Annotated in this window: 52 protein-coding genes and 7 pseudogenes (2 of these 59 running past the window's edge); 33 read left to right on the top strand and 26 right to left on the bottom strand. The window is 32.9% G+C overall.

Annotation, left to right across the window (positions count from 1 at the left end; genetic code table 11):
* Window positions 1-481, top strand: partial view of a tetratricopeptide repeat protein gene (locus tag GKR88_05350; GenBank protein QMU63772.1) — the end only. It extends 719 nt beyond the left edge of the window; only the last 481 of its 1,200 coding nucleotides appear in the window; its start codon lies off the left edge, out of view; the stop codon is at window positions 479-481.
* A gap of 27 nt (window positions 482-508) precedes the next feature.
* On the opposite strand, the gene GKR88_05355 is transcribed toward GKR88_05350, so the two are convergent.
* The 3 genes from GKR88_05355 to GKR88_05365 all read right to left on the bottom strand — a co-directional run bounded on the left by GKR88_05355 (window position 509) and on the right by GKR88_05365 (window position 2,285).
* Window positions 509-1,366 carry an IS3 family transposase gene (locus GKR88_05355; protein ID QMU63773.1) on the bottom strand — a complete coding sequence of 286 codons (858 nt, stop codon included), beginning with the start codon at window positions 1,364-1,366 and terminating at the stop codon, window positions 509-511.
* Window positions 1,366-1,737, bottom strand: coding sequence for a transposase (locus GKR88_05360; protein ID QMU63774.1), 372 nt, complete (start codon window positions 1,735-1,737; stop codon window positions 1,366-1,368). Before GKR88_05360 ends, GKR88_05355 begins: the two co-directional genes overlap by 1 nt.
* A 392-nt stretch (window positions 1,738-2,129) precedes the next feature.
* Window positions 2,130-2,285, bottom strand: coding sequence for a hypothetical protein (locus tag GKR88_05365; GenBank protein QMU63775.1), 156 nt, complete (start codon window positions 2,283-2,285; stop codon window positions 2,130-2,132).
* 95 nt (window positions 2,286-2,380) lie between these two features.
* Between GKR88_05365 and GKR88_05370 the strand changes: the two genes are divergently transcribed.
* The 7 genes from GKR88_05370 to GKR88_05400 all read left to right on the top strand — a co-directional run bounded on the left by GKR88_05370 (window position 2,381) and on the right by GKR88_05400 (window position 12,097).
* On the top strand, window positions 2,381-3,337 hold the full coding sequence (locus GKR88_05370; GenBank protein QMU63776.1) for a DUF368 domain-containing protein: 957 nt from the start codon (window positions 2,381-2,383) through the stop codon (window positions 3,335-3,337).
* Window positions 3,303-4,319 (top strand): DUF368 domain-containing protein, encoded by a 1,017-nt coding sequence (locus tag GKR88_05375; protein ID QMU63777.1) that lies wholly within the window; start codon window positions 3,303-3,305, stop codon window positions 4,317-4,319. Before GKR88_05370 ends, GKR88_05375 begins: the two co-directional genes overlap by 35 nt.
* Window positions 4,291-5,061, top strand: coding sequence for a shikimate dehydrogenase (gene aroE, locus GKR88_05380; GenBank protein ID QMU63778.1), 771 nt, complete (start codon window positions 4,291-4,293; stop codon window positions 5,059-5,061). Before GKR88_05375 ends, aroE begins: the two co-directional genes overlap by 29 nt.
* A gap of 580 nt (window positions 5,062-5,641) precedes the next feature.
* Window positions 5,642-7,567: a DUF349 domain-containing protein gene (locus GKR88_05385; GenBank protein QMU63779.1), complete on the top strand. Its 1,926-nt coding sequence runs from the start codon at window positions 5,642-5,644 to the stop codon at window positions 7,565-7,567.
* 252 nt (window positions 7,568-7,819) lie between these two features.
* Window positions 7,820-8,647 carry a 3'-5' exonuclease gene (locus GKR88_05390; GenBank protein QMU63780.1) on the top strand — a complete coding sequence of 276 codons (828 nt, stop codon included), beginning with the start codon at window positions 7,820-7,822 and terminating at the stop codon, window positions 8,645-8,647.
* Between the two features lie 16 nt (window positions 8,648-8,663).
* Window positions 8,664-9,149: an ABC transporter ATPase gene (locus GKR88_05395; GenBank protein ID QMU63781.1), complete on the top strand. Its 486-nt coding sequence runs from the start codon at window positions 8,664-8,666 to the stop codon at window positions 9,147-9,149.
* Between the two features lie 29 nt (window positions 9,150-9,178).
* Window positions 9,179-12,097: a serine hydrolase gene (locus GKR88_05400; GenBank protein ID QMU63782.1), complete on the top strand. Its 2,919-nt coding sequence runs from the start codon at window positions 9,179-9,181 to the stop codon at window positions 12,095-12,097.
* An 839-nt stretch (window positions 12,098-12,936) separates the two neighbouring features.
* Here the strand turns inward: GKR88_05400 and GKR88_05405 are convergent.
* Window positions 12,937-13,194, bottom strand: a complete 258-nt coding sequence (locus GKR88_05405; protein QMU63783.1) for a hypothetical protein — start codon at window positions 13,192-13,194, stop codon at window positions 12,937-12,939.
* Between the two features lie 55 nt (window positions 13,195-13,249).
* Here GKR88_05405 and GKR88_05410 point away from each other — a divergent pair, with 55 nt between their 5' ends.
* Complete coding sequence (locus GKR88_05410; protein QMU63784.1) at window positions 13,250-13,636, top strand: hypothetical protein; 387 nt, start codon at window positions 13,250-13,252, stop codon at window positions 13,634-13,636.
* Between the two features lie 124 nt (window positions 13,637-13,760).
* Window positions 13,761-14,446: pseudogene (locus tag GKR88_05415) on the top strand (DDE transposase).
* Between the two features lie 122 nt (window positions 14,447-14,568).
* Here the strand turns inward: GKR88_05415 and GKR88_05420 are convergent.
* The 7 genes from GKR88_05420 to GKR88_05450 all read right to left on the bottom strand — a co-directional run bounded on the left by GKR88_05420 (window position 14,569) and on the right by GKR88_05450 (window position 19,881).
* A complete protein-coding gene (locus GKR88_05420; protein QMU63785.1) occupies window positions 14,569-15,216 on the bottom strand; it encodes a transferase in 648 nt (215 codons plus the stop codon).
* A gap of 53 nt (window positions 15,217-15,269) precedes the next feature.
* On the bottom strand, window positions 15,270-16,127 hold the full coding sequence (locus tag GKR88_05425) for an IS3 family transposase (GenBank protein QMU63786.1): 858 nt from the start codon (window positions 16,125-16,127) through the stop codon (window positions 15,270-15,272).
* Window positions 16,127-16,498 (bottom strand): transposase, encoded by a 372-nt coding sequence (locus GKR88_05430; protein ID QMU63787.1) that lies wholly within the window; start codon window positions 16,496-16,498, stop codon window positions 16,127-16,129. Before GKR88_05430 ends, GKR88_05425 begins: the two co-directional genes overlap by 1 nt.
* Before the next feature lie 187 nt (window positions 16,499-16,685).
* Complete coding sequence (locus tag GKR88_05435) at window positions 16,686-17,456, bottom strand: sterol desaturase family protein (protein QMU63788.1); 771 nt, start codon at window positions 17,454-17,456, stop codon at window positions 16,686-16,688.
* A 7-nt stretch (window positions 17,457-17,463) separates the two neighbouring features.
* On the bottom strand, window positions 17,464-17,841 hold the full coding sequence (locus GKR88_05440; protein QMU63789.1) for a DUF2147 domain-containing protein: 378 nt from the start codon (window positions 17,839-17,841) through the stop codon (window positions 17,464-17,466).
* A 14-nt stretch (window positions 17,842-17,855) separates the two neighbouring features.
* The gene (locus tag GKR88_05445) at window positions 17,856-18,626 is read right to left on the bottom strand and encodes a hypothetical protein (GenBank protein QMU63790.1); all 771 of its coding nucleotides are present in this window, start codon (window positions 18,624-18,626) and stop codon (window positions 17,856-17,858) included.
* 127 nt (window positions 18,627-18,753) lie between these two features.
* Complete coding sequence (locus tag GKR88_05450; GenBank protein QMU63791.1) at window positions 18,754-19,881, bottom strand: transposase; 1,128 nt, start codon at window positions 19,879-19,881, stop codon at window positions 18,754-18,756.
* A gap of 326 nt (window positions 19,882-20,207) precedes the next feature.
* On the opposite strand from GKR88_05450, the gene GKR88_05455 reads away from it, so the two are divergent.
* Together GKR88_05455 and GKR88_05460 are read left to right on the top strand one after the other, a co-directional pair.
* Window positions 20,208-20,420, top strand: coding sequence for a hypothetical protein (locus GKR88_05455; protein ID QMU63792.1), 213 nt, complete (start codon window positions 20,208-20,210; stop codon window positions 20,418-20,420).
* 52 nt (window positions 20,421-20,472) lie between these two features.
* A complete protein-coding gene (locus GKR88_05460) occupies window positions 20,473-21,414 on the top strand; it encodes a hypothetical protein (GenBank protein QMU63793.1) in 942 nt (313 codons plus the stop codon).
* 12 nt (window positions 21,415-21,426) lie between these two features.
* On the opposite strand, the gene GKR88_05465 is transcribed toward GKR88_05460, so the two are convergent.
* The 9 genes from GKR88_05465 to GKR88_05505 form a co-directional block, all read right to left on the bottom strand.
* Complete coding sequence (locus GKR88_05465) at window positions 21,427-22,833, bottom strand: hypothetical protein (protein QMU63794.1); 1,407 nt, start codon at window positions 22,831-22,833, stop codon at window positions 21,427-21,429.
* A 501-nt stretch (window positions 22,834-23,334) separates the two neighbouring features.
* A complete protein-coding gene (locus GKR88_05470; protein ID QMU63795.1) occupies window positions 23,335-24,297 on the bottom strand; it encodes a caspase family protein in 963 nt (320 codons plus the stop codon).
* A 3-nt stretch (window positions 24,298-24,300) separates the two neighbouring features.
* Complete coding sequence (locus GKR88_05475) at window positions 24,301-24,711, bottom strand: hypothetical protein (GenBank protein QMU63796.1); 411 nt, start codon at window positions 24,709-24,711, stop codon at window positions 24,301-24,303.
* Window positions 24,712-24,742: 31 nt separating this feature from the next.
* Entirely contained in the window at window positions 24,743-25,285 is a 543-nt protein-coding gene (locus GKR88_05480) for a TIR domain-containing protein (protein QMU63797.1), read from the bottom strand.
* Between the two features lie 9 nt (window positions 25,286-25,294).
* Window positions 25,295-26,089, bottom strand: coding sequence for a hypothetical protein (locus GKR88_05485; protein ID QMU63798.1), 795 nt, complete (start codon window positions 26,087-26,089; stop codon window positions 25,295-25,297).
* 130 nt (window positions 26,090-26,219) lie between these two features.
* Window positions 26,220-26,831, bottom strand: coding sequence for a hypothetical protein (locus GKR88_05490; protein ID QMU63799.1), 612 nt, complete (start codon window positions 26,829-26,831; stop codon window positions 26,220-26,222).
* Window positions 26,815-27,672, bottom strand: a complete 858-nt coding sequence (locus GKR88_05495; GenBank protein QMU63800.1) for an AAA family ATPase — start codon at window positions 27,670-27,672, stop codon at window positions 26,815-26,817. Before GKR88_05495 ends, GKR88_05490 begins: the two co-directional genes overlap by 17 nt.
* The gene (locus GKR88_05500; protein QMU63801.1) at window positions 27,669-28,322 is read right to left on the bottom strand and encodes an acetyl/acyl transferase; all 654 of its coding nucleotides are present in this window, start codon (window positions 28,320-28,322) and stop codon (window positions 27,669-27,671) included. Before GKR88_05500 ends, GKR88_05495 begins: the two co-directional genes overlap by 4 nt.
* Window positions 28,298-28,510: a prolyl oligopeptidase family serine peptidase gene (locus tag GKR88_05505; GenBank protein QMU63802.1), complete on the bottom strand. Its 213-nt coding sequence runs from the start codon at window positions 28,508-28,510 to the stop codon at window positions 28,298-28,300. The genes GKR88_05500 and GKR88_05505 overlap by 25 nt, the downstream gene beginning before the upstream one ends.
* 565 nt (window positions 28,511-29,075) lie before the next feature.
* Here GKR88_05505 and GKR88_05510 point away from each other — a divergent pair.
* The 6 genes and pseudogenes from GKR88_05510 (at window position 29,076) to GKR88_05535 (ending at window position 36,580) form a co-directional block, all read left to right on the top strand.
* A pseudogene (locus GKR88_05510) lies at window positions 29,076-31,269 on the top strand (hydrolase).
* Window positions 31,270-31,371: 102 nt separating this feature from the next.
* Window positions 31,372-33,876: a DUF5117 domain-containing protein gene (locus GKR88_05515; GenBank protein QMU63803.1), complete on the top strand. Its 2,505-nt coding sequence runs from the start codon at window positions 31,372-31,374 to the stop codon at window positions 33,874-33,876.
* 182 nt (window positions 33,877-34,058) lie between these two features.
* Window positions 34,059-34,313: a type II toxin-antitoxin system prevent-host-death family antitoxin gene (locus GKR88_05520; protein ID QMU63804.1), complete on the top strand. Its 255-nt coding sequence runs from the start codon at window positions 34,059-34,061 to the stop codon at window positions 34,311-34,313.
* 686 nt (window positions 34,314-34,999) lie between these two features.
* Window positions 35,000-35,923 (top strand): IS1595 family transposase, encoded by a 924-nt coding sequence (locus GKR88_05525; protein QMU63805.1) that lies wholly within the window; start codon window positions 35,000-35,002, stop codon window positions 35,921-35,923.
* Between the two features lie 16 nt (window positions 35,924-35,939).
* The gene (locus GKR88_05530) at window positions 35,940-36,164 is read left to right on the top strand and encodes a hypothetical protein (protein ID QMU63806.1); all 225 of its coding nucleotides are present in this window, start codon (window positions 35,940-35,942) and stop codon (window positions 36,162-36,164) included.
* A gap of 2 nt (window positions 36,165-36,166) precedes the next feature.
* Complete coding sequence (locus tag GKR88_05535; protein ID QMU63807.1) at window positions 36,167-36,580, top strand: putative toxin-antitoxin system toxin component, PIN family; 414 nt, start codon at window positions 36,167-36,169, stop codon at window positions 36,578-36,580.
* Window positions 36,581-37,686: 1,106 nt separating this feature from the next.
* Here the strand turns inward: GKR88_05535 and GKR88_05540 are convergent.
* On the bottom strand, window positions 37,687-38,223 hold the full coding sequence (locus GKR88_05540; protein ID QMU63808.1) for a hypothetical protein: 537 nt from the start codon (window positions 38,221-38,223) through the stop codon (window positions 37,687-37,689).
* Window positions 38,224-38,237: 14 nt separating this feature from the next.
* Window positions 38,238-38,408 (bottom strand): hypothetical protein, encoded by a 171-nt coding sequence (locus GKR88_05545; protein QMU63809.1) that lies wholly within the window; start codon window positions 38,406-38,408, stop codon window positions 38,238-38,240.
* A gap of 377 nt (window positions 38,409-38,785) precedes the next feature.
* Between GKR88_05545 and GKR88_05550 the strand changes: the two genes are divergently transcribed.
* From GKR88_05550 to GKR88_05590, 9 genes and pseudogenes are all read left to right on the top strand, one after another.
* The gene (locus GKR88_05550; protein QMU63810.1) at window positions 38,786-39,646 is read left to right on the top strand and encodes an SPFH domain-containing protein; all 861 of its coding nucleotides are present in this window, start codon (window positions 38,786-38,788) and stop codon (window positions 39,644-39,646) included.
* A gap of 4 nt (window positions 39,647-39,650) precedes the next feature.
* Window positions 39,651-39,809, top strand: coding sequence for a DUF4177 domain-containing protein (locus GKR88_05555; protein ID QMU63811.1), 159 nt, complete (start codon window positions 39,651-39,653; stop codon window positions 39,807-39,809).
* A gap of 278 nt (window positions 39,810-40,087) precedes the next feature.
* The gene (locus GKR88_05560) at window positions 40,088-40,315 is read left to right on the top strand and encodes a hypothetical protein (GenBank protein QMU66649.1); all 228 of its coding nucleotides are present in this window, start codon (window positions 40,088-40,090) and stop codon (window positions 40,313-40,315) included.
* A 3-nt stretch (window positions 40,316-40,318) separates the two neighbouring features.
* Entirely contained in the window at window positions 40,319-41,242 is a 924-nt protein-coding gene (locus GKR88_05565; protein QMU63812.1) for an alpha/beta hydrolase, read from the top strand.
* 1 nt (window position 41,243) lies between these two features.
* Window positions 41,244-41,408: an Arc family DNA-binding protein gene (locus GKR88_05570; protein ID QMU63813.1), complete on the top strand. Its 165-nt coding sequence runs from the start codon at window positions 41,244-41,246 to the stop codon at window positions 41,406-41,408.
* 163 nt (window positions 41,409-41,571) lie between these two features.
* Window positions 41,572-43,196 (top strand): annotated as a pseudogene (locus tag GKR88_05575) (hypothetical protein).
* A 287-nt stretch (window positions 43,197-43,483) separates the two neighbouring features.
* Entirely contained in the window at window positions 43,484-44,479 is a 996-nt protein-coding gene (locus GKR88_05580) for a transposase (protein ID QMU63814.1), read from the top strand.
* Window positions 44,480-44,528: 49 nt separating this feature from the next.
* A pseudogene (locus GKR88_05585) lies at window positions 44,529-46,121 on the top strand (hypothetical protein).
* A gap of 295 nt (window positions 46,122-46,416) precedes the next feature.
* Entirely contained in the window at window positions 46,417-46,626 is a 210-nt protein-coding gene (locus GKR88_05590; protein ID QMU63815.1) for a hypothetical protein, read from the top strand.
* On the opposite strand, the pseudogene GKR88_05595 reads toward GKR88_05590, so the two are convergent.
* Both GKR88_05595 and GKR88_05600 read right to left on the bottom strand, forming a co-directional pair.
* Window positions 46,623-47,524, bottom strand: a pseudogene (locus GKR88_05595) (DDE transposase). The gene GKR88_05590 and the pseudogene GKR88_05595 overlap by 4 nt on opposite strands.
* Before the next feature lie 58 nt (window positions 47,525-47,582).
* Window positions 47,583-47,969 (bottom strand): hypothetical protein, encoded by a 387-nt coding sequence (locus GKR88_05600; GenBank protein QMU63816.1) that lies wholly within the window; start codon window positions 47,967-47,969, stop codon window positions 47,583-47,585.
* Window positions 47,970-48,395: 426 nt separating this feature from the next.
* Between GKR88_05600 and GKR88_05605 the strand changes: the two genes are divergently transcribed.
* The 4 genes from GKR88_05605 to GKR88_05620 are packed head-to-tail and all read left to right on the top strand — an operon-like array spanning window position 48,396 to window position 52,642.
* Entirely contained in the window at window positions 48,396-49,325 is a 930-nt protein-coding gene (locus GKR88_05605) for an ATP-binding cassette domain-containing protein (protein ID QMU63817.1), read from the top strand.
* A gap of 3 nt (window positions 49,326-49,328) precedes the next feature.
* Window positions 49,329-50,642: an ABC transporter permease subunit gene (locus GKR88_05610; protein ID QMU63818.1), complete on the top strand. Its 1,314-nt coding sequence runs from the start codon at window positions 49,329-49,331 to the stop codon at window positions 50,640-50,642.
* Window positions 50,643-50,645: 3 nt separating this feature from the next.
* On the top strand, window positions 50,646-51,476 hold the full coding sequence (locus GKR88_05615) for a mechanosensitive ion channel (protein ID QMU63819.1): 831 nt from the start codon (window positions 50,646-50,648) through the stop codon (window positions 51,474-51,476).
* A 2-nt stretch (window positions 51,477-51,478) separates the two neighbouring features.
* Window positions 51,479-52,642 (top strand): response regulator, encoded by a 1,164-nt coding sequence (locus tag GKR88_05620; GenBank protein ID QMU63820.1) that lies wholly within the window; start codon window positions 51,479-51,481, stop codon window positions 52,640-52,642.
* Window positions 52,643-52,655: 13 nt separating this feature from the next.
* Here GKR88_05620 and GKR88_05625 read toward each other — a convergent pair whose 3' ends face one another.
* Window positions 52,656-53,801, bottom strand: a complete 1,146-nt coding sequence (locus tag GKR88_05625; GenBank protein QMU63821.1) for an aminotransferase class I/II-fold pyridoxal phosphate-dependent enzyme — start codon at window positions 53,799-53,801, stop codon at window positions 52,656-52,658.
* A 72-nt stretch (window positions 53,802-53,873) separates the two neighbouring features.
* Here GKR88_05625 and GKR88_05630 point away from each other — a divergent pair.
* Window positions 53,874-56,251 (top strand): annotated as a pseudogene (locus GKR88_05630) (penicillin acylase family protein).
* Window positions 56,252-56,406: 155 nt separating this feature from the next.
* Here the strand turns inward: GKR88_05630 and GKR88_05635 are convergent.
* Window positions 56,407-56,661 (bottom strand): annotated as a pseudogene (locus GKR88_05635) (RagB/SusD family nutrient uptake outer membrane protein).
* A 78-nt stretch (window positions 56,662-56,739) separates the two neighbouring features.
* Here GKR88_05635 and GKR88_05640 point away from each other — a divergent pair.
* Window positions 56,740-57,671, top strand: partial view of an IS3 family transposase gene (locus GKR88_05640; protein QMU63822.1) — the 5' portion only. 322 nt of this gene lie beyond the right edge of the window; 932 of the gene's 1,254 nt are visible here — the first part of the coding sequence; its start codon is at window positions 56,740-56,742; its stop codon lies off the right edge, out of view.

Consider the following 57,671-nt stretch of genomic DNA (forward strand, 5'->3'; position numbering starts at 1 on the left):
TAACGAAGCGATAGAAAATTATTTAATTACATTGGAGTTGGATGACCCTACAGTTTTTGCTTATATGAGAGTAGGAGAATGTTATGATAAACTAGGCACATCAGACAAAGCTGTAAATTACTATAAGAAAGCAGTACATGAAGACCCTTTATTGGATAAGGGGTGGATGTTACTTGCACAATCTTATTTTGTTAATAAAGATTATCAAAAATCTTTATACTATGTTAACAGGGCACTAAAAATTGATGAGAACAATACTATCTATTGGAGAAAATATGCTGAAATAAATTTACAATTGAACTTTTTCGAAGCAGCAACAAATGCCTATTATAAATGTTTAGCATTAAAAGACGAAAATCTGGCAATTTTTTTAGGGCTTTCCGATGCATTAGTGTTTCTAGGTGAGTTTAATGATGCTCTTAAAGTGTTATTCTTAGCATATAAAAAACACAAAGATATCATGGAAATTGTCTCGTCCTAAAATAGGGCTACAGTTAATTATTAAAATTTATGCTACATTTTTGTGCACGTAATTAGGTGTTTTATAATCTAAAGATAAATGTAATCTTTTATTATTATATAATTTGATTGCATTTTTTGTTGCTTTTTTGGCGTGATTGATATTTGTAAATGTTTGGTCGAGGAAGAATTCATCTTTTAAAATTCCGTTAACTCTTTCGGCCATTGCGTTTTCGTAGCAATGATTTTCTTGGGTCATACTGATTTGTATCTTTTTTCTTTTCAAAATTTGAGTATAAACATTGCTACAATATTGTATTCCTCTATCAGAATGATGTATGATTTCTTCGGTATTTTTAGTTTGATAAATAGCTTTATTTAAAGCTCTAACACAGCCTTTAAGTTCTAAACTATCACTAATATCATAGCCTACTATTTTTCTTGAATACATATCAGTAATAAGTGCTAAATAACAAAATCCATTTATAGTTCTTATATAGGTAATATCCGAAGCCCAAACTTGGTTAGGTCTATTAATGATCAGGTCTTTTATGATATTTTTATATTTATAAAAACGATGGTAAGAGTTGGTTGTTTTAGAAGAATATTTTTTCCTTCTAATTAACAAATTATTTTCTTTTAAGATTCTAAATAACTGGTCTCTACCTATATTTATATTCTGTTTCCTAAAATCATTATGTAAGGATTTCATTAGCTTTCTAGTACCTTCTCTGGGTAATGTTTTCCTGCTTTTTTTAACAAGCATTATTACATTTTGTTCTATTTGTTTTTTAAGAACAAACCTTTTTTGATATTTGTAATAAGCATCTCTTTTTAACTCGAAAGCATTACAAATAGTAGCGATGGCGTACCTTCTTTTTTTTCTATTAATCGGTGCTATTTTCATTAAGGCTTTATGTTTAAGTTTTTTTTTAATTCTTCAACATTTTTATAGCCAAGATTTTCAGCAGCTACTTCAAGATAACTATCATTCACAAGTTTATCTAGATCCTTTTTAATAAGAAGATCTTTGAGTTGTTTTAGCTCTTTTTGAAGGGCTTTAATACGGGATAATTCGTCGTCTGTTTGCACGGTTACACGGGTGTTCATTAAATCTTTACGGTCATATTTTTTAATCCATACGTTTATCGTACTAGATTGTATGCCGTAAGTTAAGGCAATTTGTCTTTTGGAATGGTTTCCTTTGGTAAGTTCTGCTAATACTTTGAGTTTAAAACTCTCACTATAACGTCTTACATATCCATCATTTTTATACATATACTTGTTGTTTTTTGTATACATATTTCAGGACGGGTCAAATTGAGTACAGGCTGGCAGGATTATTTTTTATGTTGCATAAAGAGAACCACGGAATTGATCATCTAAAGAAAGGATTGACAATAAACTATGAATATCATAGTACTGTTAAAGAATTATACCCTTTTGTTTTTGAAAATAAAAAAGTTAGGAAATTACTCGCGGATTTTAAAAAAAGATAAAGATTACTCCGGACAAATTCTGATGGTACGTCCCTGAAAGTCAATGAATCTATATTCTTGCATCTAAAAAGGAGCGGTCTTTATTCAAATTTTACTAATCAAAAAATAACTGTTTTTTATTGGGTATTACATCAGAAAAGACATTGAACTCATTTAAACTTTTTCAATTTGCTAAAAAATTACTGTTTTCCGCTCTGTTTTTATCTTTTTTCCTTCCGTAGCGCTGCTATGCAACTCAAAAAAGCTTTCCACATATCTAAAAACTTCTAATGTTCGCTTAAACCCAAAAAGTTTAAATGAGTTCATTAATAAGTCATGAGAAAGCATTCATTTTTGTTCTTTTATAGTATACAATTTAATTATTTTAAAAGTAGCTCGTCAATTTACGTTATATTCGTAATTGGAAATTAATAAATGACCAAATGAGAAGAAAGCTAAAAGACTATATGGTTATTTCTTTAAAGGGGCTTGCTATGGGAGCAGCAGATGTGGTTCCCGGTGTTTCCGGAGGAACGATTGCTTTTATTTCGGGTATTTATGAAGAATTACTGGGGGCTATTAGTGCTATCAATATCGGACTTTTTAAAACGTTGAAATCGAAGGGAATTAGTGCAGCATGGAAACAGCTTAACGGTCATTTTTTATTATCTCTTTTTCTTGGAATTTTTATCAGTATTATTTCATTGGCTAAAGTGGTAAAATGGCTGTTAGAAAATGAGCCTGTTTTGTTGTGGTCGTTCTTTTTTGGATTGGTTCTTGCCAGTATTTTCTATGTAGGTAAGCAAATTGCCAAATGGAATTTGCAAATAATTGTAATAGGAATAGTAGGCATTATTTTGGGCTATATGGTAACCATTATTCCTCCCATAGATAGTCAGACTAATGATGTCCTTTTAATTTTTGCCGGCGCCATAGCCTCTTGTGCCATGATTTTACCCGGAATATCAGGGTCTTACATATTATTATTAATAGGGTTTTATAGCTTCATTATAGAGGCCATAGATACTATTGACTTAAAAATTCTTTTTTTATTTATGGTAGGAGTAGTAATTGGATTAGTATCTTTTTCAAAGGTTTTAAAATGGTTGTTCTCTAAATTTCGTAATCAAATGATGGCAATTTTAACGGGTATTATGCTTGGGTCGTTGAATAAAATATGGCCTTGGAAGATTGCGTTGTCTACTTATACTGACTCACACGGAAAAATAAAACCTCTTTTGGAAAAAAGTATTTCACCCTTTACTTTTGATGGAGATGCTCAGTTATTATATGCTATTATACTTGCTGTTATCGGATTTAGTTTCATTGTTTTACTGGAAAAATTAGCAGTTACTAAAAAATCAAATGGTACGGGAAAAGACGTTTTTACAAAAGCTTAATATCTTCTTAAAAGGATTAGCTATGGGAGCTGCTAACAAAGTTCCCGGCGTTTCCGGAGGAACCGTCTCTTTTGTGTTGGGTTTTTATGAAGAACTCATTTTTTCGCTTAGAAGATTTAATACAAAAGCATTTACATTACTTTTTAACGGTAAGTTTAAAAAGTTTTTAGAGTACACCAATGCTCAATTTCTTATTTTAATAATGGGAGGGAGTATGTTTAGTTACTTTAGCGTATCCTTAGTATTGGACTATTTATTGATCCATTATGAAAATTATGTCTGGAGTTGGTTTTTTGGTATGATTATAGGATCTATTTACTATATAGGAAAAGATTTTGGAGATTGGAATGTAAAAAACAGTATAGGATTAATCATAGGTACTACTGTAGGTATAGGGATTAGTTTTTTGACTCCTGCCGGAGAGAATGATAATCTATGGTTTGTGTTCTTGTGTGGTATTGTTGGTGTCTCCGGAATGACGCTTCCCGGTTTGTCAGGGTCATTTCTTTTAATATTAGCAGGAAACTATGTACTGCTATTGGTTGATTCGGTAAATGTTTTATTTGATGTTGTTACAAACATGTTTTTCGGAGATTTTTCTGCATTCAAAGACCCATTTAAAGTGAGATATTTAAAAATTATCGCAGTTTTTACGGCTGGTTCGGCATTTGGTTTGGTTTTTATTTCACACGTTTTAGGATATGTTTTAAAAAAGTTCCACCAGATAGTGATCGCTGTAATTATTGGATTTATTACCGGTTCTTTAGGAATCGTCTGGCCTTGGAAAGAGAAAGTATTTAAACAAGAGAATGGTCAGGTTTTGGTTGATCAAAAAGGAAATTATATGATAGAAAACTATCATCGTTATTTACCTGATATGTCAAAAAGCGAAACGTGGATTTCCATATTTTATATATCGGTAGGAATCATACTTATTTTGGTTATAGATTATTATGGTAAAAAGAGAAAATCAACAACATAAAGAAGTGCTTTTTGGATTGGTAGGTAAAAATATATCATACTCTTTTTCAAAGGGATATTTTAATAAAAAACTTCAAGAATTATATTTTGAAAACTATCAATATGTAAATTTTGATATGGAAAATATTGAAGATTTTTCCGAAGTTGTAAATCGATATAAACCGTCTTTAAAAGGGATGAATGTAACCATTCCCTATAAAGAAGCTATTATTTTATATTTGGATGAAGTAGACAAGATTGTAAGAGAAATAGGAGCTGTAAATACGATTAAGATTGATGAAAACGGAAAATTAAAAGGGTATAATACCGATGTTATAGGTTTTGAAGCGTCTATAAAACCTTTGCTTAAAGAACATCATACGAAAGCACTTATTTTGGGAACAGGCGGAGCTTCAAAAGCAATTGCATATGTATTTAAAAAATTACATATCGAATTTAAATTTGTTTCCAGAAAACCTAAAAATGAAAGAGAGATTTCTTACCAATCTGTTAACCATAAGATACTTGAAGCGTATACGGTTCTGGTAAATTGCAGTCCGGTCGGAACATATCCCAAATTAGAAGATTGTCCTGACATCCCTTATGCATACCTTACAGATAAACATCTCTTATATGACTTAATCTATAATCCTGAAGAGACCCTTTTTTTAGCCAAGGGGAAAGCAAAAGGATCGTCCGTTAAAAACGGATATGAAATGTTAGAAAAACAGGCAGAAGCATCGTGGTATATCTGGAATACTTAGCTTTTATATAAGCTTCAAAAAATGCTATAACCTGATAATCATAGTAGTTTCTCTAGAGTCGTTCTTTGGCTTTTTTGTGTTTTCCAGCACACGGTGCAGGCTATCAATCACCCGAGTTTGGGCTGTAGCATGATAGAGTCCTGCAAAAAAGACAAGGATAGAGAGTATAGCTTTCATAATCTCTTATTTTAGACATCTGTTTAGAAGATATACAGAGGATAATATATCAAAGATATATTTTTATGCTATTTTGCAAAAAAGATGCAACTGTGAAAAGAGCAAACACTCCATAAAAATGTATTGGTTTTCAATATTTTTCCTTATTTAGTTATTTTTTAGAGAGTTTTTGTGTATTGTGTTGGTAATCAAAATTTTACATACAATAAAAATAGGAATAAACTTTTAATTATTTTCATTCAAGCAAACGATTTAAAATGACATGGGGTAATAATTATTTCCTGAAAATACTCAAATTACGATGCACTTGCTCTGACCTATAGCTAGGTTTGATTTTTTCTTCTAGTAAGTAGTCAGTATTTTTACAGACTAATTGATTGATTGAACTGTAAACATTGTAGATATGTTAGAGCCAAAAGAAGAAAAAGAAGTTTTAAAATCTTCTGTAACAAAAAGTAAAGATGAAGAGACCGTAAAGGTTTCCATAATCCATAAGAAAGTAACTGAAGCTGTTGAAGATGATACCAGTGAATCTGTTACTGATACAACCGAACAAGCCATAGATGAAGTTGAAAATAAGATTGCCGAGACTTCTGAAAAAGAAGAACCTGTAGAAAAAAAGGTTCATAAAATGGACTATGGATCTATGGATATAGATACATTAACTTTAGAATTAGAAAAGCTCATTAAAAATTTTCCGGTACAACAAATTAAAGCTCAGGTAGAGAGTATAAAGAGCACTTTTAATCAAAAATTCGGTACACTTTTGGCCGAGAGTAAAGCTGCTTTTTTAGAAGCAGGAGGAAATATCATAGATTTTCAATTTACCAGTCCGGTTAAGCAGAAATATAATACACTTTTATCCGAATATAGAATAAAGAAAGAAGCGTCATATAAAGATTTAGAGAAAAAATTAAATGAAAATTTAGCAAAAAGATTACAAGTAATTGAAAATTTAAAATTGCTTATTGAGGAAGCAGATACCAGGACAATGTATAAGCATTTCAGAGAACTACAAGATATGTGGAGAGGTATCGGTCCGGTATCTAAAACAAAATATAATGATACGTGGAGAACATATCAACATCATGTTGAGCGTTTTTATGACTTATTGCATTTAAGTAACGATTTTAGAAATCTGGATTTTAAAAAAAATTTGGAAAAAAAATTAAAATTAATTAAAAAAGCTGAAGATTTAACTACTATTGATGATATTGGTTTTGCTTTTAAAGAACTACAAAAACTACACAAGGAGTGGAAAGAAAAAATTGGACCTGTTGCCAAAGAGGTAAGAGAGGAAGTTTGGCAAAAATTTAGCAATGCTACTAAAATTATTCATGATAAAAGACATGAACATTACAGGGAGTTAAAATCAAAATATCAGGAAATTATTACCAAAAAATTTCAGGTAATTGAAGCAATTCGTCAATATGACATATCTAAAAATGTCAATCATAAAGATTGGCAAAAGAGTATAAGAGACATTGAAGAGCTTCGAAAACAATATTTTGATGCCGGCAAATTACCCTATTCAAAAAGTGAGAAAATGTGGCAGCAGTTCAAAGCAGCAACTAAAAAATTCAATACCGCAAAAAACGATTTTTATAAGACCGAAAAAGCTAATCAACAAGTTAATTTAAAAGAGAAATTAGCTTTGCTAGAAATAGCAGAATCTCTTAAAGATAGTGAAGATTGGGAAACAGCTACAGAGACGTTTAAAAAAATTCAATTCGATTGGAGAAATATAGGCCATGTTCCCAAGAGGTTTGTCGATGATATCTGGGAAAAATTTAAAAATGCTTGTAATCATTATTTTGACAGGCTTCACGATCAAAAGAATGTATTGAGTGATGAACAACAAGCAATTGTGGATACAAAAGTTGAATTTCTCAATACCTGTGAAAACATTAAAAAGCATACCAAAGATTCCGTTAAAGAAATCATGAGTTCTTGGAGTGCTATTGGTAGGTTACCAAGAAGTGCCAGATATCTCGAATCTAAATTTAATAAAATGATTTATGCAATTTTAGAAGATTTGGATATAGACAAAGAAGAGATTGTAATGCTGAAGTTTAAAAATATTGTGGATGGTTATATAGCTCGAAACAATTTCAAAAAATTAGATTCCGAGCGACTTTTTGTAAGAAAAAAGATTGATGAAAGTGAAAGAGAAATACAACAATTAGAAAATAATTTAAGTTTTTTCTCCAAGAACAATACAGAAGAAAATCCTTTGATAGAGAATGTGAAGAGTCGTGTGGAAGGTTATAAAAAAGATTTGGTCATTTGGAAACAGAAATTAGATTATCTGAAAAAACTTAATTATTAAACCTAAATTGATTATTTTTTATCACTACTAATTGTGTTTTGATTGAATATTAAAAGATTGAAAGATTGAAAAAATGCTTTAATGATTTCTTTATAATAACTGGGATTAGGTTTGAGATTTGCGATACTACTACTTGATTCGTTTTCTTAACTTCAATATGTTATTGCTTTTTTTGTGTTTAAAAATTGAAATGATTTTCAAAGAAGTTGAGTTCATTTTTATTACTTTTAGTAACTCATAAGAAATATACCTATGGAGTTAAAACTCACAAAACCAATTGTTTTTTTTGACATTGAAACTACGGGAATTAATATAGCAACGGATAGAATAGTAGAGATTTCTATTTTAAAAATTTTTCCCGACAAAACACAGGAAAGCAAAACATGGTTGGTAAACCCCGAAATTGAAATTCCGGCTGCTGCAACAGCTATTCATGGAATTACTAATGAAAAAGTAGTAACAGAACCCACATTTAAAGAATTCGCCGAACAAATTAATGATATGATTTCCGATTCGGACTTAGCCGGTTTTAGTTCGAATAGGTTTGATATCCCGTTATTAGCGGAAGAGTTTTTGCGGGCAGGTATTGATTTTGATATGAACCATCGTAAAGCTATAGATGTACAAGTAATTTTTCATAAAAAAGAAGAACGAACACTAAGTGCAGGGTATAAGTTCTATTGTCATAAAGAGTTAGAGAATGCACATTCATCAAAGGCCGATACCTATGCTACGTATGAAATTCTAAAAGCACAACTGGATAAATACGATGATATCGAAAACTCCGTAGCAGCATTGAGTGAATTTTCTACTCATGGCAAGAGAGGAGATTTTGCCGGATTTATATTGTTTAACGATGAGGATCAGGAAATATTCTCGTTTGGAAAATATAAAGGAAGAGTAATAGAAGAAGTATTGAAAGAAAATCCCGGGTATAATAGCTGGATACAGCATGCAGATTTTCCATTGTATACCAAAAAAGTTTTCAGAGAAATAAGAGAGAGGATCTCAATACGGAAAACAACGATGAGTGATGCTGAAAAATTACAAGCATTACAACAAAAATTTAACTTGAGATAACTTTAATATACTAAGAATGTACGTGCCATATAATCGTTTACCCAATAATGCGAGGATTTGGATATACCAGTCCGAGAGAATGTTCACAGAAGAAGAAGAAGTATTTATTTCTGAAAAAGCGAAGGTATTTATTGAGCAGTGGACACGCCATGGAGAGAATCTTAAAGGGTCATTTATTATTAAGTATCAGCAGTTTTTAATACTGGCGGTGGATGAAAGTTTTGCCACTGCCTCCGGTTGTTCTATTGATGCCTCGGTGCACTTTATACAGACATTAGAACAAAAATTGCAGCTGGATTTAATGGATAAGATGCGTATTTCGTTTAGAAATCAAGATCATATCAATGTGGTTAAAATGCCGGTATTTAAAGAATATGCAAAAACAGATAAGATTAGACGAGAAACCATTGTTTTTAATAATACGGTGACAACCAAGGAAGATTTTGAAACCAAATGGGAAGTTCCGGCTAAAGAGAGTTGGCACAACCGCTTCTTAGTTTAAACGAGTTTACTATTTGAAAACCTCTTTTGATGAAAAAAATAGTTTTTTTATTGTGGTTGATGAACCATTCATTTTTAATCGCCCAACATGTAGATCCGCTTTATACAAATGACTACAAAGCACGGAATCGTTGGGTAGATAGTATTATGAATGAAATGACCATTGAAGAAAAAATCGGTCAACTGTTTATGGTACAGGCATATTCTAATAAAGATGAAGAGCATGAAAATTTTATCAAAGAAATGATAACCAAATACCATGTGGGAAATCTTATTTTTATGAAGGGAACTCCGGAGAAGCAGGCTGTTTTGAACAACAAATATCAGGCGCTTTCCAAAGTTCCGTTACTAATAGGTTTTGATGGAGAGTGGGGGTTAGATATGCGTTTGAAAAATACCTATCGCTTTCCGTGGAATATGACTTTAGGAGCCATACAAGACAACAAGCTGGTCAGGCAATTGGGAGAACGTATAGGCAAACATTGTAAACGGTTGGGGATACATGTTAATTTTGCACCGGTAGCAGATGTTAATATCAATTCGGAAAATCCGATTATAGGAAATCGCTCTTTTGGAGAAAATAAGCTGAATGTAACAGCCAAAGCGGTTGCATTTACAAGAGGGGTGCAAAGCCAGGGAGTATTAGCCAATGCAAAACATTTTCCGGGACATGGAGATACGGCAACAGATTCGCATCATGCATTACCGGTATTGAATTTCAGTAAAGATCGGCTGGATTCAATAGAGCTATATCCATATCCCAGGCTGTTTGATGCAGGCGTAGCCAGTGTCATGACAGCACATCTGAGTGTTCCCGCTCTGGAGCCTGATAAAAATTTGCCGACATCATTATCCGGATATGTGGTAACCGATTTGTTACAAAAAAAGCTAGGTTTCTTAGGGCTTGTTTTTACAGACGGTTTGAATATGAAAGGTGCTACTAATTTTGCAAGTTCGGCAGAAATTGATGTGGAAGCCCTTAAAGCGGGAAATGATATATTGCTAATTCCGCAGGATGTCCCAGGTTCTATAAAATTGATAAAAGCGGCATTAAAATCTGGAGCACTTACCCCAGGAAGAATTGATATTTCTGTTCGTAAAATTTTGAAAGCTAAATATTGGGCAGGATTGCACAAATACCGACCTGTAGTATTAGAGAATTTGCACGATGATTTAAATAGTATTGATGATGAATTATTGCATAGAAAATTAGTGGAAGCATCACTTACCATTATAAAAAACAAGTCAAATATTGTTCCCTTTAGACAGCTGGAAAACAAAAGGATAGCTTATGTGAAGTTAGGAGATGATACCGGAGATGATTTTGTTCGGATGTTGCAAAATTATACTGAGATAACTATTGTTTCAGATACCAATTTAAAAGCATTATTAAAAAAACTAAAGCCGTATAACTTAGTGATTATTGGTTTTCATACCTCAAACGAGCACCCCTGGAAGCCCTATAAATTTAACGATAAAGAGATGGTTTGGTTACAGAAAATTGCAAAAGAGAACGAGGTGGTGTTGGATATTTTTGCAAGTCCGTACAGTTTGCTGAAAATCAAATCTTTTGCCAATATAGAAGCTGTAGTTGTTTCGTATCAAAATAGCAAATTAGCTCAGGAAATTTCTGCTCAAGCTTTATTCGGAGCTGTTCGGTTTAGAGGAAAATTGCCGGTATCTATAAAAAAAGAATTTAAAGAAAATACGGGGCTCACTACATTAAACTTAAACAGATTAAGATATACCATTCCGGAGGCAGTACAATTATCATCCGGAAAATTAGCAATGATAGATAGTGTAGCAAATAAAATTTTAACTGAAAAAATGACCCCCGGACTCCAGATATTGGTAGCAAGGAAAAGGAATGTGGTATACCAAAAAAGCTTTGGATATCATACAAATGCAAAAAAAAAAGCTGTTAAAAATTCCGATATATACGATGTGGCTTCCCTTACAAAAATTTTAGCTTCTTTGCCGATGGTTATGAAAGCAGAAGAAGATAAGAAAATAAAACTTTCATCCAGTGTCAAAGACATTTTGCCAACATTTAAAAAAACAAATAAAGATACCGTCACTGTAAAAGAACTCCTATCGCATTATGGTCTTTTACAAGCATGGATTCCTTTTTATAAGTTTACACAGGATAGTATTTCAGGGAACAATCTTCCTGTCTATTACAGGAAAAAGAAAACAAAAGATTTCTCTATTCAGGTAGCAGAAAACTTGTATCTAAATAAATCGTATAAAGATTCTATTTATAAGTATATAAAAGAATCTGAGCAAAGAGAAAAACCAGGCTATAAATACAGCGATCTTGGATATTATATATTAAAAGAAGCTATAGAAAGAAAATATAAAAAAAGATTAGATGAATTAGCAAACCGTTATTTTTATAAAGCTCTTGGAGCCGATAGAACTTCTTTTTTACCATTGCGGAAGTTCACTAAAGAAGAAATAATCCCTACTGAAAAAGATACGTATTATAGAGATCAATTATTACACGGGCATGTTCATGATATGGGTGCGGCAATGTTAGGTGGTGTGGGAGGTCATGCAGGATTGTTTTCAAATGCAAATGATGTGGCTAAAATGATGCAGATGTATTTGCAGAAAGGTTTTTATGGAGGAAGACGTTTTTTAAAATCGTCAACTATAGAGAAATTCAATACTCGTTATTTTGAAAAAGAAAAAGTAAGAAGAGGCTTGGGCTTTGACAAACCGCAATTAGATCCGGAAATAGAGGCCACTTGCGGATGTGTTTCTGACAAAAGTTTTGGTCATAGCGGATTTACCGGGACATATACTTGGGCAGATCCGGAGAGTGGAATTGTATATGTGTTTTTATCAAACAGAGTATATCCGACTATGGAAAATATAGGTTTGATAGAAAATAATATAAGAACTGAAATTCAGAAGATTATCCAGGAATCGATTTTGGAGGAATAATAACTGGAGATCTTTGCAGAATTGATTTGGCAAAAAAGTTCGACACCCGAAGAAAATTTTGAACCGAAATAACCTGTTGGTTTTGAGGATTTAAAATTTTCGAGAAGGAAGAAATTTGAAGTCAAATCAATTCAAATACGGAATATATCACTATTTTGCAAAGGTCTCTTTGCAATATTATATCCCCTAATATTTAAAATTTGCCCTACGAGTTTCTAAACTTTTTTTAAAAAAAACATATCTTTTTGTAAATTTTTAATCCTGTCTTTTTCAGAAAAGCACTTGCCTTTTAACCAATATATAATATTACAAAACTACGGGAGAGATGTTAATTAGTGTTTTTGGAATTTCTTTAGCCGAACTCATTTAAATTTTTTGGATGTAAGCGAAAATTAGAAATTTCTAGTTCTGTTGAAAGCTTTTTTGAGTTGCATAGCAGCGCTACGGAAGGAAAAAAGATAAAAACAGATCGGAAAACAGCAATTTTTTAGCAAATTGAAAAAGTTTAAATGAGTTCAATATTAAAATAGTCCAATCTTGCTATGAAAATTCCAAATTTCATCGCTAAAAATACTCGGCTTAACTAAGGCTATGCCTGTGTTTTTTAACTCGAACTTTGAAATTTTCCTCACACAATCTCTAGACCACCTTAATATTCATTTTGGTATTAATAGCTATTTTTTTTAAATCAGAAGTAATATAAAAGTCACAATATTATTAATATTGAACACTCAGTAAAGTACTTCCTGTATAAACACCGGAATCACTTGGTGTTGCATTATCTAATCCGAGTACTCTGATATAACCTCCTAAATTGAATGTGTATTGTCCATTACTATCTAAAATAACAGAAGGTGTCCCACAAAGTTGGAACCCAATGTCTCCGGCAAACCTGTAGAAGGAGAATAATATTGTGGAGTAAAAGTAATCGTTGATCCATTGGCATTTGATAACAAGCTACTACCCCCTGAAGTCCAGTATACACGTGTGTTAGGTGTACCTTTTATAAGAACCGTACTTACTATCGGAGATCCTTCAAAATCAGTTTGTGACCCATCTGCTATGGCAGAACTTCCACTTGTTGAAGATGAAAACATACGGGTCAACGACAATTTATGGGGATTGATTATTTTAGATGCATAAAAAAAGACGATGCATTTAGAATTATTAGCATCTATCCTCCCTCAAGATTTATTACTTCATTTTGATATTGTATTTTTTGAAGAATTAGGAGATATTTCAGTTAAAAAGGATGCTTTTCACATTTATTTAGAAGAGAAGAATATTCTACCAGAGGGTTACTCAAAGGGTAATTATGAGTCCAAAGGTTTTATTAGCAGTAAACAGATTCAAGATTTTCCCATACGCGGTAAAGCAGTTTATCTACATATAAAAACAAGACGATGGCGAGATAAGAAGACTAAAAAGGGAGCGATTAAAAATGATTATTCATTCATTGCAGAAGGTTCTAAATTAACGTCAGAACTTTCTGATTTTTTAAAAGCTACAGGTAGAGGCCCGAGAAGATACGATCAGTAATATAGCGAGTTATTACGGTATTTACCCACGAACTTTACAACGCCATTATAAGAAACAGATAAGTGGGTTTGATAGTTGGAATCAAAAGCCCCATTGTGAAGATTATCTTATTTATCCGAAGAATATAGGAGAGTATTTAAGTCTTGATGAAGTAAGTCTATCTAAAGGTGAACTTTATACCTATTTGACCAACAAGAACGGACGAAGTAAACAAGGAACTTTAGTGGCTTGTGTAAAAGGAATTAAAAGTGATGATATTATTACTGCTATTGAAAGAATACCCTTAGAACAACGCAAACAAGTCAAAGAAGTAACTTTAGATATGGCAAATAATATGAATTTAACAGCTAAGATTTGTTTTCCAAATGCTAAAATTGTTACCGATAGATTTCATGTGGTAAAACTGGTAACAGAAGCTTTACAGCATGTTAGAGTACAGCATCGGTGGAAAGCAATAGAAGATGAAAACAAAGAGCAGAATTATTATGTAATCTTTATCCAAACATCCAACAAGCCTATAAACACACTTTAGAATTTAGAAGCATTTATCAAGAAAAATGTAAAGTAAAAGCCAAACAACGATTTGAACATTGGTTTGAGGATACAGAAAAATTGGAATTTAAAAATTTCAATACAGCAATGAACAGTATTAAACATCATTTTAATACCATCTTAAACTTTTTTGACAATAGGAATACAAATGCAAATGCAGAGTCTTTTAATTCAAAAATAAAACTCTTTAGAGCCAATCAAAGAGGCGTAAGAGATACACAATTTTTCCTCTTTAGACTTGAAAAATTATTCGCTTAATACCCATAAAATTTACTTGAGCCATTTTGGGTATGAGTGGGAAATTGCAGAGAACGTCCAGTATATGCGTAGTGCGACCGTTTAGGAAGCATTATCGCATATACATTGTTGTATGGCGTTCTCTATTTTTTTTCAAGTTTTTTAAGTGGGTTTCCTATATAAATTCCACTTTCAGAAATATTTTTAACAACAACTCCACCCATTCCAATTGTGACATTATTGCAAATTGAAATTCCTTGACGGACAGATGAATTAGTTCCAAAATATACTTTTTCTCCGAATTTACAATTGCCACTAATATTTGCTCCAGGTGCAGTTGTGAAATAATCTCCCATTTTACAATCGTGACCAATCGTAGTATGTAGATTTAGTTGTGAATGTTTCCCAATTTTAATATTACAAGTCATTATTACACCTGCTGTAATAATTGAGCCTTCTCCAATCTGAACCCAATCAGAAATTATTGCATTAGGGTGAATTATTTTCGTAAATGTTGTCCCTTGTGGTAAACTTTCGACAACTTTTTTTCTTGTCGCAGGGTCACCAATTGCCACAACAACATTGTATATATTAGGGTTAAATTTTGATTGTGGAATTACATCAACACCCATTATTTTTGTTTCAGTTAAATATTTATCTTCAACCATAAAACAAGCAACTTCTTCTATTTTTAAATTTGTTGTGGCAATACCGTCTATTACGCACAATAAAGTTTCTCGTCCAAATCCACCTGCACCAATAACACAGATTTTCTTTTCATTATTTATCATATTTATTTTGTTTTGTCTCGTCCTAAAATAGGGCTACAGTTAATTATTAAAATTTATGCTACATTTTTGTGCACGTAATTAGGTGTTTTATAATCTAAAGATAAATGTAATCTTTTATTATTATATAATTTGATTGCATTTTTTGTTGCTTTTTTGGCGTGATTGATATTTGTAAATGTTTGGTCGAGGAAGAATTCATCTTTTAAAATTCCGTTAACTCTTTCGGCCATTGCGTTTTCGTAGCAATGATTTTCTTGGGTCATACTGATTTGTATCTTTTTTCTTTTCAAAATTTGAGTATAAACATTGCTACAATATTGTATTCCTCTATCAGAATGATGTATGATTTCTTCGGTATTTTTAGTTTGATAAATAGCTTTATTTAAAGCTCTAACACAGCCTTTAAGTTCTAAACTATCACTAATATCATAGCCTACTATTTTTCTTGAATACATATCAGTAATAAGTGCTAAATAACAAAATCCATTTATAGTTCTTATATAGGTAATATCCGAAGCCCAAACTTGGTTAGGTCTATTAATGATCAGGTCTTTTATGATATTTTTATATTTATAAAAACGATGGTAAGAGTTGGTTGTTTTAGAAGAATATTTTTTCCTTCTAATTAACAAATTATTTTCTTTTAAGATTCTAAATAACTGGTCTCTACCTATATTTATATTCTGTTTCCTAAAATCATTATGTAAGGATTTCATTAGCTTTCTAGTACCTTCTCTGGGTAATGTTTTCCTGCTTTTTTTAACAAGCATTATTACATTTTGTTCTATTTGTTTTTTAAGAACAAACCTTTTTTGATATTTGTAATAAGCATCTCTTTTTAACTCGAAAGCATTACAAATAGTAGCGATGGCGTACCTTCTTTTTTTTCTATTAATCGGTGCTATTTTCATTAAGGCTTTATGTTTAAGTTTTTTTTTAATTCTTCAACATTTTTATAGCCAAGATTTTCAGCAGCTACTTCAAGATAACTATCATTCACAAGTTTATCTAGATCCTTTTTAATAAGAAGATCTTTGAGTTGTTTTAGCTCTTTTTGAAGGGCTTTAATACGGGATAATTCGTCGTCTGTTTGCACGGTTACACGGGTGTTCATTAAATCTTTACGGTCATATTTTTTAATCCATACGTTTATCGTACTAGATTGTATGCCGTAAGTTAAGGCAATTTGTCTTTTGGAATGGTTTCCTTTGGTAAGTTCTGCTAATACTTTGAGTTTAAAACTCTCACTATAACGTCTTACATATCCATCATTTTTATACATATACTTGTTGTTTTTTGTATACATATTTCAGGACGGGTCATTTTAATGCCATACGGTTTTGTATATGAAAAGTAGCAGATTTCTATGTGTTATTTTTCAATTTAGAAACAAAGATAGCAGAAAAGAACCAAACTTTAAATTTAGCTCTTAACTGCTATTTTTTATATACCGTGTTGGCAACTGGCTTTTAAACCTCTTTTAAATGGAATCTTATTTTTTGGATTTTATCATATTCCTTGATATAATCAGGATGTTCAGTTTTCATTAATCTATCCCAAAACCTAAAATACAAACCGTAATTTCCTACAAATTTTGAATGATGCATATTATGATATACCGAAGAATTGATAAATTCAAAAAGAAAAGAATTTCTAAACCATTTTGGAGCAATTTCATATCCTAAATGCCCATATACATTTATTGAAAAAGCACATAAACTAAATAGTAATAAAGATATTTTACTTATAGGAACGAAAAATAATATTATCACAACAAACATAGACTCCAGAATTACCTCTATTAAATGAAATGAATAAGATGTCCAAGGTGATGGATTGATGGATTGATGATGCAGAAAATGTGCTTTTTTATATAATTTTGGATGATGAATCGTTCTGTGCATCCAATAAAAATAAGTGTCATGTACTATTAATGCCAACACAATACTTGTTGGAATCCACCATATACTATAATCAGATATAGTACCATAAAATAAGGTATACTCTTTAAGTGGAGATTTTAGGATTACCAATCCAATCATTACTGCAATGAATGTTGTTTGTACAGAATGTAAAATTTCTCTAATAATACCCTTTTTCTTTGCCAAACGTAATTGTATTTTACTTTTTGAAAAGGTATTGGGATATAACTTATAAAAAATTAAAAATGGGATGCCAGCAAAAATAAAATATCTTGCTAGGTTTGTTATAAATGGGGTGATGTATTCTAATACGTTCATGATACTATTATTTGCTTTTTTTCCATTGTAAAGATTTGCTCATTAACCCAGAACTAATTTTTAATTCTAAGACCTCTTCTTTTGATATTATTTCTACATTATACCATTCCTTTCTTTTGACGGCATAAATTTTTCCAACCCATTTATTTCCTTCACTCCGAAGGTCTTTTAGGATAATTTTACCCATTTCAGCTTCCTCGTTGTTGGATGACTTTATTTTGCCTATCAACTGTTCACTTGAAAAGGAAATTTCAATTATCGTTTCTTCTTTTCCTGTTTTCCATAACCCTTCCAATGATTGTTGTGCAGATGTGTATACAATTGAAAACATCAGTAAGAACAAGGTTGTTAAAACCTTCATTTTAATTTTTAATAACTGAATCATAATAAATTTTTATTTTAAAGCTCTGGACAACTACGAGCCAAACCGTCAAAAGCACTGGTTGCTGTAGTACATTCCCATTCAAGAGAAAAATCAGGTGTGGTGGCAGGTGGCGAATATCTTTCAACACTATAAGTAATGGGTGTATTATCCAAAAGTGGTTTGCGATTGTTGTAAAATCCTCCATCCGAACCATCTAAATCTCCTATTTGCATCGTAATACCATCCTCTAATAGGATACCTGTAACCCATAATCCTTCTCCATAATCTTCTTCTAACCCTAACTCCCAATTTTGATACCCTTCACCATCTAATACCCAAGAGTGTTTTACCCACGAAGCTCCTGTATCATCAGCTTCCATCAATTCTTCGCCACTACCATTTAAATATACGGCATTAGGGTGAAAACAAGCTGTTTCTCCATTAATAGCAGTTGTACATTCTCCTGGTCCTACTTGCGCAGGTGCTAGTATTTGTCCTGATATTCTGTTTTGCGCATATACTGTAGCTCTTTTGGTAGCAGCATCTATATGCATATCATTAATTACTTGTATAGAAGCAGGCAAGCTAGGGTCATTCACTTCACTTACCCAATACGCATCGTGTTGATTTAGAATTGAAGAGGCTCTGGTAAATGTATTTTCTACGATGGTAATGGATTCTGCTGGGTAATTTTCAGATTGTAGTGTATTGATAAAAACATTATTTGCCGTTTCGTCGCATCTGGTTTCCGGATTTTCAGCCAAATCGTTTAAATAATTCGTAATAGTAGCTTTTTGACTTTCCACCAACTCATTTAAATCATTCGTTTCTTGTATCCCATTTGCTAGCCAACGTACTTGCTTATCTAAAGGGTCTAGATTTGCTAAGGTGGTTTCTGCTTCAACAATCTGTTGCGATTGACTACTATCGTCGTCATCTGAGCAACTTGTAAAGAAAGAGACTATTACTAAAGCTATTAGTACATTTACTGGTTAAGGTTTGATTTTCAGGACAGGTGTAGCTATCGTTTTCTTTTTTGTAAGTAAAGTGTTCTACGTTGTAATTAGGGTTAGGTGCTTGACTGCTTCTACCAATACCAGGAATAGCTACAAGAGTGTTAATACCTAAATGATCGGCGACATTAAATTCGCTAGCTGTATGATAGCCTTTGTCATATAGTGCAGTGAAGTTGGTGTGCCTAAGACTGGTCTTTGCACGTCTAAGCATAGTACCCATCGTTTTTTTATCATTGCTATTGGTAATTTTATAATCAATCAGTAATTTGTGTTTGTGATCTACTGTGGTTTGTGCGGTATAGCAAACTTCAGTGATGAGCCTGCGAACAATTTGGTGTCTGCTATCAGGATCAGTGGTTGATATTTGAGGGTTTTCACAAGAGTTGTCATTATCGAGTTGTTGCTTAATATGGTGGTACTTTGCTTTATGTGCCCTGTGGTTTTGGAGTTGCTTTTCGATGAGTTGTTTTTGATTGCTATGATCATCGTATGGTGCATCCCCGTCAGCGTTGGCTAAGGTTTGGTTGTGCTGATCTAACTTTTTATCAATATAAGCTAAATGACGTTCTATTTTCTTTTTATTGTAATTGTTTTTTTTAGAATTTTGAGCCCTTAGTTTGGTAGAATCCCCTGCAATAAGCAAGCCTCCAATTAGGTTAAAGTTTTTGGCTATTGCTACACTTTGTCTAAATACTGGCTTGATTGCTTTGGGATTGTTTTTTCTAAATCGGTTAATGGTGTTGTGGTCAGCTTTGAGATTGCCTAAGAGCCACATGAGTTCTACATTGCGATGACATTCTTTTTCTAAAGCACGTGAAGAACCTATACGGTTCATGTAGCCGTAGATGTATAGTTTGAGTAAATCACAGGGATTATAGGGTGGTTTACCAGTATGTGAGAGCATTTGAAAGCCTAATGCCTTTAGTTCTATAGCATCTACAAATACATCAATAAAGCGAACAGTATTTTCTGAGTCAATTAAATCATCTAAAGCAGTAGGAAAAAAACTGAGCTGATTGCGAGGGATTTTCTTAATATATTCCATAGCTTTAAAATACAACTTTTTAAGAAATCTAAAAAGAAAATTAAACAGAGTTTTGAGACAGTCTGACGGGCTTGTATATGAAAAGTAGCGGATTTTTAGGCACTAACTTTTCGGATTATAACTGACCTTTGTTTTATGGTTATACTTTCGTTTTATCACTTAAACCGCTATTACTTATAGCCCATGAGTACCATTTGACGTCTTTTTCAAAGAAGAAGTATTCGGCAGAATATAGTTAAGCGTGATGTTTACTTCTTGTTCGGGTGCATAACATTTTGTCGCGAAATAGTTATTTTTAAGGATTAACTTTTAAAAGCGACACCATTATGATTAGCGAAGAGGAATTTTTAGCCCAAGCCAAGAAGCGTTATCAAGCGATAGCAAAATTATCAAACATAAAGAGTTACTATGATTACGAAAAGACTTTTGATCAAATATGGACGGACTATGGTCGAGAGGTTTTAGAGAGAAGTATAAGCGAACCATCTAAAGACAGACGTAAAAAAAAACTTATCACGTTACGGAAAGATAGAGATTAACAACACTCATCCCTTTAGTGAAAAAGTCAATGGATTTAAGATAAGTCCCTATATGCAAGACAAAATGATTTATATTGGTCAAAACGATTGTTATGGAGATGGTCATGAAGTTTTATCGAATCTTCTAGGTGTTTCAGTCAATGCGATGCAGCTTTACAGAGTCACAGACTTTTATGGTGGTTTATTAGAGCAAGAAAAAGTATTGGAGGTTGATGCCGTTGAACCTGATATTCTTAAGGTAGATAACCAAGAGTGCATATATGCTATGGTCGATGGGTCGATGCTTTTCACTCGGGAAGAGGCTTGGAAAGAAGTAAAATTAGGCAGAATTTTTAAACAGAGTAGCTGTATGGACATATCAAATAAACGTGGATGGATACGCCATTCGTTGTATGAAGCATATTTAGGCAAAGCTGATAAGTTTACAGATAGAATGGATAGATACTTAGGCTGTTACAGGAGTATTGATAAGCGACTGATTTTTGTTGGTGATGGTGCTAGATGGATATGGAAATGGGTAGATCAACATTACCCTTTTGCCACACAAATATTGGATTGGTATCATGCTTTAGAACATTTACACGATTTTGCTAAGGTTTGTCTCTCTAATCAAGAGTCATATAACAGTTGGGTTGGTCAACAGGAGCAACTACTAAAAAACAGTCAAGTAAATCAAGTCATTGAGAATATCAAAAACTTAGAATTGACAAAGCAAAATCAACGTAAACAACAAAGCCAACTTATCACATATTATACCGAAAATAGGTCGCGTATGGACTATCAGCAATATCAAAATACAGGAGCAGGTATTATAGGATCTGGAGCCATAGAAGCAGCTAACAGGGAGGTTGTTCAAAAAAGAATGAAACTCTCTGGACAACGTTGGTCTAAAATTGGAGCTCAAAATATGCTCACATTAAGAACAACTAAACTGAGTGATAAATGGAACAAAGTAGTTAACCTAATCTGTACTGAGAAAAATAAAGCTGCTTAAAACGACAAAATGTTATGCACCCTCTTGTTCTGATACTACTATTTTCTCAGTAATTATTTCTATGATGTTACGCTTCTCTCGTTTAGATAACTTATCCCAATTATCATACAGTGAGCGTGCTTCTTCAATGATATAGCCACTTGATTTGAACTGGTCTTTAAGTGCATATACTTCACCTTCTATCTCTGGAATTTTTCGTTTTAATTGCTGAACTTGAGTATTAGGTTTGTTGTAATATTCATCAAAGCGTTCTGTTTCTATTTTGCCTTGCTCATGTAACTCAAACACTTTTGCTATTTTAAGTTCCAATTTTTCTATTTGTGTTTTAATATTTTCAATCTCTTGTTCTTTGTCTCTAATAATGGAATTCGTTCCATCAAAATAACGATTGACTTCATCTTTTGAGATAATGAACTCGGTGAGTTGTTCTTTGAAAATAGCTTCAATATCTTCTATGTGAATTTTTCGTTTACACTTTTTACAGGTGTATTTTGGATTGCTTGATGGCACATACATACCACCACCACATTCACAAAAAAGATAACTGGTAAACAGATGTACTTTTTTGTTGAGTGGTTGTATTTTCTCTTTTTCTTGCTTTTGGATAATGGCATTCACTTCATCCCAGACTTCATCAGAAACAATACGTGGCGCTTCATGAATATACCATTCTTCTTTATCTCGCATAACAGTTTTTCCATTCTCGTCTATTTTAGTCATGTGTGAACGTCGTATTCCCTTTGCGGTTGGGTCTTGGAATAATCGTTTTACGGTAGTGCCTGAAAACAAGCTTTTTCTTTTGGTACGATATCCTTTGTCGTTTAAGATGTTGGCAACGGTAGCATGACGTTTATGCTCCAAGAATAACTCAAACATCATTTTGCGGATTGGTGCTTCATGCTCATGAAGTGCCATATCATCTTTACCAACTCGTTTGTAACCAAATGGAATACCGCCCATTACTTTCCCCATTTTAGCTCTGACTTCTACGGATGATTTAATACGCTCTACAATATTTTCTCTTTCCCATTGGCTCATCGCAGAGATAATAGTGTAGAAGAAACGTCCAGATGGAGAACTGGTGTCTATTGACTCACCAAGCGAAATTAAATCAGCATTATACTTTTGAAAATGGTCTGAAAATTCAAGAAGTTCTTTTACGTTACGAGCTAGTCTTGAAATTTTTGAAAAAATCAAAGCTTCAATATGCCCACTTTGAATATCACGCATCATACGTTGTGCTTCGTGATGTGATATGACACTTTTACCACTAACGGCTTCAAGATGATATTCCTCTACTATTTCCCAATCTTTAAGTTCTGCGTACATTTTAGCTTTTTGTAGGTGATGTTCTGGACTATCTGAACTCTGTTGTAGTTTTGTGGGCACTCGAATCCACACGCCAACTCTTTTTTTCATGACTTCTAATTTTGAGTAAATGAGAACCTAAACTAAAACAAGTATTTGAAGAAAGCAAGATAATATCAATTTGTCATTACACGTAAGTAATTTATATTACCAAAGCATATTCATGAAGTTCAAACTTATGCCAGCAATTTTTCTAATTTATACTTCCAACGTTCCCAATCGAACATTTCTTTAGCTTGTAAATCCATAAATCTATTTCTTCTACTATTCAATTTGAAGTGATATCTATTTTAAACAATTTAAGGTTATAATACATTCCGTAGCGAGTAGTGTAAAGTAAACAACCACCTTTAAAAACGGTGGCTTTGGTTTTCAGATTAGACCCAAAGGGTCATACCACTCATTCTTTAGCATGATGCTTTTTTGACAATTTATTGTCAAACGCCCATTAAATCATAAAAACACTAACTAAAAAATGGCAGAGCCTTTATTACATTACCATGGTCAAAGACGGTGGTTTTTCAATGTGAAATAAAATTTTGTTCATAATTTTTAAATTATATCGTTATTAACCATTTCCCAATATGACTTTCCTTGCGTAGTCAATTTACACGATTTTGATTCCATAGCAGCATCATACATATGGGGTGCATCAACTGGAACAACTAAATTGACTCTGTTGTATTTTTGTAGCACTTCAAATTTCTTTATGTTTTCGGGGTTCGGTTTGTCACTTTTTGGCTCAAATGAAGGATTAAGATTAAATATTTCATCAGGACTATTTGGAAATAATTTTATCATTTCTTTTAAGTGTAAAGGTCTAATCTGAGTATAAACTTTTCTGAGATTGGTATACCTTCTTATACTGGTCATAAAAATAGGTCTTTGCCCTTTCTCCCCCATAGCTTTGTCAATATATCCATAAATATTACCTGGGGTTACTTCTCCTAAAATACTTGCAGCACCACCATCCAAAGCATGTATCAATAATCTAGTAAAAACACCTGAACCATTTTTTTCAACAGAATACTGATTAGCCGCAGATGCTGCTAAAACAGTAACTCCTTCATTAATTGAGGTTAAGTTAGTATTCATTGAACTTTTACCAAAACTACCAGCATGACAACAATCAAAGATGATAATATTATTATGAGCAGGGGAATTGTTTACAATACTCAATATCTCAGCCATGGAAAGTCCATCATCACCCCTTTTACATTCTGAAGTCATTAAATATCCTCCTGTAAACTCTACATGACCATGTTCAGAGAAATACAATAAAGAAATTTCTCTTGGGTCTCGAAAAAACTCCTCAATTCTATCTTTTAAAATTCCTCTAGAAAGTTGTAGGCCATGATCAGCAGTTATTAATTCTACTTCAAAATTCTTTTCATGGTCTTCATTATTTGCATGTCGACTTAAGACTCTATTAACTTCCATTGCGTCATTTACACAACCATTTAAACTTTTAATATCTTCATAATGATTTATTCCAACTACTAATGCTTTCCTCATAATTTATTTATTTTTACCTTCTTTCATTGCTTGATTAATTGCATTGGCAATTTTATCCCAATTCCAAGTTATTGTTCTATTTCTCTGTAAACCATTTGGTAATGGAGTAGAACTATTTGCACTATCTACATAAATTCCAAAAATTGGTACATTTTGGTCTTTTGCAAATGTAATTTCCTTAACTACTCCTTTTGCAGTGTGTGTTTTTTTACCTACTAAAACAATAAGAATATTGCATTTGTTTATTTTGCTTTTAATTAAATCTTCCCATTCTTTTTGAGGTAATTCGGATTTAGAATACCAATCTTCAATATTAAACGGTGTTTTTGAATTTTTTGATTGACCAACAAACAAGACTCTTTCTTCTCTATTATTGTCAAAATCGAAACTGATAAATGCTCTTGGGTTTCCCATAATATTTTGTTTTTTAAGGTTATATTTTTAATCAAAAGTTCATCCAACTTTTCATCTCTTTAGATGAAAATATATTTAGTTGAATATTCAAATCTGAATCAGAATAAATGTTACTTCCCTTGGTTACAAGAGGATATACCGATAAAAATTCTTGTCCTTTAAAAGTATCATTTTCATAATCTGTAATTGGAAGAATTCCACATCTTCCTTTGTCTCCATCCATAAAACCTAATTCCCAAGGCATCCATTTGGAGTTAGAAGCATTTTCTGAAGTAGCATATATTAGAGATTTGGACTGCTTCATTCTTAATCTAATCTTGTTAACAGTATCTTTCGTTACATTATTTCGTTGAAAATGAGGATCGATAATCCAATCCACATAAACAGAGTATCCTTTTGAAGTCAACTCTAAATATAGACCTGTAATGTATTTTTTGTCTTTAAAACTGTGAGACAAGAAAATGTCAAAATGAGTTCGATTTTTATTTTCATTCAGAACAGAAGAAAAAGTTTTTGTTCCTTTTCTTCTTGATTCAGAAAGATCTGATAAGTAGCTTTTCGTGTAAAATTTCATTATATGTAGTTAATCTGTTAGTAAATCTTCAATAAGTACAGGTTTGAATAGTATTCGTGACTCCTCAACTTCTTTTGTAGAAGTTGTTTTATTTCCTCTGTAGTTTTCGCTAAATACTTCTTTTTCAAATCGAATAAGATCCATAAATACTGTAACATCGTTAGACCAATCTTTAATGAAAATATCGCCTTGTTGTTTATTTATTCCGAGATTTGTTTTTGCTCCTATTTTTACTGTACCAGATTGAATACCTTGAATATTTCCGTTAATTAATAGTTCTGAAGTTTTAGAACGTGATTGTGCTATAAAGGCTTTTCTTGCTACTGTTACAGAGGTTACGAGGAAAGTATCCTTCCATAACATTTTTTTCTCTTTAGCATTAATTTCATTTTCCAAAGCATTCAAATCATCTAGTTCTTTTTTATCACAGTCTACAGCTAGGAAATAGATGGCACCTTCAGAAGTAAAATTAATTTTCATTTTGGCATCACTTTTTGGCAGTTCATCACTACCTAAGTCTGCATTTGAATCTATATTGAAGTTGAAATTAACAGCATTTTTACTTGAAAACTGATATGAGTCAGGCTTTCTTGAAAAGCTTGGATCCGTATATTTTACATCTAGATTCTTTAGAGATGTAACTTTCTTAAATGTTCCTATGGGACGTGATTTTCCGAGAAAAGATTTTCCGTTAGGAAATGTTATAATATCACCAACATTAACTTGTTCTCCTGGCAAGTAAACTGCAATTTTCCCTAATTCTTCGGCAAGTTCTTTTGAGTATTGAATTTGTAGTTTTGACATAATACGCAATCATTTAAATTTGTATAGAACAAAATTTAATGATTTACACATCTTATATTACCCTAATTATATTGATTTCCTATATCCTCAAAAATGCGGATATATTATTTGAATTCTAATGTAAAAAAAGTCATTCCCAAAATTTTGATTTTAGTTGCAAAAATAAATCAATCATTTTTTCTTCATACCTTTTAATACCTGTATTAATATTACCTTTTTCAGTTTTTTCAATCTCCTTAAACTCTATTTTTTTACCTTCCTTTAATTCTAATATCCATTTTTCTATTTCAACTTGACTCTTACCAATTGCAATAGCAAATTCTTTTAATTCTTCTTCTGAGATAACTCCATCCCAAACTTGGATTCTACATGGAACTTTTAGCTCATTACCAAGACAATTTTGAATTACGATTGCACTTAATTCATCAATAATATCGAATTGATTTTTATTTCTTAATGATAACCATTCAAGAATGTTAATAATGTAGCGATTCTTTAATGTTGATGAAATACCTTTCTCTTTAACCTGTTTTACAGGGGCAAGTGTTTGCGTAATACAATTATCAATGTTTTCTAACATTTCGCCACTACATAATTTAGCTTCCTCAAAATTTAAAGGAAGAAACTCAAATTTATCTAATTCCGAAAGGGCTTTTAGCCAGCCATTCAAGCTTCGTAATTTCATTTGTTCTTGAACTTGGTCTTGTTTTTGATCTTGTCGTTGATTAAATTTGTTTCGCATTTGAAAAGGTTTTTAAAGTTGATAAAATAATCTCCTTAGTTAAGAAAGGTTTGTTAAGTTTATGAAGAACATAATTTCTTATAGCCATAATACCTGACTTATCGATTAATGATTTAATTTCTGCTCCTGAAAAACCAAATGTTTTCTTCGATAAATTCTTGAAATCCTCATCTTTAAGATTGTGGTCAATATATTTTAAATGTATTTCAAATATTTTTAGCCTTTCATTATCGTTTGGATATTCTAACTCAATTTGGTCTGTAAATCTACCAGGTCTCTTAAATGCCAAATCAATAGCTTCTGGTCGATTTGTTGTACCTATGACTAAAACATCACCGCGAGTTCCTAGCCCATCCATTTCTTTTAACAATACCGTAACTACTCTATTTTCATAATTCTGATTTGAAGCACTTCTATTCAAGCACAAAGCAGATGTTAAATGATATTCAAGAGTTTCTTTGCTATATTCTAAACAGTAAAGACCTTTAATATCTGATGGCAAGTCATTAGTGTTTAAAGAATCATGAATCAACCAAATAATTTCTTTATTCATTAACTTTTCAAAAGAATAAGCTATTCCTAATTCAAATAAAACATTTTTATTTAATTCAGATAAATCTGCAATAAAGATTCCAGATTTTTCAATTTGATTTAAAAGCTGATTGGCTATAGGTTTTCCTGATTTTAAATTAAATCCATTCCAAAATAATTCAAGATTAATACCTTCTTCTTTTAATTCTCGATTACATTTTGATATTGCCTTAATTAATGAAATTTCTTTATCACTTCTAGACACTTTAGCATTTCCGAATTGAAGGGCTAAAAATACTTTTATTCTCATTTTTTAATTATCTTCATTTTATTAATCCAACTCTGAAGTTTTTTACCTTTCCATTGTTTAAATGAATAAACTTTATTATTGCCTATTACAACGGATTTTGAAGGCACATTTTTTGTTACAATTGTACCTGAAGCTACATATACATTATCACCAATAGTTATTCCCCCAATGATTTTAGCATCATAACCAATAATAGTATTTGAACCAATTTTTGGGGACTCTTCATCAACTCCCCACCAATCAACCAAAGGATTAGTATATTCATGTAATAAAGTCCCCATTACTGTAGTGTTATTACCAATTTCTACTGCATCGCAAATAAATCCTGCAATTACACAATTATTGCCGATTTTTACTCTATCGCATATGTATCCACCATGTGTAATTCTTGTCCTAGCAGATATATAAGAGTTATAGCCAATTCTAACTTTATCATCGATAAGACAGTTTTTTCCAATATAAGTCCCTTCATAAATAATTACATGATTACAAATAATAACATTATCTTTAATTATTACTTTTTTTATGTTTTTATCCTTTATTCCGAGGTTTTGCTCTTTAGGAACTCCTATACAGTTAAAATTTCCAATCTTACAATTGCTACCAAATTCAACTTTTCCAAAAATTATCTTTCCTTTTTCTTCAACCATTCTATTGTACAATTAATAGCATAATCTTCATTTTCCTGAGAATCAAACCCGTGATCTGAGTTTTCAACTGTAATTAATTTAATTCTTTGGGAAGCTTCGGATATTTTTTTTGAAGCATTATAAGAAACATAACTATCTTTATTACCATGAATAATTAAGGTATCTACTTGTGAGTTAATTAAATTCATTTGAGGATTATAATAATTAAATTCAGTAAATAATATTTTTCCTATTTTAAAAGTTTCATCTATAAAAATGAAATCTTAATTTTCAAATACTTTACGTCTTTTTTTACTAAAATTTAATAAGCCCCAACTTAAAGTTGGGCTTAGAAATGTATCATTTATATCTAGTACAGGATTCCATAATATCAAATTTAATTGCTATTTGTAACTCGTCTTTGTGTTTAAAAGGAACTAATTTTACTTTTTTCATATGCTTATTTTTTATAAAACTACAGATATACTTAGAACTCGTTTAGACTTTTTGGGTTTAAGCGAAAATTAGAGATTTTTAGTTCTGTTGAAGGCTTTTTTGAGTTGTATAGCATTCTACGGAAGGAAAAAAAGACAAAAACAGATCAGAAAACAGCAATTTTTTAACAAACTGAAAAAATTTAAACGAGTTCAATAAAAAATCAAAAGGATTTTTACGATAGCAATTTTTATTCAACATTTTTTTTATACTCCTGCTAAAAGTAAGAACTTATTTTTATATTTCAAAAAGTTTAAACGAGTTCACCGACCCATATTAATGAGGAATATATTTTTTATCATTTTATTTTCTACACTACATTCATTTTCCCAGGTAAAAAAGAAAGTTGTACAGGTAAAATATATAGATGAAAAAATGAATATAGACGGTATCTTAGACGAATTTCCGTGGACTGAGGCACAACCGGCTACCAATTTTTTTCAATATTTTCCTTCGGATACCATACATGCCAAGCGGCAGGCAGAGATCAAGTTTTTGTTCGACGACCGGAATCTTTATGTAGGTATTAAAGTATATGCCAAAGGCAAAAACTATATTATCCCTTCCTTAAGAAGAGATTTCAGAGCAGGAGGAAGTGATAATATTACCCTGATGTTCGATACCTTTAACGATGGTACAAATGCCTTTATTTTTGGCTCTAATCCGTATGGAGTGCGCAGAGAAATCTTATTATCCGGAGGCGGAAATGATCTAAGAGGCTTCAACGGTGCCTGGGATACCAAGTGGTTTGGAGCATCTAAAATTCATGACAAGCATTATATCTTAGAATGGAAGATTCCATTGTCAGCATTTAAATACAAAGAAGGAGAAACCAAATGGCGATTTAACAGTTACCATTTTTATACGCAAGACAACGAAAGAAATACCTGGATCAACATCCCTCAAAATCAGTTTATCTTTAATTTGGCATATATGGGCGACATGATCTTTGAAAAACCTTTGGGAAAATCAAAATCGCCCGTATCAATAATTCCGTATATAAATGCAATAACCGATAAAGATTATCAGGCGAATATAGCTACCGGCGATTTTAAATATGGCGGTGATGCCAAATTGACCGTTGCTAACAGTATGAATTTGGATCTCACAATCAATCCTGATTTTTCCCAGGTAGAAGTAGACCAGCAGGTAACCAATTTGAGCCGTTTTGAGGTAGGCCTTCCCGAAAGAAGGCAGTTTTTTATAGAAAACAGCGATTTATTCGGTGATTATGGAAACAGGCGGAATGCAAATCCTTTTTTTTCCAGGCGAATAGGAATTGCTACAGATGTTGACGGAAATACCATTGAAAATAGCATCATAGCAGGGGTTCGTTTGAGCGGAAAACTAACCAATGACCTTAGGTTGGGAATTTTAAGTATGCAAACAAAGGAAGATACTGCAAACAAAGTTCCAACAACCAATAATTCGGTGATTACTTTGCAGCAAAAAGTGTTTAGCAGGTCTAATCTTAGCCTGCTGTTTATTAACAAACAAACAACAAAAAGAGTACTCTTTTTTAGCAGATGAAAACAAGTACAACAGGGTTTTAGGAATAGATTATGTACTAGCCTCCAAAGACAATAAATGGGTAGGTAACTATTTTTATCATAAATCGTTTTCCCCCGGTATTACCTCAAATGATTTTTCGGCAGGTATCAATACCGAATTTAATAACAGAAAATTAAATATTCGATTGAGCGGTGTTTTTGTGGCAAATAATTTTCGATCGGATTTAGGATTTATCAGAAGAACTGATATATTTAAAATAGACCCTCAGTTTGAAGTAAAGTTCTGGCCTGAAAACAGTCGGATTCAAAGACACAGCTTTTCAGTAACCCCCATTTATATCTGGCGACCGGAATTGAACTATCAGAATTCGGATTATATCATTATCAGTAGGTGGGAAGCCGGTTTTAAAGATAATTCCGAATTGAGTTTTGAGATGTTCAATCGCTTTACACGATTGTATGATGATTTTGACCCGACCGGAACCGACGGAGCAGTTGCTTTGCCCGGAAATCAAAATTATTATTACACCAGCTTTGAGGCCGGTTTTCGATCCGATCAACGAAAAAAAATCTCTTATAGAATAAACCCTTCTGTTGGTAGTTTTTTCAACGGAACCAAGTATTCCTTACAAGCAAATATAACGGTGCGTTTACAGCCTTATTTTTCAGGATCGTTCCGGTTAAACTACGACAATATAAATCTGCCCGAGCCGTATCCCGATGCTTCCATCTGGCTGATTGGCCCGCGATTGGATGTTACATTTACCAAAACCATTTTCTGGGCAACCTTCTTACAGTACAGTACACAAAGAAAAAACTTTATTATAAACACCCGCTTGCAATGGAGAGTAGCTCCATTGTCAGATTTGTTTTTGGTATACAATGACAATTATGCTACGGATATATTTAGCCCCAGGTTTAGATCCGTAAATCTAAAATTTACGTATTGGTTAAATATCTAATTCTTTTTATATTGCATCTCTTTAACATTTTTTTTAAAAAAGACTGCCAGGGGAATAATTAACTTCGGAAACGAAATCAAAATGTACACAAATTGACTCACCATGATACAAAAAATACTACCGAAACTACTAGTCATTTTATTTGTTTTTGGACTCTCGTTAGATGCTGACGCACAACGTAGAAAAAAGAAAAACAAAAAAAATCCAAAAGCTACTGAAAATACGGCAGCCAAGCCTAAACCGAAAAAAGGAGCTGTCCTTCCTTACGAAAAAGTAGTTACTAAAGATCTGAAAACAGATGAAGGTCTGTTTAAAGTGCATTCGAAAGATGACAAATACCTGTTTGAAATTCCTGATTCTTTATTAAACAGAGAGTTATTGATGGTTACCCGAATTGCAAAAACCGCCAGTGGTATCGGTTTTGGCGGAGGCAAACAAAATACTCAGGTATTGCGTTGGCAAAAAAACGGAAAGAAAATTTTGCTCAGGGTAGTTTCCCACAATGTAGTAGCAGATACTGTGCTTCCGGTACACCAGGCAGTGGTAAATTCAAATTTTGAACCTGTTCTGTTTTCCTTTCCTATCAAGGCGTTTAGTAAAGATTCAACAGCTACGGTTATTGACGCCACTCCTTTATTTGCCACAGACGTAAAACCCTTGGGATTCCCTCAATCAAGGAGAAAATCGTTTCAAATTACCAGGATGGATAAAGATCGTTCTTATATAGAAAGAATTAGTAGTTATCCACACAATATTGAAAGCCGCCATGTAAAAACATATTTTGCAAATAAACCTCCTTCTAACAGTAGTGTCGGTTCTATTTCTTTGGAAATGAGTAATTCTATGATTTTATTATCAAAAAAACCTATGAAACGTCGCTATTTTGACGAGCGTGTCGGTTGGTTTTCCAGGGAGCAAATTGATTATGGGTTAGACGTCCAGGAAAGTAAAAGAATTACTTATATAGATCGTTGGAGACTGGAGATAAAAGATGAAGACATAGAAAAATTTAAGCGAGGTGAACTGGTAACACCTAAAAAACCGATTGCTTACTATATAGATAGAGCTACTCCCGTAAAATGGCGCAAATACATTAAACAGGGAATAGAAGACTGGCAAGTGGCTTTTGAAGCAGCCGGTTTTAAAAATGCCATTATAGCTAAAGACCCTCCTTCCAAAGAAGAAGACCCGGATTGGTCTCCCGAAGACGTACGCTATTCCGTTGTACGCTATTTGGCTTCTCCTATTCCTAATGCCAATGGCCCTCATGTCAGTGATCCGAGATCGGGAGAAATCTTAGAATCGGATATCAATTGGTATCATAATGTCATGACCTTGTTACACAATTGGTTTTTTATTCAAACGGCCGCTATTAATCCGGAAGCTCGTAGTAATTCATTTAAAGATGAGATAATGGGCAGACTGATCCGTTTTGTTTCGGCTCACGAAGTAGGTCATACCATAGGATTGCCTCACAATATGGGTTCTAGTGTTGCCTATCCCGTAGATTCACTACGTTCTGCAACGTTCACTCAAAAATATGGTACGGCTCCTTCTATTATGGATTATGCCCGTTTCAATTATGCGGCCCAACCGGAAGATAAAGGAGTGGCGCTCATGCCAAATATCGGTCCGTATGACAAATATGCCATAGCTTGGGGATATCGGCCCATATTAGATACATCTGCAGAAGATGAAAAACCTATATTAAACTCGTGGATTACGGCTAAAGCTGATGACCCAATGTATCGTTTTGGACATCAACAAGTCATTAATATCATTGATCCCAGCTCTCAAACGGAAGATTTGGGAGATAATGCCATTACGGCAAGTACTTATGGTATTAAAAATCTGAAAAGAATTCTGCCTAATTTGGAAAAGTGGACGACTGAAGAAGGAGAAACATACGAAGATTTAAAAACCATGTACGGACAATTATTAAGTCAATATAACCGTTATATGGGACATGTTTCTTCAAATATAGGCGGTGTCTATGAACACTATAAAGCGGTTGGCCAGGACGGCCCGGTATATACTCATGTAGATAAAGCACACCAGAGAAATGCGATGAAGTTTATCAATAAAGAATTGTTTGCAACTCCCAAATGGTTATTCGATAAAAATATCTTTGATAAAATTCAATACTCTGGTTCCGGTGAACGTATTAGAAGTTTGCAGGTAAATACACTAAACAGAATTTTAAAACTGGGCAGATTGGCTCGTTTGATTGAAAATGAAACATTAAACGGGAATAAAGCATATACCATTCTCTCTTTGATGTATGATCTGCGCAGGGGAATTTGGTCTGAATTGTATAATGTGAAAATTATTGATCCGTACAGAAGAAATTTACAACGTGCACATATAGACCGTTTAAAGTATTTAATGACTGTAAAATCTCAACGAAAGGCTCCGAATTTTGGTTCCTATGTAAAACAAACGCGAGTAAATGTGAGTCAGTCCGATATTAAACCCGTTGTCAGAGGCGAGTTAAAAAGATTAAAACGCGACACCAGAGCAGCTATAGTTATAGCTCCAAATACCATTACCCGCTATCACTTACAAGATATCGTGGATAGAATTAATGGTATTTTGGATCCGAAGTGATATTGGGGTTATAACACTACCCATATAATTTAAAAGATCAAATTACTGATAAACAAATTTAGAAGTGGTTTTTCATGATTATTGATTTTTCATATCACTATTGGTAGCAATAAAAACGGAAACGACAAAAATTTGAAATTTCAAAAAAAGTATTTATTTATCGTACAATAAAAAGTACAAAAATGTTAACAGCAAGTGTTTCTGATTTTAGAAAAGATATAAAATACTACTTGGACAAAGTAGTGAAAAACTTTGAAACCTTGATTATAAATCGAGGGAAAGACACAGGCATTGTAGTTATGTCATTGAGTGAGTATAATTCTTTAATGGCGACAACTCACGAACTTTCCTCAAAGAAAAACGAATTCAGATTAGATTCCGCAATCGAAAAATTGAAAAGGGGCAAATCATTATCTCAAGATTTAAACTATCAATAAAGCTTTATATGGCTGGAGATTTAAATATACAGGTCCAAGAATTAAATTCTTCAACAGGTAGTAGACCATCATATAGTTTAAATTTAAAACGCTGGCTTTGGAATAGGAATTATTGGTATTTAGAGAATTATGGATTTATAAAACCTAAATCATTTGTAGTAAAAGTATTAGATGCTTTTGTGATACATTCAAGTTACTGAAATAGTACTATGGGCAACAACGGTAGCTGTTGCACAAGTCTTAGGTTTCAAAAACAGAGGTTTGTTTTAAGCCCATTTAAAGGAGTTTGTTTTTTTAAGTTATGTTTTTACTAAAATATAGGTGGTTTACAAACAGCTGATTTTTCGTTTTTAGGGATCCCTATTTTTAGAATCATAAAAACAAGGGTTTCGGCCTTACTTTTCACTTTTTTTGTTTGATATTTTAATAGCTTTTTTAAGTTGTAAGCTACTGCGGCTAAGTGCATACTGAAAATTGATATAATAGAAACAGAAGACATTCCTTTTTAAATGGGTTAACTATTTTAGAATATGAAAATTTAACTAATACCAAAAAACTTGTGGCTTAAGGCTTTTATTTTTTGTATTATATTTGGGGTAAAGTCCAAAAAAATAAAAACTTTATTTGATTACACTTAATTATGCCACTAATTTAAAAATTCGTATCTTAATATAAAGTTTAGAATTATGAATTTACTACATTTTATTGAACAATTTCCAGATGAGTTTTCCTGTAAATCACATATGAAGTTGGCTCGTTCAAAAGAAGGAGTCATTTGCAAAAAATGTCAATCAAAAAAGCACTATTGGTTAAAGTCTAAATGGATGTGGCAATGTTCTTATTGTGGTTTTAGAACTACTCTACGCAGCGGTACTATGATGGAGAACTCCAATTTACCTATTCGTACTTGGTATCTCGCTATGGCATTTATGACTTTTAGTAAAAAAGGTATTTCTGCTGCCGAATTACAACGTCAGCTCAACCATACACGTTATACCACTATATGGTCTCTTATGCACAGAATACGTTCGGCTATGGGAAAACGAGATAATTTATACGACCTTGAAGATATGATTGAGTTTGATCAAGCTTACTTTACTGTGGCAACAAAAGAATCCGACAGACAAAAGCTTAAAATAGGCAGAGGCAGTCAAAAACAATCTAACGTAGCGGTAATGGCAGAGTCTGTACCTTTAGAAGATTTAAAGACTGGGAAACAATCCAAACAATGTCGTTATTTTAAAATGAAAGTTTTGGATACTCATAAAAAAGAAGAAGTCAACACGCTTATTGATAGTAATTTTGATGATACATGCATTGTTTTTAGCGACAAAAGCACGTCTTATGTAGACATAGGTGATTATGTGGAAGTACACATTACTGAAAAATCAAATAAAGAAACCACTATTACCACACTAAAATCGGTGCATATAGCCATAAGTAATGCAAAACGCACTCTGTTAGGTATTTACCATAAAATTAAAGGAAAATATTTGCAGAATTATCTTGACGAGTTCTGCTATAAACTCAACAGACGCTATTTCGCTGAAAGACTATTTGATAGACTGGTAGTAGCTGTCACTCATCAATACTGGTATAAAAGTGGGTAATCAAAAAGAGTATATCATGTCAGAAATTATTCAACCATTATCCAATACACAGTTAGAAATACTAAAGGCATTTTCTCATAAGTTGACTAAAAAAGAATTATTAGAATTTAAAGAAATGATAGCACAATACTTTGCCAAACGAGCTATTAAAGGTGCTAATAAAGTATGGGATGAAAAAAAATGGACAGATGGAATTGTAGATGAAATGCTCCACACAAAAATGAGAAAAACGAAAGATTGACTGTGAAAAAAATAGTTCTTGATACAAATGTATTATTGGTTAGTATTTCTGAAAAGTCCAAACTTCATTGGGTATTTAAAACCTTAATAGAAAAGAATTATATACTCTGTGTTAGTACTGAAATTCTTTCAGAATATGCTGAAATTATAGAACAACATTTAGGGTCAGAAGTAAGTGAAAGTGTAGCAGGTATAATTGAAAATTTAAGTAATATTGAGCGGGTAACCACCTATTATCGTTTTCGACTTCTCAAAGCTGAAGATGACAATAAGTTTGTTGATTGTGCAATAGCGGCTAATGCCAGTTATATAGTAACCCATGACAAAGATTTTGAAATTTTGAAAAAGATAGATTTTCCAAAGGTTATGGTAATTGATACGGAAAAATTTAGGCAAGATTTAGAAATAAAAACATAACAGCCAGTGCCTAACAATGGTAGCTGTTGAACAAGTCTTAGGTTTCAAAAACAGAGGTTTGTTTTAAGTCCATTTAAAGGAGCTTGTTTTTTTAAGTTATGTTTTTACTAAAAATATAGGTGGTTTACAAACAGCTGATTTTTCGTTTTTAGGGATCCCTATTTTTAGAATCATAAAAACAAGGGTTTCGGCCTTACTTTTCACTTTTTTTGTTTGATATTTTAATAGCTTTTTTAAGTTGTAAGCTACTGCGGCTAAGTGCATACTGAAAATTGGTATAATAGAAACAGAAGGCATTCCTTTTTAAATGGGTTAACTATTTTAGAATATGAAAATTTAACTAATACCAAAAAACTTGTGGCTTAAGGCGTTTATTTCTTGTACTATATTTAGGGTAAAGTCCGGATTTTTTATATCACTGAAATCAGTTCATAACACTTTACAGTTCCTTTTCTCAACTTTTATGGTATAAGAACATTTTTTAAATCTTTTAATCGGCTCTGGTTTGAAATAGCGCTGATAAATACGAGTATTTATTCTTTCTATTGAATTTTGAGTCAAATTACAGGGTAAACGCATTAAAGTTAACATGTTTTTAATCAATACTTTATGATTTTTTGATCCAAGTTAACCTGTAATTATTTTCAAAAAAATGAATAATCATTAAAGGTAAGTTTAAAAAATTACGAATAAAATCCATTATTAAATGTCAATTCTTTAATGAAAAATTAGTTTTACTGATATATTCATAAAAGTTTAATGCGTTTGCCCTGAGTCAAATTAGAAGTAAAAAATATTCAAAGCTCAGTAATATCAGGAGTGAAAGGCATAATACCTAAAATGAACTAGAACTTTCATATTGTATAAACGGGTTTATACCGTATCATGACTTTTTAATCGATATTTTCTAAAGATAAAACCTATATAAAGCAGTACTCCGATTACCGGTACTCCCAGCAATATAATAAACCAATAATTCAACTCTCGCCTATTTATTTTTTTTCTCATAAATAACATCAAGTGAAAAAATGCAAGAAATGATAAGATCACTAAAATGGTTATTCCAATTAGGAAAAGTTTAAAAAAAATGTTCATAATCTTTTGATTTAGGTATTACAATGTATTACACAGGCAGCTACAATTGCAGCAGGACAATACCAACCGCTTGCTCTACAAAGCAGACTACAAACCAAATCTTCATCACAAGCTGTCCAGGCTATAACAATATAATTCCAGGTAGAGCCACCCATACATTCTTCTGATCTGGCATTAGAGAAATTAATTTTCACAACTTTCTTTCCGTCAAAAGAAAAATCATTTTCAATATTTACTTGTCTTATATTTTTTTCTAGTTTGTGTTCTATTTTTAATTCTCCATTCAAATCATACAGAATATAATTTGTCTCATTTTCAGAATAAAATGCAATTGGAACTAATTCTCCTCCCTTTAAGGTTGAAATTGAATATAGCTCTTTTTTTGGAGTAGTAGTCAAAAAAAAAATTTGAGAGGTATTTTCATCAAAAAATTCAGATACAATTTTTTCATTGGAAGATTCGAATGATAAAATATCATGATTGTTTTGGCAACTTATCAATACTAAAGATGACATCAATAATACAATTTTAAGTTTAATTTTTTTCATAATTATTTTGTTTTCTAATTAACGCTTCCATGTTTATCAGGGAGTATTGAAACGGTTTGCATTATTGCCACTAAAAAAACTCTTATTTCTTCAGTTCTTCCACTATATGCAATTCTTTGAGTTTTGCTTCTCTTTACTTTTTTCTCCCAAGCAGAAAACGTTCTCTCGGGTTTGGTTAATTCCAACTCGTTGAATTATCCGTAGCTAAAAAGTAAGACAGTCAACAACCTTATTTTTATATACTTGATTTATTATACAAATTGATCAACTACTCAAAAATCTGCTTAATTCATTTAAAAAACAATCCCTTGAATGAATGATTTTTTTATATCACTGAAATCAGTTAATAAAACTTATAAAGATTTACAGTTCCTTCTCCCAACTTTTATGGGATAAAAACATTTTTTAAATCTTTCAATTTATTGAATAACAATAAGGACAATTAGACACCATAAAAGACAATCAAATACCCATTTGCAAAAAATAATTAAAAAAATGTAAAAATTTCAAAAATATATTATATTTTTATAATATTATTTTAATATCATTTTAAACTCCAATCATGAGAGAAGAGAAAATTATCAAGCCTGCAAACGGGTACTTCATGTTATTCATTGTATTCATATTATTTTTCGGAGGTATTGCACTTACCATCCGACAAGAAAACCCAATCTATTTAATAGCAACGCTATTTGGTTTTATAGGAATGTTTGGTTTTATTTTGGTAAACCCAAATAATTCCAGAGTTATTTTACTTTTTGGAAAATATGTGGGAACAGTAAAGCAGAACGGGTTATATTGGGCAAATCCGTTGTATTCAAAAAAGAAAATTTCATTAAGAGCCAGTAATTTTGACAGCGAACGCCTGAAGGTAAATGACAAATTAGGAAACCCGGTAATGATTAGTACCATTTTAGTATGGAGAGTTACCAATACCTATCATGCTGCTTTTGATGTAGACAATTACGAAAATTTTGTAAGAGTACAAACAGATGCTGCCGTACGAAAACTGGCGAGCATGTACCCTTATGATAATTTTGCAGATGAGGGTCATGAAGAAGATATTACATTGCGCTCCAGTGTTAATGAGGTTAGTGAAGCCCTGGAAAAAGAATTGGAAGAACGTTTGGCCATTGCAGGAATTGAGGTATTGGAGGCAAGGATAGGTTATTTAGCGTATGCACAGGAAATTGCAAATGCAATGCTAAAACGTCAGCAGGCTACTGCAATTGTTGCAGCGCGACATAAAATTGTGGAAGGAGCCGTAAGTATGGTAGAAATGGCTTTGGAAGCATTGAACAAAAAAGAAATTGTTGAACTGGATGAAGAACGCAAAGCCGCTATGGTTAGCAACCTGATGGTGATTCTATGCGGAGATAAAGAGGCTTCTCCTGTTTTAAATACCGGAACATTAAATCATTAAAACGATGAAGGAATATAAAGTAGTCAATTGGAAAATGGGACTTGCCAACAATAATAAAAGATTAGAAGATACGCTAAACCGATATGCTAAAACAGGTTGGACTGTTAAATATATTGCAGAACATACGGCCAGAATCGTTTTTGAGAGAGATAAAAATAAATAAATGTGAGAGTTTTTAAAGAAGAACAGCGATTTGCCCAAATTGGGTTCATATTATTAATAGCGTTAAGCGTTCTAATTTCTGTTGGTCTTATTTTAAGGGAATACACTAAGGAAAACAGCACTATGAATAGTGTTGAGTTCATTTCTATTTTACTATTCATATGTATATGTACAACTCCTATTTTCTTTTTCAAATTAAAAACAAGAATCGATGAAAAAGGAATTCATTACCGTTTCTTTCCTTTTCACAGCACCACTAAGATAATACCCTGGACAGAGATGGAGTCTGTCACCATTCGAAAATACAATGCTATAACAAAATACGGAGGTTGGGGACTAAAAGGCAATTTTCGAAGAAAGAGAGGAAAAGCCGTTACTGTTTCAGGAAATACAGGAATTCAACTCACGCTTAAAAATACTCAAAAGCTCCTAATAGGTACCCAAAAAGAAAATGATGTAAAAAAAGTAGTAGCAACTTATGCATCAACATTAGAAGAAAAATCTTAAATTATGAAAACCGTTCTTTTATACCTTATGATATTTTCCATAAATAGTTCTGTAGCCTTCTCACAGGTAACATCGGAAGTTATTCTGATAAAAAATGACAGTATCGAATTGCCCGGGACACTAACTTTTACGGAAAACAATTCCAAACTAATTATCTGGATTCACGGTTCCGGCAATGTAGATAGGGATGGCAATCAGGCAGGTTTGAATGTAAAGGCAAACTATATCAAACAATTCAGAGACAGTATCAACAAAAATGACATTGCATTTTTTAGTTATGATAAAAGAACGGCAAATCTGAAAAATAAAAAATTCTTTAAAGGAATCACTTTTGATGCTTTTATTGCCGATGCTAAAAAAGTAGTCAGTCATTTTAAAAATAATACCCGTTTTAAAAAGATCGTACTTATAGGCCACAGCCAGGGGTCATTAATAGCTATGCTAGCAAGTGCCGAAGTTGATAAATATATTTCTTTGGCCGGGCCATCGGAAACGATTGACGCTACCATTATAAAGCAAATAAGTAAACAAAATGCAGAATTAGGAAAAATAACCGCCGCATATTTTAAAGAACTGAAAGAAACCGGTGATATCAAAGAAGTAAACCCAATGTTGTTATCTATTTTTGCGAAGCCCAACAGAGCCTTTATAGCCTCATGGATGCAATATAAACCTTCTGTGGAATTTAAACAGCTAAAAATTCCTACATTAGTTATAAATGGCATCAAAGACCTCCAGGTTTCCGTTGAAGATGCGAAAGCATTATACAGCGCAAACCCAAATTCTGAGTTAGTGCTGATAGAAGATATGAATCATATACTGAAACACATAGAGAATAATACCGATAATATACGCTCGTATCACTCACCGGATTTTCCGATATCAACAAAATTAATTGAGGTCATTACCCAATTTGTAAAAAAATAAGATGGCAAAAAAAAAGGCATTTGCTTTGCGAATTAATGAAGATATGCTCAACGCTATAGAAAAATGGGCCGACGATGAATTTCGATCAACCAATGGTCAGATTGAATGGATGCTGGCACAATCATTAAAAAATGCCAAAAGAGATTGTAAAAAGAAAAATAAATAGGGTTCCCGGTGTTTTGAATCAACAAAATAAGGCTATATAATCATAACCAAACACCTCCCATTAAACAAAAGTTTGCTATTTTTATATACTATTATGATTACTATTCTTGAAAATAGTAACTTGTCCTTTTTAAATATTTCTAAAAATCAACTAATTTTTTAACATGAAAAAAATTATAACTTCCGTAGTACTACTGATTTCCACAGGATTGTTCTCGCAAGAGTTTTCAATGGATATGGTAAAAAATATGAAGCCCAGAAATGTAGGACCGGGCGGCATGAGCGGACGTGTTACAGCCATAGATGTTGTACAATCCAACACAGATATTATATATGTGGGCACTGCTTCGGGAGGGCTCTGGAAATCTACCTCGGGAGGTATTAAATGGACACCAATATTTGAAAAGGAGATTACAGCTTCTATAGGAGCTGTTGCTATTCAACAGTCCAACCCAAGTGTTATCTGGGTAGGAACCGGAGAAGGAAATCCCAGGAATAGCCTAAACGGAGGTTTCGGAGTATATAAATCTATGGATGCGGGGAAGACCTGGAAAGCTATGGGTCTGGAAAAAACACGCCATATTCATAGAATCATTGTTGATCCGACCAACCCGGATATCGTATATGTTGGTGCTATAGGATCTCCATGGGGAGCACATAAAGAAAGAGGGGTTTATAAAACTACCGATGGAGGAAAAACATGGAAACAAATCTTATTCAATAACACAAAAACCGGGGCCGCCGACCTGATAATGGATCCATCGAACCCCAACAAACTCATTGCTGCAATGTGGGAGCATAAGCGCGAACCGTGGTTCTTTACATCAGGAGGTAAAGGAAGTGGCTTGTATATGACACATGACGGAGGTGATAGCTGGAAAAAAATTACGTATAAAGAAGGATTACCAAAAGGAGGCTTAGGCAGAATTGGCATTGCCATTTCCCAGAGCAACCCTAATATCATCTATGCGTTGGTAGAGGCAAAAAAAAATGCGTTGTATAAAAGTGAAGATGGCGGATTTAAATGGAAAAAAATAAATGACAAAAAAGGAATCGGCAACAGGCCTTTTTACTACTCTGAAATATATGTAGACCCCCAAAATGAGAATAGGTTGTACACCATATTTACCTATGTAAACGTATCACAAGACGGAGGTAAAAGTTTTCATCAATTAATGCCTGCATATGGTGTTTCCAATGGTGTTCATCCGGATCACCATGCATGGTGGATTCACCCTGCAGATGGTTCTTTTATAATGGATGGAAATGACGGGGGGTTAAACATTACCAAAGACGGGGGGAAGACGTGGCGTTTTGTGGGAAATTTACCTGTAGCCCAATTCTACCATATCAATGTAGATAACGAATTTCCATATCATATATACGGAGGCATGCAAGATAATGGTTCCTGGAGAGGTCCTGCATATGTTTGGAAAGCACAAGGGACAGAAATTCGTATTGGCAGGAAATCAGCTTTGGAGACGGGTTTGATGTGGTGCCGGACAAAGACGATGCGCGCTTTGGATGGTCTATGAGTCAACAAGGTTATGTAAGCAGGTATGATTACCTGACCGGTAATAACTATACCGTACGGCCTACACATCCGGACGCTGAAATAAAATTACGTTTCAACTGGAACGCAGCTATCAATATGGATCCATTTGATAATAGTACTATCTATTTTGGGAGTCAATTTGTACACAAATCTACTGACAAAGGATTGACCTGGTCTATCATTTCTCCGGATCTGTCAACCAATGATAAAGAGAAGCAAAAGCAAAGTGAAAGCCTTTAGATTAGCAAATAGAAATAATTACTTAAAATAAAAACATAATAGTTATGATGAAATTTCTTTTTTTGCTTCTTTTTTTCTTTGTTAATAACTCTTATTTTGTTGATAACCAAAAACACAAAAGAACGGAGTGAACTTTAGCGGCCAGCTAGCTTTTTAGAGCCATCCCCCGTATTAGTCTCCGTTCTTTTTAAAAGTTACTTAGAACCATATAGAATTTCAGTTTCTGCCCTTATTAAAGGTCTTAGTTTAAGTAACTATTATTAATATCTAATTACAAAATTATGAAAACAAATGAAATTATCGGAATCGATGTCAGTAAATTATTAATTGATGTTTGTATCTATTCTAAACAAATTGTTCAACAGTTTGAGAACAGTAAATCTGGATTTAAATTAATGCTAAAGTGGAGTTTTAAAAATTCGTCTTTCTCTAAAGAAGAAACCATGTTTGTATTTGAACATACAGGAATGTACTCTCATTTATTATCTGTGTCTTTAACTGAACAAAAATTATCTTTTTTCATAGCTTCTGGTTTAGAAATTAAAAGATCTATTGGTATTGCTCGTGGAAAGGATGACCAAATTGATGCCAAACGCATTGCTCTATATGGGTATCGATTAAAAGAAGAACTTAAACCCAGTAAGCTACCTAAAAGAAGTATATTACAACTAAAAAGTCTCTTATCTTTAAGGACAAAACTTAACAAACAAAGAGCTGGTTTTAAAGTTACTTTGAAAGAACAAAAAAGAATTTATAAAGCAAAAGAGTATAAAATAATCTTTGACGTTCAACAAAAAATGATTGCAGAACTAACCAAACAAATACACAAGATTAATACTCAAATGCAAGCTATTATTGACCAAAATATAATGTTAAAAGAAACCTATAAACTTGTTACTAGTGTTAAAGGTATAGGAATGCAAACTGCTATAATGATGATTGTGTTTACTGACAATTTTTCAAAATTTGAAAACTGGAGAAAGTTTGCCTCTTATTGTGGTGTTGCTCCTTTTCCTTACCAATCTGGAACTAGTATTAAAGGACGTACAAAAGTCTCTCATTTGGCTAATAAAAAATTGAAAGCAATTATTAATATGTGCGCTATTTCTGCTATACAACATAACCCAGAAATGAAATTATACTATCATAAAAGAATAAAACAAGGCAAAAGTAAAATGAGTACCGTTAACATTATTAGAAACAAATTAATAGCAAGAGTGTTTGCCGTTGTCAAACGACAAACACCCTATGTAGATACTTTTAAATTTGCTGCATAAATTAGTAAAAATAATATCTCAACTTTTACTTGTTTTTATCATAGAATACGGGGGTTTAACCATAGATGCTACCGGAGCTGAAAATCATTGTACTATTTTAGTAATAGAACCCTCACCTCTGGAAAGAAATATGTTATGGGCAGGAACTGATGACGGTCGTATGCACATTACCCAAGATGGCGGTGATTCCTGGACAGACGTTTCAAAAAATATAAAAGGGTTGCCTGTCGGTAGCTGGGTAGCTCAAATAAAAGCTTCTGACAAGAACAAAGGAGAAGCCCTGCTAATAGCTAACGATTACAGACGGTTCAATTATACTCCCTATGCATACAGAACTAAAGATTACGGAAAAACATGGCAACGAATTGTAGATGCCAATGATGTTAAAAGTTATACACTAAGTATTGTAGAAGACCCTGTAAATAAAAACCTCCTGTTTTTAGGAACAGATGATGGTTTGTATATCTCTTTAAATGCAGGAGATACCTGGACAAAATGGACTGCCGGTTTCCCGACGGTTTCCGTAAAAGATTTGGTTATTCATCCCAGAGAATATGATTTGATCATTGGAACATTTGGCAGGGCTGCCTGGGTGTTAGATGATATCAGACCACTAAGAGCAATGGCTAAAAAAGAGCTTCCTGAAAATTTGATGCTATTTGAACCTCCAATAGCATATCAGGTAGCATATCAGCAGCCGACAGGTAGCAGATTTGGAGCAGATGCCCTATACAATGGCGAAAATAGAAAATTCGGTGCCATGATTTCTTATTATATCAAAAGACCGAAAGTAAAGGAAAAAGAAAACATTGCTGAAAAGAGAAAAAAAAGAAAAAATAAAAAGAAATTAAAAAACTTAAAAGAGGTTAAAAAAGAAGAAAAATCAAAAATAAAATGGGATTCTATCAAACTGGAGATTTTTGAGGGGAATCGTTTGATACGAACTTTAAAAGAGAAAGCTCCAAAAGAAAACGGAATTCACAGAATGTACTGGGCGATGAATGAAAAAGGTGCTGACAGGCCTGGCAGAACTATAAGAAAACAAAACCGAGAACGTACCGGCATAAGGGTAAAGCCCGGAACATATCGCTTAAAAATGACTTTTGGAGATCAAACTTCCGAACAGGAAATTACAGTAGCTTATGATCCAAGATTGCAAAAGTCAAATGAAGCTATTCATCAAATTTATGAAGCAGGTAAAGATTTGGAAAAAGACCAACAATTAATGGCTGATGCTGTAAAACAACTGGTAGAAAGCAAAAAAATTGCTGACAATTTTAAATCCCGACTTTCAAAAGAAAATAAAAAGAAATACAAAGATCAGATAAAAGCTTCTGCTGCTATCAGTAAGAAAATAGATACAATGATTGCTGTTTTCCTTGGAAAAGTTGATAAAAGACAGGGCATTATAAGAAATCCCGAGGTAACCATTAATCAACGTTATGGTATAGCACGCAGGTATGTTAGCAGTCGCTATGGCAAATTAACTGATACCGAAAAACAATTGATTCGGCAATTCAAAAATGCTTTACATAAGGGTATCAAACAAGTAAATACTTTTTTTGATACGGAATGGAAAACTTATAAAGAAAAAGTAGAAAATATTGTGATACCACCTTTTAAAGAAATTAAAAAATTCTAAAAAAAACTAATTTTAATGCATATTTAAATATCTTTACGGAGGTTTTTTGATTGAAGATTAAAAGATTTAAAAATGCTTTAATGATTCCTTTTAGGTATGCAAACAAATATTCAAACGAAGGTTTTTAGTATAAAACAAATGAATTATAGCATTTCATCGATAGTTTTTTTTATTTGACCTATGTATTATGTCAATTCAAATAAAAAAGAAAGCTAATACTTGTTATTAATTACATCTTTGTAATGTAATTTAAGAGATTTACATCATGAAAAAAACAAATTTACTACTTAGCTCATTGTTTTTTTATATTAGCATAGCTTCATTTGGCCAAGTGTTTTCAGGGAGTACATCTATTAATGTAGAAGGAGAATTAGTTGTTCCTCTTACGGTAACAGGGTCATTGTTAGGCTTTCAAAAAGTAGCTATTCCGGCTACAGGAGAACGTTACTATCATGTTTTAGGTGATGGTAGTATGTTTGGCTCAAGTAAATTTTATGGGTATTAAGCGAATAATTTTTCAAGTCTAAAGAGGAAAAATTGTGTATCTCTTACGCCTCTTTGATTGGCTCTAAAGAGTTTTATTTTTGAATTAAAAGACTCAAAGACTCTGCATTTGCATTTGTATTCCTATTGTCAAAAAAGTTTAAGATGGTATTAAAATGATGTTTAATACTGTTCATTGCTGTATTGAAATTTTTAAATTCCAATTTTTCTGTATCCTCAAACCAATGTTCAAATCGTTGTTTGGCTTTTACTTTACATTTTTCTTGATAAATGCTTCTAAATTCTAAAGTGTGTTTATAGGCTTGTTGGATGTTTGGATAAAGATTACATAATAATTCTGCTCTTTGTTTTTGATTAGGTGTCCAATCGTTTGTCTTTTTAGCTAAAATATATCTACTTCTAGCCAAAAGTTGCTTTTTTGTATCACCATTAGATAGCACTATGGGTTTGTGTTTCTTCCTTGCTTTTTTAGCAGCTTCAATGGCTTTGTTTTCATCTTCTATTGCTTTCCACCGATGCTGTACTCTAACATGCTGTAAAGCTTCTGTTACCAGTTTTACCACATGAAATCTATCGGTAACAATTTTAGCATTTGGAAAACAAATCTTAGCTGTTAAATTCATATTATTTGCCATATCTAAAGTTACTTCTTTGACTTGTTTGCGTTGTTCTAAGGGTATTCTTTCAATAGCAGTAATAATATCATCACTTTTAATTCCTTTTACACAAGCCACTAAAGTTCCTTGTTTACTTCGTGCGTTCTTGTTGGTCAAATAGGTATAAAGTTCACCTTTAGATAGACTTACTTCATCAAGACTTAAATACTCTCCTATATTCTTCGGATAAATAAGATAATCTTCACAATGGGGCTTTTGATTCCAACTATCAAACCCACTTATCTGTTTCTTATAATGGCGTTGTAAAGTTCGTGGGTAAATACCGTAATAACTCGCTATATTACTGATCGTATCTTCTCGGGCCTCTACCTGTAGCTTTTAAAAAATCAGAAAGTTCTGACGTTAATTTAGAACCTTCTGCAATGAATGAATAATCATTTTTAATCGCTCCCTTTTTAGTCTTCTTATCTCGCCATCGTCTTGTTTTTATATGTAGATAAACTGCTTTACCGCGTATGGGAAAATCTTGAATCTGTTTACTGCTAATAAAACCTTTGGACTCATAATTACCCTTTGAGTAACCCTCTGGTAGAATATTCTTCTCTTCTAAATAAATGTGAAAAGCATCCTTTTTAACTGAAATATCTCCTAATTCTTCAAAAAATACAATATCAAAATGAAGTAATAAATCTTGAGGGAGGATAGATGCTAATAATTCTAAATGCATCGTCTTTTTTTATGCATCTAAAATAATCAATCCCCATAAATTGTCGTTGACCCGAAATTTGAAGCCAAATCAATTTCAATACGCGGAATATATCACTATTTTGGAAAGGTCTCTATATAAAGGAGTCTGAATACAGTTGAAAAGTTTGAAAGTTTCAAGGCGTACATTTAAAAACAAATGTAGGAGTTTTTCAATACCGTTATGAATATTAGAGTACTTTTGAATACCCGGAAAGAATCATTAAAATCTTCTTCAAATCCTTCCATCTTTCAGTTCTTTACTATGCCGTCAAAAAAGACAATTAGGCATCGTAACGGGTAACTCATTATAAATATACATAAAAATATGTAACAATATTTTAGTATGCACTACTATTAAAATAGTAATTTTGTCATTGAGAATATATATTAAAAGCAGGTTAATGATATGGGTAATTTATTAGAAATTAATAATGTAGCAAAGCGTTACGGCAATTATACTGCATTAAACGATGTGTCAATTCAAGTACTAAAAGGAAGTGTATTTGGCCTATTGGGGCCAAACGGAGCAGGGAAAACCTCCCTGATAAGAATCATTAACCAAATTACACTGCCGGATAGTGGTGCTGTTATTTTAGACGGTGAACCTTTGCAGCCAAAACACATTGAAGATATTGGTTATTTACCCGAAGAACGGGGTTTATACAAGAGTATGAAAGTTGGTGAACAAGCACTGTATTTAGCCCAATTGAAAGGCCTGAGCAAAGCAGAGGCTAAAAAAAAGTTGAAATATTGGTTTGAAAAATTTGATATTTCTGCCTGGTGGGGAAAGAAAATTGAAGAGCTTTCAAAAGGAATGGCACAGAAGGTTCAGTTTATTGTTACAGTTATGCACGAACCTAAATTATTGATCTTTGATGAACCTTTCTCCGGTTTTGATCCGATCAATGCTCAATTGATAGCAAAAGAGATCCTTCAATTGCGAGAGGAGGGAGCAACGGTCATTTTTTCTACCCACAGAATGGAATCCGTAGAAGAAATGTGTGATGACATTGCCCTTATAGATAAGTCAAATAAAATAGTAGAAGGAAAGTTAAATGATATTAAAAGGCAATTTAAATCCAATACTTTTCAAATAGGGTTAGAGACAAATAACGCAGCGGAAGTAACCGCCAAAATAAAAGAAAAGTTTAAAGTAACCCCTGCCGATTTTAAATCACTTAATGACGATTTAAAATTGAATATAAAACTTAAAGAAGGTAGTACAACAAGTGATTTATTAGCCTATCTGGCAAGTCAGGGTGAGGTAAAACATTTTACGGAACTCATTCCGGATGCAAACGATATTTTTATTCAGGCAGTAGCAAAAAACAAGTAGAATATGAGCAAGTTAAAACTAATTATCAGAAGAGAATTTATTGCAAAGGTTCGTAATAAATCATTTTTAGTCATGACTTTTTTAAGCCCGCTGATCATGGTAGGAATGGGAGCTCTGGTATTTTTCCTGATGAAAAAGAACGATGAAAAGATAAAGAAAATCATATATGTAGATCATTCCGGACTTTTTACCGAAGATCATTTTAAGAATACCAAAACAGTAAAATATACGGATTATACAGACACAGGAATACAAGCAGCAAAAAAACAAGTGGAAGAAGGAGACTATTATGGAGTCTTATTGATTCCTGAGACAGACAGTTTGGAAGTACTGGCAAAATCAGTTGAATTTCATTCAAAAGATACACCGGGATTATCTATTATGGGTGATTTGGAATATAAAGTGGAAACCAGATTGCGTAACTTAAAGCTGACAAGCTTTGGGATGGATTTAGAAAAGATCGAAGCTTCAAAACTTTCGACAGCTATAAAAATGTTTAATTTTTCGGGAGAAGAGTCCTCAAAATTAAATAATGGATTAAAGATAGGAGTAGGAGCCGTAGCCGGATATTTGTTAATGATGTTTGTAATGATTTACGGGACTTCGGTGATGCGAAGCGTGATCGAAGAAAAAACAAGTAGAATTATTGAAATTATTATATCCTCCGTAAAACCATTTCAATTGATGTTGGGAAAAATTATCGGAAATGCATCGGCAGGATTATTACAATTTTTTATCTGGGGAGTGCTCTTATTTATTATCTCCATAGTATTGTCCGCAGTTTTTGGAATAGATATGGCAGAAGTGCAATCAGTTCAAACGGCCGAACAGCTAGAAACCGTAAAACAAGCAACAGGAGGTAAAGTAGAATCCGTTTTTCTTGAAATATCAAAACTACCATTATTAAAATTGTTTATACTGTTCATTTTCTATTTTCTAGGAGGGTTTATGTTATATAGCTCTTTATTTGCTGCCGTTGGTGCAGCTGTGGACAATGAAACCGATACGCAACAATTTATGTTGCCTATTATGTTGCCGTTAATTTTAGGTGTTTATGTAGGTTTTGCTACGGTAATTAACGACCCTCACGGGCCTATATCTACCATATTTTCACATATCCCGTTTACATCACCAATTGTTATGCTGATGAGAGTGCCTTTTGGAGTATCCTGGTATGAGTTGGTTATTTCAATGGTGTTGTTATTAATGACTTTTACTTTTATGGTTTGGTTTGCAGCAAAAATTTATAGGATAGGCATTCTCATGTATGGCAAAAAACCCAGTTATAAAGATTTGTATAAATGGCTAAAATATTAGGGTTTGGAAAAACTTAAAGAATTTTTAAATTACTCCTTCAAAGTAGGGGAAAACGCACATATAAACGTAAAAACAATTCTTATTCTAATTGTTATTTTGTTTTTAACAAGCTGGCTGTTAAAATTAGTAAGGAGAGTTGTTAACAATAAATTGGATGAAGATAACAAGGGAAAGTTCAAATCTGTCTTTTCTTTTTTGAAGTACTTTATTTATATTCTGGTATTAATTGTAGCCTTAGAATCTTCAGGTGTAAAATTAAGTGTTATTCTGGCGGGTTCTGCTGCATTACTTGTTGGTATTGGATTAGGATTACAGACACTGTTTCAAGACATTATTTCGGGAATTTTTATTTTGGTAGATAAGTCGCTCCAGGTAAATGATGTTGTTGAAATAGATGGAAAAATAGGAAGGATTTTTGAAATAAAATTAAGAACGTCCAGAGCCGTTACTATAGATGATAGAGTGGTGATTATTCCAAATCATAAATTTATGACACAGAGTTTATATAACTGGACTCAAAATGGGAATAAGACCGTGGAATCCGTTGAAGTGGGCGTAGCATATGGGACAGATGTACAAAAAGTAAAGGAGATTTTGTTAAAAATAGCTGTAGAGCACCCTATGATTTTGAAAGATAATAGAACAGATGTTTTATTTGACAATTTTGGAGACAGTGCATTGATATTCAACCTTCGTTTTGTTATTAAAAATAGCTTTATCAGATATAAAGTTAGAAGCGATATACGTTTTGCTATTGATAAAGCGTTTAAAGAATATGGTATTCAGATTCCATTTCCACAGAGAGATGTGCATATTTTTAATCCGAAAAATTAAGGATGAGTAAAATTTTAATCATTGAAGATGAATCTGCTATTCGCAGAGTCTTGAAAAAAATTATCTCAGAAGAGGATAAAGGTTATCAGGTAGAAGAGGCAGAAGACGGATTACAGGGAATTGAAATGATCAAGGCTGCTGATTTCGACTTGGTCTTATGCGATATAAAGATGCCAAAAATGGACGGAGTGGAAGTATTGGAAAAAGCAAAAGTGATGAAACCGGAAATTCCCTTTGTGATGATCTCCGGGCATGGTGATTTGGATACAGCCGTAAATACGATGCGTTTAGGAGCTTTTGACTATATTTCCAAACCACCGGACCTGAATCGTTTGTTAAATACGGTAAGAAATGCTTTAGACAGAAAAGTACTGGTAGTAGAAAATAAACGATTAAAAAAGAAAGTAAGCAAAGACTATGAGATGATTGGTAGGAGTAAAGAACTCAATCATATCAAAGAAATCATAGAAAAAGTAGCAGCTACGGATGCCCGTGTATTAATCACAGGCCCTAATGGTACCGGAAAAGAATTGGTAGCACATTGGCTACATGAAAAATCAGAGCGGTTCAAAGGCCCTATGGTAGAAGTAAATTGTGCAGCAATACCGTCGGAACTCATAGAAAGCGAATTATTTGGCCATGTAAAAGGTAGCTTTACCGGAGCAAATAAAGACAGAGCAGGAAAATTTGAAGTAGCAAACAGTGGAACTATTTTTTTGGATGAAGTAGGAGATATGAGCTTGTCGGCACAAGCCAAAGTATTAAGAGCTTTACAGGAAAATAGGATTTCAAGAGTAGGAAGTGATAAAGACATTACAGTAAATGTCAGGGTACTTGCTGCAACCAATAAAAATCTGAAAAAAGAAATAGCAGAAGGAAGATTTAGAGAAGACTTATACCACAGATTGGCTGTTATTTTAATTAAAGTCCCCCCTTTAAATGATAGAAGAGATGATATTCCTTCGCTGATCATGCATTTTTCCAAAAAAATTATTGAAGAGCAGGGAATGGCTAAAAAAGAATTCTCTGATGCTGCAATAGATCTATTACAGAAATACGACTGGACAGGAAATGTTCGTGAATTGCGAAATGTGGTGGAACGTTTATTGATTCTGGGAGGGCAGGAAGTATCTGAAAACGATGTAAAATTATTTGCCAGTAAATAAAATAACCCTACTATTATGAAAAGCCCAGTACTGTTTTAGTAATATAATCCAGTTGTTCCTCATCTAATTCGGTATGCATAGGTAATGAAATGACGGTATTGACCAATTCATTGGTTACTCTAAAATCATCTTCCTGATATCGATCATCTCTATATGCTTTTTGACTGTGTAAAGGAACCGGATAATAAATAGCATTTGGTATGGCATTATCCAATAAATGTCGATGTAACTCATTTCGTTTCCCATTCATAATTTTTAGAGTATATTGATGAAAGACATGACAGTTACATGTATCGCAGATATTTTTACAAGATGCTGTAATGGGCGTGATGATGTTTGGATGATATGCAAACGCATTCGTATAATACCTGGCAGCATATCTTCTGGTATTGCAATAGGCATCCAGATGAGGGAGCTTTGCCTTTAATACTGCTGCTTGTATACTGTCCAGTCTTGAATTTACACCCACTACATCATGATAATATCGCTTATACATGCCATGGTTTACAATTCCTCTGATGGTATGTGCCAACTCATCGTTACCAGTAAAAATAGCTCCTCCATCGCCGTAGCATCCTAAATTTTTTGACGGGAAAAAAGAAGTAGTTCCTACATGGCCGATAGTCCCTGCTTTTTGTTTACGCCCGTCTTTAAAAGTATAATCCGCACCAATTGCCTGAGCATTGTCTTCAATTACATATAGATTATGTTCATCGGCAATTTGCATGACAGCTTCCATATTGGCAACCTGGCCAAATAAATGGACCGGCACAATAGCTTTTGTTTTGGGTGTAATTGCTTTTTTCAAAGCATCAATGGCTATGTTAAATGTGTCGGGTTCCACGTCAACTAAAACAGGTGTTAGTTTTAATAAAGCAATTACTTCTACAGTGGCAGCAAATGTAAAATCTACTGTGATAACTTCATCACCTTCCTCTAAGCCTAATCCCATCATAACAATCTGGAGTGCATCTGTCCCATTAGCACAAGGAATGACGTGTTTTACATCCAGATATGCTTCTAAGTCTGCCTGGAATTCTTTTACATACGGACCATTAATAAAAGCTGCAGTGTTTAAAATTTCTTCAACAGAGGCATTTACTGTTTTTTTAATCTTGGAATACTGCCTCTGAAGGTCTACCATCTGAATTCTTCTCACGGAATGAAAATTTTAGCTACCCAAAAATACAATTTATATCTGTTATCTTTGGCTAAAATAAAGCTTATCCGAATGAAAACTTTTAAAAAAATCATAAAATGGATCCTTGTATTTGTAGTTATCGGTAGTATTTCTATCGGATTATATATTCGAACTTTTTACCCTGTGTATGACGGGGAGCTAACACTGGCAAATATTTCCGATGAGGTACGGGTTTACTATGACAATTATGGAGTTCCGCATATAAATGCACAAAATCAGAAAGATGCGTATACGGCTTTAGGATATGTACATGCCCAGGATCGGTTATGGCAAATGGAGTTAATCCGAAGGATAGCTGCAGGGAGATTGTCAGAATTATTTGGTAAAAAATTAGTCGAAACGGATATGTTTTTTTCAAGCTTGGGAATTGAGGAAAGTGCAGTCGTATCTATAGAAAAGTTGGATAAAAATTCGGAACCTTATAAATTAGCTATAGCCTATTTGGACGGTGTGAATCAATATATGGAAAATGGAGTTACCCCTCCGGAATTTAAATTGATGGGTATAAAAAAGGAAGCCTATACACTAAAGGATATTTATAATGTATTAGGATATATGTCATTTAGTTTTGCAATGGCACACAAAACAGATCCTCTGTTAACCGAAATAAAGGAAAGTTGGGAGAAGTTTACCTGGCAGAAATGAATATTTCAATGCACCACCAAACAGCAGTTCTTAACCATCAGGAAACTACTGAAATTACTGCTACTTTTTCCAATGCAATACATGCTATATACAAACCATTACCTATACCTTCATTTATGGGAAGTAATTCATGGGTGATTGGCGCTGATAAAACGAAAAACGGAAAAGTAATTTTTGCAAATGATCCGCATATAGGATTTTCACAACCTTCCGTTTGGTATCAGTCACATATCAAAACACCTGACTATGAAATGTATGGATTTAACCTGGCGCTAACGCCCTTCCCATTATTGGGGCACAATAGAAAATATGCATACGGATTAACGATGTTTCAAAATGATGATATCGATTTTTACTTTGAAGAGCAACATCCGTTTAATGAGATGGAATATAAAACACCTACAGGTTTTGTTACTTACGATACTTTTAAAAGGACTATTAAAATAAAAGATAATGCAGACACAACATTTCAGGTAAAAGTAAGCGGGCACGGGCCATTGATGAATACTGTGATGAAAGAAATAGATGATACCAGACCTGTTGCCATGCAATGGATTTATACAAAATTACCTAACCGGATTTTGGAAGTAAGCCATACCATTTCTCATGCAAATTCGTTATCGGAGTTTAAAGAAGGAATAAAAGCATTACATGCACCCGGTTTGAATGTTATGTATGGCGATGCAGAAAATAATATTGCTTGGTTTGCTGCCGGTAAGTTATATAAATATGGAGAAGGAGTAAATTCCAAATTGATTTTAAATGGAACGAGGGGAGAAGATGAAATAGCAGAATATTTGGATTTTGAAGAAAACCCTCAAGCTGTTAACCCTGGTAATAATTATGTATATTCTGCTAACAATGAGCCGGATACTATAGCCGGTATCCGGTACCCGGGATATTATTTACCGGAAGATCGGGCAAACAGAATTGTGCAATTATTAGAGGCCAAAAATGATTTTACTAAAGAAGAGGTTGCTGCCATGCTTTTTGATGTAACTTCCGATACTGCTCCGGAAGTGATTGCGGATTTATTGGAAAATATATCTGCGGATACATTATCGGAAAATGAAAAAAAAGGAATGGAGTTATTAAAAAACTGGAATGGGGCGTATACAAAGAAAAGTGTGGAGCCGGTTATTTACAATCGTTTCTTATATGAATTTTTAACCCTTACCTTTAAAGACGAATTAGGAAAAGGATTTTATCAATTCATGAATACTCCGCTTCAAAAAAAGATGATTGCCATACAAGCTTCAAAAAAAGAGTCTTTATTTTGGGATGATATATTTACAAAAGCAAAAGAAACGAAGCAGAATATTATTACGGCATCATTTAAGAATGCTATCGTATTTTTAGAAAATCAATTGGGCCATACCCCTTCCGAATAGCATTGGGATAAAGTAGCTTCCGTAACACATCATCATGTTTTATCTGCCGGTGGTAGCATTATGCAAAAAGCTTTTGACATCGGGCCCTTTAAAACCGATGGAGGAAATGAAGTAATTAACAATCAATTATTTAAATTAGATAGTACAGGATATTATAAAATACATGCAGGGCCTTCTACACGAAGAGTTATTGATTTTTCTGACGTGGAAAATAGCCTAAGTGTATTGCCGACAGGTCAGTCTGGAAATGTATTTAGTAAACATTATGATGATCAGGCTCAAAAATACCTCAATGGGCAGTTTATAAAAATGCTTATAAATCAAGATGATATAGAGAAATCAAAGCATATATTAGTATTTAAGAAAAAATAATACTACTTCTTTAGCATTTTAGGTAGTTGAGCAAAATAATTTTCAATTTAGAACTTTCAAACTTTCAACAGTATAAAATGTGACTTATATAAAAATAAAAGAGACCTGAGTTTTCAGGTCTCTTTTTATTATAAGAATAAAAATTCTTAGTTCTTTTAGTTATTTATAGGAGTTGGATCAAAAAACCCGGGAATAGGCGATGGCGTATTCGGATTGGTATCTACTTCAACCTGAGGATATAAAAAACGTTGTGGAATTGCCGATCCGGTTTTCGGAGGGACATTTAACAAATTATTGGTACGTCTGATATCGTGATACGGCTGTAACTCCCCAATAAGCGAGATATACTTTTCTTCAAGAATTTCAGCTAAAAGAGCAGCACTTCCCGAAGCGGATGCCGTAGCAGGAAACCCAGATGTTACATTTATAGAGTTTGTTTCACATACCATAGATGTACCGTTATCACAAACTTTGACCCGTCCTGAAATATGTATACAAAAAACAACAAGTATATGTATAAAAATGATGGATATGTAAGACGTTATAGTGAGAGTTTTAAACTCAAAGTATTAGCAGAACTTACCAAAGGAAACCATTCCAAAAGACAAATTGCCTTAACTTACGGCATACAATCTAGTACGATAAACGTATGGATTAAAAAATATGACCGTAAAGATTTAATGAACACCCGTGTAACCGTGCAAACAGACGACGAATTATCCCGTATTAAAGCCCTTCAAAAAGAGCTAAAACAACTCAAAGATCTTCTTATTAAAAAGGATCTAGATAAACTTGTGAATGATAGTTATCTTGAAGTAGCTGCTGAAAATCTTGGCTATAAAAATGTTGAAGAATTAAAAAAAAAACTTAAACATAAAGCCTTAATGAAAATAGCACCGATTAATAGAAAAAAAAGAAGGTACGCCATCGCTACTATTTGTAATGCTTTCGAGTTAAAAAGAGATGCTTATTACAAATATCAAAAAAGGTTTGTTCTTAAAAAACAAATAGAACAAAATGTAATAATGCTTGTTAAAAAAAGCAGGAAAACATTACCCAGAGAAGGTACTAGAAAGCTAATGAAATCCTTACATAATGATTTTAGGAAACAGAATATAAATATAGGTAGAGACCAGTTATTTAGAATCTTAAAAGAAAATAATTTGTTAATTAGAAGGAAAAAATATTCTTCTAAAACAACCAACTCTTACCATCGTTTTTATAAATATAAAAATATCATAAAAGACCTGATCATTAATAGACCTAACCAAGTTTGGGCTTCGGATATTACCTATATAAGAACTATAAATGGATTTTGTTATTTAGCACTTATTACTGATATGTATTCAAGAAAAATAGTAGGCTATGATATTAGTGATAGTTTAGAACTTAAAGGCTGTGTTAGAGCTTTAAATAAAGC

This window comes from Flavobacteriaceae bacterium (assembly GCA_014075215.1).
In the GTDB taxonomy this organism is placed as follows: domain Bacteria; phylum Bacteroidota; class Bacteroidia; order Flavobacteriales; family Flavobacteriaceae; genus Polaribacter.

Excerpts from the sequence above, each read along its gene's own strand:
- GKR88_05450 (QMU63791.1), bottom strand. The coding sequence starts at position 19,881 with ATGGAATATATTAAGAAAATCCCTCGCAATCAGCTCAGTTTTTTTCCT.
- GKR88_05420 (QMU63785.1), bottom strand. The coding sequence starts at position 15,216 with ATGATAAATAATGAAAAGAAAATCTGTGTTATTGGTGCAGGTGGATTT.
- aroE (QMU63778.1), top strand. The coding sequence starts at position 4,291 with ATGGTAAAAAGAGAAAATCAACAACATAAAGAAGTGCTTTTTGGATTG.
- GKR88_05455 (QMU63792.1), top strand. The coding sequence starts at position 20,208 with ATGATTAGCGAAGAGGAATTTTTAGCCCAAGCCAAGAAGCGTTATCAA.
- GKR88_05430 (QMU63787.1), bottom strand. The coding sequence starts at position 16,498 with ATGTATAAAAATGATGGATATGTAAGACGTTATAGTGAGAGTTTTAAA.
- GKR88_05565 (QMU63812.1), top strand. The coding sequence starts at position 40,319 with ATGAAAACCGTTCTTTTATACCTTATGATATTTTCCATAAATAGTTCT.
- GKR88_05500 (QMU63801.1), bottom strand. The coding sequence starts at position 28,322 with ATGGTTGAAGAAAAAGGAAAGATAATTTTTGGAAAAGTTGAATTTGGT.
- GKR88_05570 (QMU63813.1), top strand. The coding sequence starts at position 41,244 with ATGGCAAAAAAAAAGGCATTTGCTTTGCGAATTAATGAAGATATGCTC.
- GKR88_05550 (QMU63810.1), top strand. The coding sequence starts at position 38,786 with ATGAGAGAAGAGAAAATTATCAAGCCTGCAAACGGGTACTTCATGTTA.
- GKR88_05355 (QMU63773.1), bottom strand. The coding sequence starts at position 1,366 with ATGAAAATAGCACCGATTAATAGAAAAAAAAGAAGGTACGCCATCGCT.
- GKR88_05460 (QMU63793.1), top strand. The coding sequence starts at position 20,473 with ATGCAAGACAAAATGATTTATATTGGTCAAAACGATTGTTATGGAGAT.
- GKR88_05425 (QMU63786.1), bottom strand. The coding sequence starts at position 16,127 with ATGAAAATAGCACCGATTAATAGAAAAAAAAGAAGGTACGCCATCGCT.
- GKR88_05560 (QMU66649.1), top strand. The coding sequence starts at position 40,088 with ATGGAGTCTGTCACCATTCGAAAATACAATGCTATAACAAAATACGGA.
- GKR88_05435 (QMU63788.1), bottom strand. The coding sequence starts at position 17,456 with ATGAACGTATTAGAATACATCACCCCATTTATAACAAACCTAGCAAGA.
- GKR88_05530 (QMU63806.1), top strand. The coding sequence starts at position 35,940 with ATGTCAGAAATTATTCAACCATTATCCAATACACAGTTAGAAATACTA.
- GKR88_05395 (QMU63781.1), top strand. The coding sequence starts at position 8,664 with ATGTACGTGCCATATAATCGTTTACCCAATAATGCGAGGATTTGGATA.
- GKR88_05465 (QMU63794.1), bottom strand. The coding sequence starts at position 22,833 with ATGAAAAAAAGAGTTGGCGTGTGGATTCGAGTGCCCACAAAACTACAA.
- GKR88_05410 (QMU63784.1), top strand. The coding sequence starts at position 13,250 with ATGCATTTAGAATTATTAGCATCTATCCTCCCTCAAGATTTATTACTT.
- GKR88_05505 (QMU63802.1), bottom strand. The coding sequence starts at position 28,510 with ATGAATTTAATTAACTCACAAGTAGATACCTTAATTATTCATGGTAAT.
- GKR88_05375 (QMU63777.1), top strand. The coding sequence starts at position 3,303 with ATGGTACGGGAAAAGACGTTTTTACAAAAGCTTAATATCTTCTTAAAA.
- GKR88_05440 (QMU63789.1), bottom strand. The coding sequence starts at position 17,841 with ATGATTCAGTTATTAAAAATTAAAATGAAGGTTTTAACAACCTTGTTC.
- GKR88_05540 (QMU63808.1), bottom strand. The coding sequence starts at position 38,223 with ATGAAAAAAATTAAACTTAAAATTGTATTATTGATGTCATCTTTAGTA.
- GKR88_05490 (QMU63799.1), bottom strand. The coding sequence starts at position 26,831 with ATGCGAAACAAATTTAATCAACGACAAGATCAAAAACAAGACCAAGTT.
- GKR88_05485 (QMU63798.1), bottom strand. The coding sequence starts at position 26,089 with ATGTCAAAACTACAAATTCAATACTCAAAAGAACTTGCCGAAGAATTA.
- GKR88_05580 (QMU63814.1), top strand. The coding sequence starts at position 43,484 with ATGAAAACAAATGAAATTATCGGAATCGATGTCAGTAAATTATTAATT.
- GKR88_05620 (QMU63820.1), top strand. The coding sequence starts at position 51,479 with ATGAGTAAAATTTTAATCATTGAAGATGAATCTGCTATTCGCAGAGTC.
- GKR88_05385 (QMU63779.1), top strand. The coding sequence starts at position 5,642 with ATGTTAGAGCCAAAAGAAGAAAAAGAAGTTTTAAAATCTTCTGTAACA.
- GKR88_05390 (QMU63780.1), top strand. The coding sequence starts at position 7,820 with ATGGAGTTAAAACTCACAAAACCAATTGTTTTTTTTGACATTGAAACT.
- GKR88_05610 (QMU63818.1), top strand. The coding sequence starts at position 49,329 with ATGAGCAAGTTAAAACTAATTATCAGAAGAGAATTTATTGCAAAGGTT.
- GKR88_05600 (QMU63816.1), bottom strand. The coding sequence starts at position 47,969 with ATGCATTTAGAATTATTAGCATCTATCCTCCCTCAAGATTTATTACTT.
- GKR88_05525 (QMU63805.1), top strand. The coding sequence starts at position 35,000 with ATGAATTTACTACATTTTATTGAACAATTTCCAGATGAGTTTTCCTGT.
- GKR88_05520 (QMU63804.1), top strand. The coding sequence starts at position 34,059 with ATGTTAACAGCAAGTGTTTCTGATTTTAGAAAAGATATAAAATACTAC.
- GKR88_05475 (QMU63796.1), bottom strand. The coding sequence starts at position 24,711 with ATGGGAAACCCAAGAGCATTTATCAGTTTCGATTTTGACAATAATAGA.
- GKR88_05605 (QMU63817.1), top strand. The coding sequence starts at position 48,396 with ATGGGTAATTTATTAGAAATTAATAATGTAGCAAAGCGTTACGGCAAT.
- GKR88_05495 (QMU63800.1), bottom strand. The coding sequence starts at position 27,672 with ATGAGAATAAAAGTATTTTTAGCCCTTCAATTCGGAAATGCTAAAGTG.
- GKR88_05400 (QMU63782.1), top strand. The coding sequence starts at position 9,179 with ATGAAAAAAATAGTTTTTTTATTGTGGTTGATGAACCATTCATTTTTA.
- GKR88_05360 (QMU63774.1), bottom strand. The coding sequence starts at position 1,737 with ATGTATAAAAATGATGGATATGTAAGACGTTATAGTGAGAGTTTTAAA.
- GKR88_05405 (QMU63783.1), bottom strand. The coding sequence starts at position 13,194 with ATGTTTTCATCTTCAACAAGTGGAAGTTCTGCCATAGCAGATGGGTCA.
- GKR88_05365 (QMU63775.1), bottom strand. The coding sequence starts at position 2,285 with ATGCTTTCTCATGACTTATTAATGAACTCATTTAAACTTTTTGGGTTT.
- GKR88_05515 (QMU63803.1), top strand. The coding sequence starts at position 31,372 with ATGATACAAAAAATACTACCGAAACTACTAGTCATTTTATTTGTTTTT.
- GKR88_05555 (QMU63811.1), top strand. The coding sequence starts at position 39,651 with ATGAAGGAATATAAAGTAGTCAATTGGAAAATGGGACTTGCCAACAAT.
- GKR88_05370 (QMU63776.1), top strand. The coding sequence starts at position 2,381 with ATGAGAAGAAAGCTAAAAGACTATATGGTTATTTCTTTAAAGGGGCTT.
- GKR88_05470 (QMU63795.1), bottom strand. The coding sequence starts at position 24,297 with ATGAGGAAAGCATTAGTAGTTGGAATAAATCATTATGAAGATATTAAA.
- GKR88_05480 (QMU63797.1), bottom strand. The coding sequence starts at position 25,285 with ATGAAATTTTACACGAAAAGCTACTTATCAGATCTTTCTGAATCAAGA.